The sequence below is a fragment of the Pseudomonas sp. MF09156 genome, from assembly GCF_059862305.1.
The window spans coordinates 57,315-114,985 of the sequence record NZ_JCBCUR010000003.1; the positions used below are offsets into that span (position 1 = coordinate 57,315).

The 57,671-nt window shown below is 63.3% G+C and carries 47 protein-coding genes (2 of these 47 cut by a window edge); 37 read left to right on the plus strand and 10 right to left on the minus strand.

Annotation, left to right across the window (positions count from 1 at the left end):
* A protein-coding gene (locus tag AC19YY_RS09430) for a DUF6124 family protein (RefSeq protein WP_170042570.1) crosses the window boundary here: on the plus strand, positions 1 to 274 show its 3' portion. 26 nt of this gene lie to the left of the window's left edge; the window shows 274 of its 300 coding nt (coding positions 27-300); its start codon lies off the left edge, out of view; its stop codon occupies positions 272 to 274.
* 161 nt (positions 275 to 435) lie between these two features.
* Complete coding sequence (locus AC19YY_RS09435; protein WP_432754982.1) at positions 436 to 1,779, plus strand: MATE family efflux transporter; 1,344 nt, start codon at positions 436 to 438, stop codon at positions 1,777 to 1,779.
* Positions 1,780 to 1,908: 129 nt separating this feature from the next.
* Here the strand turns inward: AC19YY_RS09435 and speA are convergent, their stop codons facing one another.
* From speA to AC19YY_RS09455, 4 genes are all read right to left on the minus strand, one after another.
* Positions 1,909 to 3,822: an arginine decarboxylase gene (gene speA / locus AC19YY_RS09440; protein WP_169952043.1), complete on the minus strand. Its 1,914-nt coding sequence runs from the start codon at positions 3,820 to 3,822 to the stop codon at positions 1,909 to 1,911.
* A gap of 196 nt (positions 3,823 to 4,018) precedes the next feature.
* A complete protein-coding gene (locus AC19YY_RS09445; RefSeq protein ID WP_169897394.1) occupies positions 4,019 to 4,390 on the minus strand; it encodes a translation initiation factor Sui1 in 372 nt (123 codons plus the stop codon).
* A gap of 315 nt (positions 4,391 to 4,705) precedes the next feature.
* Entirely contained in the window at positions 4,706 to 5,242 is a 537-nt protein-coding gene (locus AC19YY_RS09450; RefSeq protein WP_170058635.1) for an NUDIX hydrolase, read from the minus strand.
* A 3-nt stretch (positions 5,243 to 5,245) separates the two neighbouring features.
* Positions 5,246 to 6,313, minus strand: a complete 1,068-nt coding sequence (locus AC19YY_RS09455; RefSeq protein WP_169952047.1) for a DUF2333 family protein — start codon at positions 6,311 to 6,313, stop codon at positions 5,246 to 5,248.
* A gap of 274 nt (positions 6,314 to 6,587) precedes the next feature.
* Here AC19YY_RS09455 and AC19YY_RS09460 point away from each other — a divergent pair, with 274 nt between their 5' ends.
* The 13 genes from AC19YY_RS09460 (at position 6,588) to AC19YY_RS09520 (ending at position 23,633) form a co-directional block, all read left to right on the plus strand.
* Complete coding sequence (locus AC19YY_RS09460) at positions 6,588 to 8,258, plus strand: response regulator (RefSeq protein ID WP_115127297.1); 1,671 nt, start codon at positions 6,588 to 6,590, stop codon at positions 8,256 to 8,258.
* 54 nt (positions 8,259 to 8,312) lie between these two features.
* Positions 8,313 to 10,274, plus strand: coding sequence for a methyl-accepting chemotaxis protein (locus AC19YY_RS09465; protein WP_500604099.1), 1,962 nt, complete (start codon positions 8,313 to 8,315; stop codon positions 10,272 to 10,274).
* A gap of 296 nt (positions 10,275 to 10,570) precedes the next feature.
* Positions 10,571 to 11,026: a type II 3-dehydroquinate dehydratase gene (gene aroQ, locus AC19YY_RS09470; protein WP_170042526.1), complete on the plus strand. Its 456-nt coding sequence runs from the start codon at positions 10,571 to 10,573 to the stop codon at positions 11,024 to 11,026.
* Between the two features lie 24 nt (positions 11,027 to 11,050).
* Positions 11,051 to 11,515, plus strand: a complete 465-nt coding sequence (gene accB / locus AC19YY_RS09475) for an acetyl-CoA carboxylase biotin carboxyl carrier protein (RefSeq protein ID WP_029297651.1) — start codon at positions 11,051 to 11,053, stop codon at positions 11,513 to 11,515.
* Positions 11,516 to 11,532: 17 nt separating this feature from the next.
* On the plus strand, positions 11,533 to 12,894 hold the full coding sequence (gene accC / locus AC19YY_RS09480) for an acetyl-CoA carboxylase biotin carboxylase subunit (RefSeq protein WP_003188188.1): 1,362 nt from the start codon (positions 11,533 to 11,535) through the stop codon (positions 12,892 to 12,894).
* A 273-nt stretch (positions 12,895 to 13,167) separates the two neighbouring features.
* On the plus strand, positions 13,168 to 14,046 hold the full coding sequence (gene prmA / locus AC19YY_RS09485; RefSeq protein ID WP_170058633.1) for a 50S ribosomal protein L11 methyltransferase: 879 nt from the start codon (positions 13,168 to 13,170) through the stop codon (positions 14,044 to 14,046).
* 30 nt (positions 14,047 to 14,076) lie between these two features.
* A complete protein-coding gene (locus AC19YY_RS09490) occupies positions 14,077 to 15,285 on the plus strand; it encodes a DUF3426 domain-containing protein (RefSeq protein WP_500604100.1) in 1,209 nt (402 codons plus the stop codon).
* 186 nt (positions 15,286 to 15,471) lie between these two features.
* On the plus strand, positions 15,472 to 16,485 hold the full coding sequence (dusB, locus tag AC19YY_RS09495; protein ID WP_169952057.1) for a tRNA dihydrouridine synthase DusB: 1,014 nt from the start codon (positions 15,472 to 15,474) through the stop codon (positions 16,483 to 16,485).
* Entirely contained in the window at positions 16,482 to 16,802 is a 321-nt protein-coding gene (gene fis, locus AC19YY_RS09500) for a DNA-binding transcriptional regulator Fis (RefSeq protein WP_003186237.1), read from the plus strand. Before dusB ends, fis begins: the two co-directional genes overlap by 4 nt.
* A gap of 81 nt (positions 16,803 to 16,883) precedes the next feature.
* The gene (gene purH, locus AC19YY_RS09505) at positions 16,884 to 18,491 is read left to right on the plus strand and encodes a bifunctional phosphoribosylaminoimidazolecarboxamide formyltransferase/IMP cyclohydrolase (protein WP_169952059.1); all 1,608 of its coding nucleotides are present in this window, start codon (positions 16,884 to 16,886) and stop codon (positions 18,489 to 18,491) included.
* Between the two features lie 155 nt (positions 18,492 to 18,646).
* Positions 18,647 to 19,939, plus strand: coding sequence for a phosphoribosylamine--glycine ligase (purD, locus tag AC19YY_RS09510; RefSeq protein WP_170042520.1), 1,293 nt, complete (start codon positions 18,647 to 18,649; stop codon positions 19,937 to 19,939).
* A 102-nt stretch (positions 19,940 to 20,041) separates the two neighbouring features.
* Positions 20,042 to 22,819 (plus strand): response regulator, encoded by a 2,778-nt coding sequence (locus AC19YY_RS09515; RefSeq protein WP_169952063.1) that lies wholly within the window; start codon positions 20,042 to 20,044, stop codon positions 22,817 to 22,819.
* 217 nt (positions 22,820 to 23,036) lie between these two features.
* Positions 23,037 to 23,633, plus strand: coding sequence for a MarC family protein (locus tag AC19YY_RS09520; protein ID WP_003171467.1), 597 nt, complete (start codon positions 23,037 to 23,039; stop codon positions 23,631 to 23,633).
* 8 nt (positions 23,634 to 23,641) lie between these two features.
* Here AC19YY_RS09520 and AC19YY_RS09525 read toward each other — a convergent pair whose 3' ends face one another.
* From AC19YY_RS09525 to cobG, 5 genes are all read right to left on the minus strand, one after another.
* A complete protein-coding gene (locus AC19YY_RS09525; protein WP_169952065.1) occupies positions 23,642 to 24,424 on the minus strand; it encodes a hypothetical protein in 783 nt (260 codons plus the stop codon).
* Positions 24,425 to 24,722: 298 nt separating this feature from the next.
* The gene (gene cobJ, locus AC19YY_RS09530) at positions 24,723 to 26,360 is read right to left on the minus strand and encodes a precorrin-3B C(17)-methyltransferase (protein ID WP_500604101.1); all 1,638 of its coding nucleotides are present in this window, start codon (positions 26,358 to 26,360) and stop codon (positions 24,723 to 24,725) included.
* A complete protein-coding gene (locus tag AC19YY_RS09535) occupies positions 26,360 to 27,094 on the minus strand; it encodes a precorrin-2 C(20)-methyltransferase (RefSeq protein ID WP_500604102.1) in 735 nt (244 codons plus the stop codon). Before AC19YY_RS09535 ends, cobJ begins: the two co-directional genes overlap by 1 nt.
* Positions 27,091 to 27,717 carry a precorrin-8X methylmutase gene (locus AC19YY_RS09540; protein WP_500604103.1) on the minus strand — a complete coding sequence of 209 codons (627 nt, stop codon included), beginning with the start codon at positions 27,715 to 27,717 and terminating at the stop codon, positions 27,091 to 27,093. The genes AC19YY_RS09535 and AC19YY_RS09540 overlap by 4 nt, the downstream gene beginning before the upstream one ends.
* Entirely contained in the window at positions 27,710 to 29,014 is a 1,305-nt protein-coding gene (cobG, locus tag AC19YY_RS09545; protein ID WP_500604201.1) for a precorrin-3B synthase, read from the minus strand. The genes AC19YY_RS09540 and cobG overlap by 8 nt, the downstream gene beginning before the upstream one ends.
* A 112-nt stretch (positions 29,015 to 29,126) precedes the next feature.
* Here cobG and cbiE point away from each other — a divergent pair, with 112 nt between their 5' ends.
* The 11 genes from cbiE to AC19YY_RS09600 all read left to right on the plus strand — a co-directional run bounded on the left by cbiE (position 29,127) and on the right by AC19YY_RS09600 (position 41,417).
* Positions 29,127 to 30,332: a precorrin-6y C5,15-methyltransferase (decarboxylating) subunit CbiE gene (gene cbiE, locus AC19YY_RS09550; RefSeq protein ID WP_500604104.1), complete on the plus strand. Its 1,206-nt coding sequence runs from the start codon at positions 29,127 to 29,129 to the stop codon at positions 30,330 to 30,332.
* A complete protein-coding gene (locus tag AC19YY_RS09555) occupies positions 30,329 to 31,039 on the plus strand; it encodes a cobalt-precorrin-6A reductase (protein ID WP_500604105.1) in 711 nt (236 codons plus the stop codon). Before cbiE ends, AC19YY_RS09555 begins: the two co-directional genes overlap by 4 nt.
* 272 nt (positions 31,040 to 31,311) lie before the next feature.
* Positions 31,312 to 31,707 carry a DUF2946 domain-containing protein gene (locus tag AC19YY_RS09560; RefSeq protein WP_172312622.1) on the plus strand — a complete coding sequence of 132 codons (396 nt, stop codon included), beginning with the start codon at positions 31,312 to 31,314 and terminating at the stop codon, positions 31,705 to 31,707.
* Positions 31,708 to 31,752: 45 nt separating this feature from the next.
* Positions 31,753 to 32,235 (plus strand): copper chaperone PCu(A)C, encoded by a 483-nt coding sequence (locus AC19YY_RS09565; RefSeq protein WP_169952081.1) that lies wholly within the window; start codon positions 31,753 to 31,755, stop codon positions 32,233 to 32,235.
* Positions 32,236 to 32,253: 18 nt separating this feature from the next.
* A complete protein-coding gene (locus tag AC19YY_RS09570; protein ID WP_169952083.1) occupies positions 32,254 to 32,676 on the plus strand; it encodes a DUF2946 domain-containing protein in 423 nt (140 codons plus the stop codon).
* A 94-nt stretch (positions 32,677 to 32,770) separates the two neighbouring features.
* Positions 32,771 to 34,846: a TonB-dependent copper receptor gene (locus tag AC19YY_RS09575; protein ID WP_169952084.1), complete on the plus strand. Its 2,076-nt coding sequence runs from the start codon at positions 32,771 to 32,773 to the stop codon at positions 34,844 to 34,846.
* 151 nt (positions 34,847 to 34,997) lie between these two features.
* Positions 34,998 to 36,380 carry a PepSY-associated TM helix domain-containing protein gene (locus AC19YY_RS09580; RefSeq protein ID WP_500604106.1) on the plus strand — a complete coding sequence of 461 codons (1,383 nt, stop codon included), beginning with the start codon at positions 34,998 to 35,000 and terminating at the stop codon, positions 36,378 to 36,380.
* 153 nt (positions 36,381 to 36,533) lie between these two features.
* The gene (locus AC19YY_RS09585) at positions 36,534 to 38,642 is read left to right on the plus strand and encodes a TonB-dependent receptor (protein WP_500604107.1); all 2,109 of its coding nucleotides are present in this window, start codon (positions 36,534 to 36,536) and stop codon (positions 38,640 to 38,642) included.
* Between the two features lie 35 nt (positions 38,643 to 38,677).
* Positions 38,678 to 39,466, plus strand: coding sequence for an ABC transporter ATP-binding protein (locus tag AC19YY_RS09590; RefSeq protein WP_169952090.1), 789 nt, complete (start codon positions 38,678 to 38,680; stop codon positions 39,464 to 39,466).
* The gene (locus AC19YY_RS09595; protein WP_500604108.1) at positions 39,463 to 40,410 is read left to right on the plus strand and encodes an ABC transporter substrate-binding protein; all 948 of its coding nucleotides are present in this window, start codon (positions 39,463 to 39,465) and stop codon (positions 40,408 to 40,410) included. Before AC19YY_RS09590 ends, AC19YY_RS09595 begins: the two co-directional genes overlap by 4 nt.
* Positions 40,407 to 41,417: a FecCD family ABC transporter permease gene (locus AC19YY_RS09600; RefSeq protein WP_169952094.1), complete on the plus strand. Its 1,011-nt coding sequence runs from the start codon at positions 40,407 to 40,409 to the stop codon at positions 41,415 to 41,417. Before AC19YY_RS09595 ends, AC19YY_RS09600 begins: the two co-directional genes overlap by 4 nt.
* Positions 41,418 to 41,431: 14 nt before the next feature.
* On the opposite strand, the gene AC19YY_RS09605 is transcribed toward AC19YY_RS09600, so the two are convergent.
* Entirely contained in the window at positions 41,432 to 47,347 is a 5,916-nt protein-coding gene (locus AC19YY_RS09605; RefSeq protein ID WP_500604109.1) for a DUF4329 domain-containing protein, read from the minus strand.
* Between the two features lie 295 nt (positions 47,348 to 47,642).
* Here AC19YY_RS09605 and urtA point away from each other — a divergent pair, with 295 nt between their 5' ends.
* The 11 genes from urtA to ureC form a co-directional block, all read left to right on the plus strand.
* Positions 47,643 to 48,908, plus strand: a complete 1,266-nt coding sequence (gene urtA / locus AC19YY_RS09610) for an urea ABC transporter substrate-binding protein (RefSeq protein WP_169952098.1) — start codon at positions 47,643 to 47,645, stop codon at positions 48,906 to 48,908.
* A 159-nt stretch (positions 48,909 to 49,067) separates the two neighbouring features.
* Positions 49,068 to 50,570 carry an urea ABC transporter permease subunit UrtB gene (gene urtB, locus AC19YY_RS09615; RefSeq protein WP_500604110.1) on the plus strand — a complete coding sequence of 501 codons (1,503 nt, stop codon included), beginning with the start codon at positions 49,068 to 49,070 and terminating at the stop codon, positions 50,568 to 50,570.
* Entirely contained in the window at positions 50,570 to 51,649 is a 1,080-nt protein-coding gene (gene urtC, locus AC19YY_RS09620) for an urea ABC transporter permease subunit UrtC (protein WP_500604111.1), read from the plus strand. Before urtB ends, urtC begins: the two co-directional genes overlap by 1 nt.
* Complete coding sequence (urtD, locus tag AC19YY_RS09625; RefSeq protein WP_463671612.1) at positions 51,646 to 52,506, plus strand: urea ABC transporter ATP-binding protein UrtD; 861 nt, start codon at positions 51,646 to 51,648, stop codon at positions 52,504 to 52,506. The genes urtC and urtD overlap by 4 nt, the downstream gene beginning before the upstream one ends.
* A 133-nt stretch (positions 52,507 to 52,639) precedes the next feature.
* A complete protein-coding gene (urtE, locus tag AC19YY_RS09630) occupies positions 52,640 to 53,338 on the plus strand; it encodes an urea ABC transporter ATP-binding subunit UrtE (protein WP_029297740.1) in 699 nt (232 codons plus the stop codon).
* A 30-nt stretch (positions 53,339 to 53,368) separates the two neighbouring features.
* The gene (locus tag AC19YY_RS09635; RefSeq protein WP_170042501.1) at positions 53,369 to 54,208 is read left to right on the plus strand and encodes an urease accessory protein UreD; all 840 of its coding nucleotides are present in this window, start codon (positions 53,369 to 53,371) and stop codon (positions 54,206 to 54,208) included.
* Positions 54,209 to 54,352: 144 nt separating this feature from the next.
* Positions 54,353 to 54,655: an urease subunit gamma gene (locus AC19YY_RS09640; RefSeq protein WP_032862374.1), complete on the plus strand. Its 303-nt coding sequence runs from the start codon at positions 54,353 to 54,355 to the stop codon at positions 54,653 to 54,655.
* 9 nt (positions 54,656 to 54,664) lie between these two features.
* Complete coding sequence (locus AC19YY_RS09645; protein WP_500604112.1) at positions 54,665 to 55,195, plus strand: GNAT family N-acetyltransferase; 531 nt, start codon at positions 54,665 to 54,667, stop codon at positions 55,193 to 55,195.
* Positions 55,196 to 55,200: 5 nt separating this feature from the next.
* A complete protein-coding gene (locus tag AC19YY_RS09650; RefSeq protein ID WP_169952110.1) occupies positions 55,201 to 55,734 on the plus strand; it encodes a GNAT family N-acetyltransferase in 534 nt (177 codons plus the stop codon).
* Positions 55,731 to 56,036, plus strand: a complete 306-nt coding sequence (locus AC19YY_RS09655) for an urease subunit beta (protein WP_170042497.1) — start codon at positions 55,731 to 55,733, stop codon at positions 56,034 to 56,036. Before AC19YY_RS09650 ends, AC19YY_RS09655 begins: the two co-directional genes overlap by 4 nt.
* A 113-nt stretch (positions 56,037 to 56,149) precedes the next feature.
* Positions 56,150 to 57,671, plus strand: the 5' portion of a protein-coding gene (gene ureC / locus AC19YY_RS09660) for an urease subunit alpha (protein WP_169952114.1). The gene runs 179 nt beyond the window's last position; only the first 1,522 of its 1,701 coding nucleotides appear in the window; its start codon is at positions 56,150 to 56,152; its stop codon lies off the right edge, out of view.

The following is a 57,671-nucleotide window of genomic DNA, read 5'->3' on the forward strand; positions in this document are numbered from 1 at the left end:
CTGCGACCTGCTCAACGACCGCGCCGCCTTCAGTCGCGCCCTCAGCCACTACCTACCGACCCAGGGCTTCCACTCCATCAGTGAAGAACTGAGTTTCGAAGACTCCCTGCTCTACACCGCCAGCCTGCTGAACAGCGCCTCGGCCACCGCGCTCGACTGTGGTGAACACTTGCCCGGCGCCGAACGGGCCAAGGTGCTCGCGGTGTGGCATTTGCTGGAGATCGCCAAGACCACGGTCGACCGCTCCATCGAGTGCCTGCATCCCCCGGCATAAACACGATCAAAAAGGTGGGAGCGGGCTTGCTCGCGAATTCGGTGGGTCAGTCAATAGAGATGCCAACTGACCCACCGCATTCGCGAGCAAGCCCGCTCCCACATTTGGATCTGCACCGCTGTTGAGGGCCAGTTACAATGCCGCTCCCCCAAGGAGCCCCCATGCCCACCTTACTCACCGACTGGCGCCACCGCCCCACTCACCGCCGTGTCTGGGCCCTGGCCGCGCCGATGATTCTGTCGAATATTTCGGTACCGTTGGTGGCGCTGGTGGACAGCATGGTCATCGGCCACCTGCCCCACGCCCATCAACTGGGTGCCGTGGCCGTTGGGGCCAGCCTGTATACCTTCCTGGCCTGGGCCATGGGTTTTCTGCGCATGGGCACCACCGGGTTTGCCGCCCAAGCCGCCGGGCGCAATGATGGCGCGGCGCTGCGGCAAATCCTGCTGCAAGGTTTGCTGCTGGCACTGGGGTTGGCGATGGTGCTGGGCACAGTGGGCATTCCCCTCAGCCACCTGGCGCTGGAGTGGATGCAGCCCTCGGCCGAGTTGAATCAACTAACCCGCGAATTCTTCCACACCCGCCTGTTCGGCCTCCCTGCCGCCCTGGCCACCTACGCCCTGGTGGGTTGGTTCCTGGGCACGCAGAACGCCCGGGCCCCGCTGGCGATTCTGTTGACCACTAACCTTGTGAATATCGCCCTGAACCTGTGGTTCGTTTTGGGCCTGGACTGGGGCGTGGTCGGCTCGGCGCGGGCCTCGGTGATTGCCGAATGGACCGGCGCCCTGCTCGGCCTGGCCCTCACGCAAAAAGCCCTGCGCGCCTACCCCGGGCACATCGCCTGGGCGGCGCTCAAGGTCTGGCAAAGCTGGCGCGCGCTGCTGGCGGTCAACCGCGACATCTTTATCCGCAGCCTGGCGCTGCAATCGGTGTTTTTCATGATCACGGTGCAAGGCGCCCGGCTGGGCGACGCCACCGTCGCGGCCAATGCCCTGCTGCTCAACGGGCTGTTGCTGACCGCCCATGCCCTGGACGGTCTGGCCCACGCGGTGGAAGCGTTGTGCGGCCACGCCATCGGCGCCCATGACCGCCAGGCCCTGCGCCGCTCGCTGGTCGTTGCCTGCGGCTGGTCATTGATCGCCAGCCTCGGGTTTGTGCTGTTGTTTACCTTCGCCGGCCACTTGTTTATCGCCATGCAGACCGATATCCCCAGCGTGCGCGAAACCGCCGATATCTACCTGCCGTACCTTGCGGTACTGCCGTTGATTGCGGTGTGGAGTTATCTGTTGGACGGCTTGTTTATCGGCGCGACCCGCGCGCGGGAGATGCGCAACGGCATGCTGCTGACGGTGCTGATTATGCTGCCGCTTGCCTGGGCGTTGCAGGGGCTGGGTAACCACGGGCTGTGGATAACGTTCCTGCTGTTTATGGCAGTGCGCAGTTTGACGTTGTGGGCGATTGCCTGGCGGCTGAATCGGCAGGGGCTGTGGCTGGCCGCACACTAATGTGGGAGCGGGCTTGCCCGCGATGACGGCAGATCAGTCAGCACCTGTATTGACTGATCCACTGCTTTCGCGAGCAAGCCCGCTCCCACACAAGCCCGCTCCCACAGCTTGGCGCTGTGCCTGCCGGTCTTAGGAAGACAGGTAGGACGAACGGGTCAGGCCCAGGCGTAGCGCATCCAGGAACTGGGTGCGTTCTGCCGCCGTGATCTTCGCGCTGGCGCACTTGTCACGGTAGTGGGTCATCAACTCCTCCGGCGACAAGTGCACGTAGCGCAGCATGTCTTCGATGGTGTCGTGGGTCTCGATCCCGGCGCTGTACACCGAACCGTCCTCGCGCTGGTAGATGTTCACCGAGTCGGTGTCACCGAACAGGTTGTGCATGTCCCCGAGGATTTCCTGGTAGGCGCCCACCAGGAAGATCCCCAGCAGGTAGTCCTCGCCTTCGTTCAAACCGTGCACCGGCAGGCTGGTCTCGATGCTTTGCTCGTCGACGTATTGCTTGATCTTGCCGTCGGAGTCACAGGTCAGGTCCTGCAGTACCGCGCGGCGCAGCGGCTCTTCGTCGAGGCGGTGCAGCGGCAGGATCGGCAAGACCTGGCCGATGGCCCAGGTGTCCGGCAGGCTCTGGAATACCGAGAAGTTGCAGATGTACTTGTCGGCCAGCTTGTCGTTGAGTTCGTCCAACACCTGGCGGTGCGAGCGCTGGCGGGCCTTGAGCGAGTTGTGCAGGCGGCGGCACACGGCGAAGTAGCACTGTTCGGCCAGGGCTTTTTCCGCGAGGGTCAGCTTGCCGTCGGCGTACTGGGCAGCCACGTCACTCATGTAGTGGGTGGCGCGCCAGTAGGTTTCGGTGACCATTTCAATGTCGGTCGGGCCCAGCAGGTCAACCAGCCATTGCACGGTTTCCGGCAGGCTCTCCTTGTTCTCGATCACCGGCACGTCGTCGTTGTGTTTCTCGACGTCGGTCACCTGCACCACCAGCATGGCGTGGTGGGCGGTCAGGGAGCGGCCGCTCTCGGAGAAGATGTTGGGGTGCGGCAGGTTCTGCGCGTCGCAGAATTCCTTGAGCATGCCCACCACCACGCCGGCGTAGTCGTCCATGTCGTAGTTGATCGAGCTGGCGTTGCGCGAGTGGGTACCGTCGTAGTCCACGCCCAGGCCGCCGCCGACGTCGATGTGGTCCACCGGCAGGCCGAGGTTGCGCAGTTCGCCGTAGTAGCGGATGGCTTCCTTGAACCCGTGCTGGTAGTCCGCCAGGTTGGCGATCTGCGAGCCCATATGGAAGTGCAGCAGGCGGATGCCCTGGTCCAGGCCCGCGGCGCGGAAGCGCTCGACCACCGACAGCAACTGCGCCGCCGACAGGCCGAACTTGGACTTCTCGCCACCGGTGTCGGCCCACTTGCTCGACGCCAGGGACGACAGGCGCACCCGCAGGCCAACCTGTGGCTTGACCTTGAGGTTGGCGGCCTCTTCGATCACCAGGCCCACTTCGGACTCTTTCTCGATCACGATAAACACGTTGTGGCCCAGCTTCTGCCCCATCAGCGCGAGGCGGATGAACTCACGGTCCTTGTAACCGTTGCAGACGATGGTGCCGCCTTTCGGTGCCAGGGCCAGTACGGCCAGAAGCTCAGGCTTGGAGCCGGCTTCCAGGCCGATGGACACGTCCTGGGTGGCGATGATGTTCTCGATCACCGCTTCCTGCTGGTTGACCTTGATCGGGTAGAGCGCGGTGTATTTGCTCTGGTATTCCAGGCGCTCGATGTTCGCGTCGAAGGCGCCGGTCAGTTGGCGCACGCGGTCTTGCAGGATATCCGGGAAGCGCACCAGCAAAGGCAGGGACAGGCCGCTTTTGCGCAGCTCGTCCACTTGCTCGTACAAATCGATGGGCGAGCTGTTCGGGCCGTTCGGACGGACTTCAACGCGACCGGCATCATTGATCGCGAAATACCCGGCCCCCCAATGGCGAATCCCGTAAACACTGCGGCTGTCCGCAACTGTCCATTGGCTGCCATCGTCTTTGCGTGTGCGTCGTACGGACATCGAAGTCCCCTATATAAAGTCGAAGAGCGCCACCCAAGTCAGAGGCTGGCGCAGTCTAAAGAGTGAAAATGACGATTTGCCTGTGAGAGGGGTAGACCCCACTTGCAGGACAGAGTTTAGACACCGGTCAGGAACAGGCTCTGTGAAACCATGGAGACGACGAGCGCGCTCGTCGGTGCGGGTTTCACAGAGGCTGCTAGCCGCCGGATTTCTTCGCCTTGTAGCCGAGCTTGATCAACTCGGCCAACAGCAACTCGACGTGATCGCCCTGGATTTCGATGATCCCGTCTTTCAGGGCGCCACCGGTGCCACAGCGCTTTTTCAGCAGCGTGGCCAACTCCTTGAGTGGCTCGGCTGCCAGGGGCACGCCGGTGATGGTGGTCACCGTCTTGCCGCCACGGCCCTTGCTCTCGCGGCGTACGCGGGCAATTCCGTCACCTTCGGGAATCAGGGTCTGTTTACAGGTACAGGCGTCCACGGGCTGGCGACAGTCCGGGCAATGCCGACCTGCGTCGGTGGAAAACACCAGGCCACCAAGGGCGGCGAAGGATGCGGCTTTTTTGGCCACCGGCAATCCTCTTGGGAGGATGAAGACTGATCAGTGCCCGTCAACCGGCCACCAACCGCGAAGCCCCACTCAGGCAGGGGCAGCGCTACCGAACCGCTCAGGCCTACCCGCCCCTGTAGGAGCGAGCTTGCTCGCGAAAATCGTCAACGATAACGCGGGCATCCAGACAGCACGCGGTGACATTGGTTTTTTCGCGAGCAAGCTCGCTCCTACAGGGACCGGGGAAACGTTGGAGCGGTTCGGCTTGAAAAGTCGCGCAGTGTAACGGCAAAAAGCCTACTTGCTAAGAGCCAAATGGCGCCAATTTATGCAACTTTAGCGACGCGCAGCCAGATAGCGTTTTAAGGCGGCCAACGAGTCGGGGCAATAGGACTTTTGCTCGATATCGGCCAGCACCGCCTCGATGCTCATAAAGCGCGCTTCCAGCACCTCTTCGGGCTGCAATTGCAGCGGCCCGTCCCAGACCGCCGAGAACGCCGAGCACCAGAGCCGGTTGCCCGTGTCCTCGAAAAAGAAGTGGTCGTGGGCCGTCAGCTTTACACCGCTGACGCCCAATTCTTCTGCCAGCTCGCGGGCGGCCGACTGCTCATAGGTCTCGCCCGCCCCGACCATGCCCCCCGCCGCCACGTCCCAGTAACCGGGATAGATGGCTTTGCTCAGGGTGCGCCGATGCACACACAGCTCACCCTTTGAGTTGAACAGCATGATGTAGGTGCCGCGCCCGATCAGCCCACGCTCGCGCAGATCGGCCCGCACCAGGGCGCCGAGCAGGTTGTCCTGCTCGTCGACCCAGGCGATGTGTTCGGCATCCGAGGCCGCGCGGTGCGCGACCTCCTTGGCGCTATCGACCATGACTCAACCCTGATTCAGCAGTTGACGCAGGTCGATCACTGCCGCGTTGGCGCGGGAGATGTAGTTGGCCATCACCAGCGAGTGGTTGGCCAATACGCCGTAGCCGCTGCCATTGAGGATCATCGGGCTCCACAGGGTTTCCTGGGAGGCTTCCAGCTCACGAATGATCTGGCGCACGCTGACGGTGGCGTTTTTCTTGGCCAGGACGTCGGCAAAGTCGACTTCGATGGCACGCAGCAGGTGGGACAGGGCCCACGCCTGGCCACGGGCCTCGTAGAACACGTTGTCGATTTGCATCCATGGGGTTTCCACCACTTCTTCATCGACCTGCGGCACTTCGCCCGGCGCCAGCGCTTCGGTTTTCAGCGCGGTGTTGAGCTTGACCCGGCCGACACTGGCCGACAGGCGCTGCGACAACGAGCCCAAGCGGGTGGCGACATCGCCCAGCCAGTTGTTCAGGTTGTCGGCGCGCGCATAAAACAGGGCGCCTTTCTGATTGGGGTCGGACAGGCGTGCCTGGTAGCGGCTCAGGGAGTTGATGCCTTCCTGGTATTCCGATTCGCTGGAAGGCAGCACCCAGCTTTTATTGTCGAAGTTGAAACGCGGCTCGGCCTTGGCCAGGTCGGCGTCTTCGGCCGATTGCGATTGCGAGCGGGCGAAGTCCTTGCGCAGGGCACGGGTCAGGTCACGCACCTGCACCAGCACGCCATATTCCCAGCTGGGCATGTTGTCCATCCACAACCCAGGCGGGAAACGGTCGTTGGAAATGTAGCCGCCAGGCTTGTTGAGCAGGGTGCCCACTACGGTCTTGACGGTTTCGACGGTGGTAAAGCCGATGACCATTTGCTTGCCGTCTTTTTCGGCGGCAATTTGCGCGTTTTGCTGGACCGGGAACAAGGCCGGCTCCTGGCTCCAATACCAACCCAGGCCACCGGTGACCAACAGGTAAATCACCACCAGGGTCAGCAGTGCCCGGCTCATCAACAGGTTACGAAAATAGCTGCGGGAGGCCGACTTGGGCGCAGGGCTTGGGCCTGGGGCGCTGCCTGCACGGTTTTTCCAGTCCAGCATGGCGGATATCCTTTCAGTCACTTGAGTTCAATAGCTACGACCACAACCCTACCCCATCGTGCCCGTCTGTGCGGGGCTTTTAATCAAGGTGGCGCAAAGCTGGCACTCAACTATAAAGGAAGGGCGCTGATGCGCCTACGCGACCCAGCAGTCAGTAAATGAATCCCCGGGACCTTGCAGTTAATTGACGTATGACACTCGTGCGATTGAAAAGAGGTGCTAGCATAGAGCCACCAGTCGACCTCAGCATGCACCCTTACCTAGTAGTCAGGATATGACCGAGCCAGAAGACCCAAGCCGTGAGCGTCTCAAGCACCACTTTGCCCAGCGGGTAATTCATCAGGCGCGTCAAATTCTTGAGATCTGGCAGCGTTTGCAGCGCAGCGAATGGTCGAACGCCGAATTGAACGAACTCAGCGAGGCCAATCTGCGCCTGCTGCGTTTTGCCGAGCGCTTTGAACAACCCGAGCATGGCCAACTGGCCCGGCACATCATCGAGTCGCTCAAAGCGGTGGATGAAAACCGCGGCCGCCTGAGCAGCCACCTGATCACCGACCTCAACCGCTTGATGCAGCGCCTGTCACGTACCGGCCTGCGCCAGGGCGACCAGTTGGACCAGACCTTCCTGCCGCCGATGCGCAAGCCGATCTACGTGATGCTGGCCGATCACGACCGTGCCGAGCGCCTGGCCAAGCAGCTGGAATTCTTTGGCTTGAGCGCGCAGTCCCTGGACAGCGTGGCCGCGTTCCGCTCGTCCATGGCCGAACGCCTGCCGGCGGCGATTGTGATGGACGTGGACTTCTGCGGCGCCGGCCTGGGCCTGAAACTGGCCGCCGAAGCCCAGGAAGGCCTGGAGCAGAAACTGCCGCTGTTGTTCTTCAGCCTGCACGAAACCGACACCCCCACCCGCCTGGCGGCGGTGCGCGCCGGTGGCCAGGAGTTCCTCACCGGGACCCTGGAAGCCTCGAGCCTGCTGGAAAAAATCGAGGTACTGACCTGCGTCGCCCAGTACGAACCTTATAAAGTGCTGATCATCGACGACTCCCGCGCCCAGGCAATGCACACCGAGCGCCTGCTCAACAGCGCCGGGATCGTCACCCGCACCCTGATCGAGCCGATCCAGGCCATGGCCGAGCTGGCAGACTTCCAGCCCGACCTGATCATCCTCGACATGTACATGCCGGCCTGCACCGGTACGGAACTGGCCAAGGTGATTCGCCACAATGACCGTTATGTCAGCGTGCCGATCATCTACCTGTCGGCCGAAGACGACCTGGATAAACAGCTGGATGCCATGAGCGAAGGCGGCGACGACTTCCTCACCAAGCCAATCAAGCCGCGCCACCTGATCACCACCGTGCGCAACCGCGCCGCCCGCGCCCGCCATCTCAAGGCGCGGATGGTGCGCGACAGCCTGACCGGCCTGTACAACCACACCCATATCCTGCAACTGCTGGAAGACTGCAGCTTCCGCTCGCGCCGCGAGAACAAGCCGCTGAGCTTTGCCATGCTCGACATTGACCACTTCAAGCGGGTCAACGACAGCCACGGCCACCCCATGGGCGACCGCGTGATCAAGAGCCTGGCGCTGTTTCTCAAGCAACGCTTGCGCAAGACCGACTACATCGGCCGTTACGGCGGCGAAGAGTTCGCCATTGTGATGCCCGACACCGACCTGGACGCGGCCTGCAAAGTGCTCGACGAAATCCGTGGGCGCTTTGCCGAAATCCACTACCCGGCCCAGCCCCAGGATTTGTGGTGCACCTTCAGCGCCGGCGTGGTCGAGCTGTGCGATGGCTCCGACAGCCTGATGATGGCCGCCCAGGCCGACGAGGCGCTGTACCGCGCCAAGGATGCCGGGCGTAACCGGGTGCACGCCGCAGGCACATCAAGGCAAAGTGCCACCTTTTCATCGGATTCCACTCAGTCCGTCATAACGCTGTAACGAAAACGCAATAACTTCAGGCACTTATCTTTCCGCCGTTGGTTGAAACCACGCATGCGCCTGAAGCTGCTGACGAATCTGAACACCCTTCTGCTGGTCGCCGTTTGCCTGGCCCTGGGCGCTACGCTCTGGTGGTCGCAGCGGGCCCTTGAGCGCCCGTACCTGTTGATGGAGCGCTACCTGGGCCTGTCCCAGGCCTTCCAGAACCAGACTGCGCGCAATATCGACGATTATCTTTCCAGCGGCGACGCCTTGCGCCTGAGCGCTGCCGGCCAGAGCCTGGAAAACCTGCTGCTGCACCTGGACGAGCTGCCGCCTGAGCTGACGCAAAAACTGCGGCCCGGCCTGCTCGACCTCGATGGCTTCAGCAAGACCGACCTGCTGGCCGCCGGCAAACTGGCCGGTGACCCACAAGCCCTGCTGCTGCAAGCCGAGCGGGAGTTGGGGGCCAATCTGGAGCAATTGAGCCAGTACGCCATCGGCGTCAGCTCAGTAGACGCGCCGCGTTATCTGCCGCCGTTGCTCGCCGCCTCCCAGCATCTCGGCCGGTTGTCCCTGGCACGGGACAAACTGGTGAGCAGCGGGCGCAGCGAACTGGCCGACGATGTAGAGCGCGAACTGGCCAACATCCGCAGCCAGGCTGATCTGCTTGGGCAACTGCCGCTGCTGGGCGTGACCGCCAGCAGTGCCTCCAACAGCGATGATTTTTCGGCGTTGATGGGCCTGGAAAGCAGCGAAACCACAGCCGCCGAAGACACCGGCGTGGGCCTCAAGCGCGAGCTCAACAGCCTGCTCACGCGCTACCCGGCCGAACTGGCGCGCACCCGCGAGCAAATCCACAAACGCACTGAGCTGGCCGCCGCCACCCATCTGAAAATCGACACCGTGCAGCAAGCCATTGCCGCACTGGAGCCCGAAGTGCGCGCCCAGCACGCCAGAATCCAGGGCGAAGTGCGGGTGATCCAAGGCGTGATGATTGGCCTGATCCTGCTGATCGCCCTGCTCATCGACACCCTGCAACGGCGCCTGGCGCGGGTGCTGACCAGCCTGGCACCGGCCCTGTCGACCTGGGCCGAGGGTGACTTCAGCCAAGAGATAGCCCTGGGTGCGACCAACCGCGAACTGCATGATATTGAAGCCTCCCTCAATCGCCTGCGGGCTTACCTGGTGAACCTGGTGGGCACTATTCGCACGAATGCCGAGCAAGTGGCCGGCAGCAGCCGCGCCCTGGCCGAACTGAGCGGCGGCCTGCATGACGGGGCCGAACGCCAGGCCGGGGACACTGCGCAAATCCGTGATTCATTGGGCGAGTTGGAGGCCACTATCCAGCAGGTTGCCGGTGACGCCAGCCAGGCTGCCGGGGCCAGCCGCAGTGCCGGCGAGGCCGTGGAACATGGCCAACGGGTGATCGGCTTGAGCCTCACCGGCCTGCACGCGCTGGTGGGCGAAGTGCAAGACAATGCGCAGATGATCGAAAAACTCGCCGAAGAGTCCGCAACCATTGGCAGCGTGCTCACGGTGATCCGCTCGATTGCCGACCAGACCAACCTGCTGGCGCTCAACGCCGCCATCGAAGCGGCCCGCGCGGGTGAGGCCGGGCGCGGGTTTGCGGTGGTTGCCGACGAAGTACGCTCCCTGGCCCAGCGCACGGCAGGCGCCACCGCCGAGATCCAGACCCTGATTGCCGGCCTGCAGACCGCAGCCCGGCAATCGGTGGAAGGCATGCGCGCCCAGGTCGAACACGCCGAAGCCACCGCCCATCAGGCCCAGGCGGCCGACGGCGCGCTGGATGAAATCGTCGGCGCGATCCAGACCATTTCCGACACCGCCACCCGGATTGCCGAGGTGACGGCCCAGCAGAGCGGCGCGGTCAGTGAAATTCGCGATAACAGCGAGCGCATCCACCAGTTGGGCGAGGACAACCTGCTGCGGATCGGCCAGGGCCGCCGCCAGGGCGAGCATCTGTTGGTGCTCGGCGGGCAGCTTAATACGGCGGTGCAGGCATTTCGCGTCTGACGCCATCTCCCGCCCCATGAAGATCAAATGTAGGAGCTGGCTTGCCTGCGATAGCGGTGGATCAGTAGCCGTTAGTCGCCTGGCACACCGCTATCGCAGGCAAGCCAGCTCCTACAGTCGATCTTCATTGCTTTCCAGACCGTATTACCAATGACCGGATCGTGCGCCCCAGTCACATACTTTGCGCAATCCTCGCTAATCGTGCTGGCTATTGCAGAGAACTGGACAGTCACAAAGGCTTTGCGGCATAGTCGCCGGGTTCTGACGTACCTACCTCCAATAACAAGGAACAGCCGATGGCGACCTTACTGGTTCTGCACGGACCCAACCTGAACCTGCTCGGCACCCGCGAACCGGGTGTGTACGGTGCAGTGACCCTCGAACAGATCAACCTCGATCTGGAACGACGGGCCCGTGAAGCCGGCCACCATCTGCTCTACCTGCAAAGCAATGCCGAGTATGAATTGATTGATCGCATTCACGCCGCGCGCAGCGAAGGCGTGGACTTTATCCTGATCAATCCCGCCGCTTTTACGCACACAAGCGTTGCATTACGTGACGCGCTGCTGGCGGTGAGCATCCCATTCATCGAAGTGCATTTATCGAACGTGCATAAACGCGAAGCTTTCCGCCATCACTCTTACTTCTCCGACGTAGCGGTAGGAGTGATCTGCGGCCTTGGCGCCAGCGGTTACCGACTGGCCCTGGAGGCCGCCCTGGAACACATTGAAGAACAGGCTATACGCCCCTGACCGACCCTTGGGAGTTGATGATTCATGGATATCCGTAAAGTTAAGAAACTGATCGAACTGCTGGAAGAATCCGGTATCGACGAGCTGGAAATCAAGGAAGGCGAAGAGTCCGTACGGATCAGCCGTCACAGCAAGACCCCGGCCCAACAGTTCTACGCGCCACAGATGCAAGCGCCGGCGCCAGCCGCTGCTGCTCCAGCCGCCGCACCTGCTGCTGCCGCTGCACCTGCCGCACCAGCAGCGCCTGTGCTGAACGGTTTCGTGGTCAAGTCGCCAATGGTCGGTACTTTCTACCGCACCCCGGCACCGACCTCGCCAGCCTTCGTTGAAGTGGGCAAGACCGTGAAAGTGGGCGACACCATCTGCATCGTGGAAGCGATGAAGATGATGAACCACATCACGGCCGAAAAAGCCGGCGTCATCGAATCCATCCTGGTAGAAAACGGTCAGCCGGTTGAGTACGACCAGCCGCTGTTCACCATCGTTTGAACCGCGGAGCGCCTTCGATGTTGAAACCTGCGAAGAAACTGCAAAAAGTCCTGATCGCCAACCGCGGCGAGATCGCGCTGCGGATCCTGCGCGCCTGTAAGGAAGAGGGCATCAAGACCGTCGCTGTTTACTCGACGGCCGATACCGAATTGATGCACGTGAAACTGGCGGACGAAAGCATCTGCATCGGCCCGCCACTGGCCACGAACTCGTACCTGAAGGTCTCGAACATCATCGCTGCGGCTGAAGTGACCGGCGCTGATGGCATCCACCCTGGCTACGGCTTCCTCGCGGAAAACGCCGATTTCGCCGAACAGGTGGAAAAATCCGGCTTCGCCTTCATCGGCCCGAAAGCCGAGACCATTCGCCTGATGGGCGACAAGGTGTCGGCCAAGGACGCCATGATCGCAGCCGGCGTGCCTACTGTTCCAGGCTCCGACGGCCCACTGCCCGAGGACGAGGAAACCGCCCTGCGCATTGGTCGCGAAGTCGGTTACCCGGTGATCATCAAGGCCGCCGGCGGCGGTGGTGGTCGCGGCATGCGCGTGGTGCACAAGGAAGAAGACCTGATCGAAGCGGCCAAGCAGACTCGCTCCGAGGCGGGCGCCTGGTTCGGCAACCCGATGGTCTACCTGGAAAAATACCTGACCAATCCACGTCACGTGGAAGTCCAGGTACTGTCCGACGGCCAGGGCCACGCCATCCACCTGGGCGACCGCGATTGCTCGCTGCAACGCCGTCACCAGAAGGTCCTGGAAGAAGCTCCGGCACCGGGCCTGGATGAAAAAGCACGCCAGGAAGTCCTGGCACGCTGCGTCAAGGCTTGCATCGATATCAACTACCGTGGCGCCGGGACTTTCGAGTTCCTCTACGAGAACGGCCGCTTCTACTTCATCGAGATGAACACTCGTGTGCAGGTAGAGCACCCGGTTTCGGAGATGGTCACCGGTATCGACATCGTCAAGGAGATGCTGAGCATCGCCGCTGGCAACGTGCTGTCCTTCACCCAGGACGACGTGAAGATGCACGGTCACTCCCTGGAGTGCCGGATCAACGCCGAAGACCCGAAAACCTTTATCCCGAGTCCAGGCCTGGTCAAGCATTTCCATGCACCCGGCGGCAACGGCGTTCGCGTCGATTCGCACCTGTACAGCGGCTACAAGGTTCCGTCCAACTACGACTCGTTGATCGGCAAGCTGATCACCTGGGGCGCCACTCGCGACGAGGCCATGGCCCGTATGCGCAATGCCCTGGACGAAATCGTGGTCGACGGCATCAAGACCAACATCCCCCTGCATCGGGATCTGGTTCGTGATGAAGGCTTCTGCGAAGGTGGTGTGAACATTCACTACCTGGAACACAAGCTGGCCAACCAATAAGTTTGTGCTCCACCCACAAAACCGCCTTCGGGCGGTTTTGTCGTTTATGCGCACACAAGAACACCACAAAACCCTGTAGGAGCTGGCTTGCCTGCGATAGCGGTAGGCCTGGCACTGATGAGCAAGCTGACACCCCGCCATCGCAGGCAAGTCAGCTCCCACATTTGGCTCCCGTGCTGTCAGTGGTGTCGTCTTCTGGCCTGCTCTCGCGTAAACTTGCGCCCTTTCGCAGCCCCACCCCGCTGCACACTCATTTTTTCAAAGGTGCCCGCCATGCCTTGGCTGCAAGTCCGTCTCGCCATCAGCCCAGAACAAGCCGAAACCTATGAAGACGCGTTCCTCGAAGTGGGCGCCGTGTCGGTGACCTTCATGGACGCCGAAGACCAGCCGATTTTCGAGCCTGAGCTGAACACCACCCCGCTGTGGTCCCACACCCACTTGCTGGCGCTGTTCGAAGACGGCACCGACGCCAGCAGCGTGTTTGCCCACATGGAACTGCTCACCGGCGGCCCGCTGCCCGAGCACCATAGCGAAGTGATCGAAGACCAGGACTGGGAACGCAGTTGGATGGACAACTTCCAGCCTATGCGTTTCGGCCAGCGCCTGTGGATCGTGCCAAGCTGGCATGCGGCCCCGGAGCCTGAGGCAGTCAACCTGCTGCTGGACCCGGGCCTGGCGTTCGGCACCGGCACCCACCCCACCACCGCCCTGTGCCTGGAATGGCTCGATGGCCAGGACTTGCAAGGCTGCAATGTGTTGGACTTCGGCTGCGGCTCGGGGATCCTGGCCATCGCCGCGCTGCTGCTGGGCGCCAAGGAAGCCGTCGGCACCGACATCGACGTGCAGGCCCTGGAGGCCTCCCGCGATAACGCCGGGCGCAACAACATCCCTGAAGGCAAATTCCCACTGTACCTGCCGGAGCAATTGCCCCAGGTGCAGGCCGACGTACTGGTCGCCAATATCCTCGCCGGGCCGCTGGTCTCACTGGCCCCGCAACTGTCGAGCCTGGTCAAGCCGGGCGGGCGCCTGGCGCTGTCGGGGATCCTCGCCGAGCAGGGCGAAGAAGTCGCCGCCGCCTATGCCCAGGACTTCGACCTGGACCCCATCGCCAACCGCGATGGCTGGGTACGCATCAGCGGTCGTCGGCGCTAGAATGAGCGCCTGCATGAATCGGATGGCCGCATGACCGACAGTTTTGTCACCCAGTGCCCGCATTGCCAAACCCGTTTCCGCGTCAGCCATGCCCAGTTGAGCGTGGCCCGCGGCGTGGTTCGCTGCGGCTCTTGCCTGCAAGTGTTCAATGCCGCCCGGCAACTGCTGGAGCAGCGCGCCCACGCGCCTGAAACGCAGGCCGCCGAAGCCCCGCCGCGCGCCATCAGCCAGAAGCAATGGACCGCCGAGGAGCTGGACCTGGAGCACCTGGACCTCGACGAAGAACTGGCCAAGCTCGAACGCCGGGAAATCCAGCACACCCAGCCCCAGGGCAGCGAACGACGCCAGGCAGGTGCGGACCGCCGGCAAAAAGACGAGTCGATGAGCGCCAGCCGCGACACCGCCAAGGCTGAAGAAGAACAATGGGCCGCCAGCCTGTTCAGCGACCCACCGGACGAACGGGCTGCGACAATCGCCCACGCCGAGCAAGCCGCCGAACCGGCCCCAGCCCCCACGGGCAAAACCCAGCGTACCGAGCCCTCGATGTCCTTCGACATCCACGAGGTGGACGACGAGCCCGTACTGCATGCTGACGAGCCTCTCGACCCGCCCGAGCCAACGCTCAGCAGCGAGCTGGACGAACCCGAGCCTGAGCCACGCCGCAAGCGCACACGCGCCACGGGCAACGCCCATGACGAGATGCTGCAGGACCTGGAAGACGACCCGCTGCACCTGTACACCGGCAAACGCCCGGCCGGCTGGGGCCGCCGCCTGCTCTGGCTGACCCTGGTGCTGCTGGCCGCCGCCGCCCTCGCTGGCCAGTACATCGCCTACCAGTTCGACGACCTGGCCCGCCAGGACAAGTACCGCCCGTGGTTCCAGGAACTGTGCCCGAAACTGGGCTGCACCGTGCCGTCGCGGGTCGATATTGCCCATATCAAGAGCAGCAACCTGGTGGTGCGCAGCCATCCCGAGTTCGCCGGCGCCCTGGTGGTGGATGCGATCATCTACAACCGTGCGACGTTCTCCCAGCCGTTCCCGCTGCTGGAGCTGCGTTTTGCCGACCTCAATGGCCGGATGATCGCCAGCCGGCGCTTCAAGCCCGCCGAGTACCTCAGTGGGGAGCTGGCCGGCCAGACCGAGATGCCGTCCCAGACCCCGATCCATATCGCCTTGGACATTCTCGACCCAGGCAACAAGGCTGTGAACTACAGTCTCAGTTTCCACTCCCCCGAGTGATTCGCAGCGCACGTCAAGGTTCGGACGGCAGGTTATTGACTTGCTCGTCCACGACCAAACCGCTGGCGATAAGAAAATAACTGCTCAGATTTTATCCAATTCAGCCTTTAACCAGTCATCGAGAGCGGGTATCATGCCAACCCTTTTTCGAACTCTAATGATCCGGCCCCACAACAGGGAAGTCCTATGTCGGCGGTACGCATCGGCCCATATACATTGCCAAACGCTTTGATTCTCGCCCCGATGGCGGGTGTCACCGACCAGCCCTTTCGTCAGCTGTGCAAACGTTTGGGCGCGGGCCTTGTAGTTTCGGAAATGGTCACCAGCGACATGAGCTTGTGGAACACCCGCAAATCGCGGATGCGCATGATCCACGAAGGTGATCCCGAGCCGCGCTCGGTACAGATCGCCGGTGGCGACGCGCAGATGCTGGCGGATGCAGCCCGGGCCAACGTGGAGCTGGGTGCACAGATTATTGATATCAACATGGGTTGCCCGGCAAAAAAGGTCTGCAACAAGGCCGCCGGCTCCGCCCTGTTGAAGGATGAGCAGTTGGTGGCCGAGATCCTGCACGCCGTGGTGGGTGCAGTGGATGTGCCGGTCACCCTGAAGATCCGCACCGGCTGGGACCGGGACAACAAGAACGGCCTGACGGTGGCGAAGATCGCCGAACAGGCAGGCATTACAGCGCTGGCGGTGCATGGCCGTACCCGTGCGGACCTTTATACCGGCGAGGCTGAATACGACACCATTGCTGCGATCAAGCAGGCGGTGTCGATTCCGGTCTTTGCCAACGGCGACATCGACTCGGCCGAGAAAGCCCGGCGCGTGCTGCACGCAACCGGTGCCGATGGGCTGTTGATCGGCCGGGCCGCCCAGGGGCGGCCATGGATTTTTCGTGAGATCGAGCACTTCCTGCGTACCGGCGAAATCATGCCGGCACCGGGGCTGATCGAGGTGGAACGTATTCTGCTAGAGCATCTGGCCGCCCTGCACACCTTCTATGGAGACGTGATGGGCGCGCGCATAGCTCGCAAGCATGTGGGTTGGTATCTCGCAACCCTGCCCGGCGCCAAAGAGTTTCGCGCCGGGTTCAATCGTTTGGATGAAACGCAAGCACAGGTCACCGCCGTTCGTGAGTTCTTTGCCGAACGAGACAAGAGCCTGAGAGCAGGGGACGCAGAAGGGGTGGCCGCATGACGATGATGACCGAGACTTTAGTGAGTGGAACAACACCCGTGAGCGACAACGTCAATTTGAAACAGCACCTCAACACGCCGAGCGAAGAAGGCCAGACCCTTCGCGGGAGCGTCGAGAAAGCGCTGCACAATTATTTCGCCCACCTTGAGGGCGCGGCCGTCACGGATGTGTACAACCTGGTGCTCTCCGAAGTCGAGGCGCCCTTGCTCGAAAGCGTGATGAACTACGTCAAGGGCAACCAGACCAAAGCCAGTGAGCTGCTGGGCCTGAACCGTGGGACCCTGCGCAAGAAGCTCAAACAGTACGATTTGCTGTAAGCATTCAATCAAACCAGAAAGGCGCCCGCGTAAAACCGGTCGCCTTTTTTGCTGACTCCTTTGCTTTTGATGGAAATTGAGATGACCGACCAGACTACCCGCCTGCCGATCCGCCGTGCCTTGATCAGTGTTTCCGACAAGACCGGGATCCTCGAATTTGCCCGGGAGCTGGAAGCCCTGGGCGTGGAAATCCTCTCCACGGGCGGGACCTTCAAACTGCTGCAGGACAACGGCGTGGCCGCAGTAGAAGTCGCGGACTACACCGGTTTCGCAGAAATGATGGACGGTCGGGTCAAGACCCTGCACCCGAAAATCCACGGCGGCATCCTCGGCCGTCGCGGTATCGACGATGCCATCATGAACGAGCACGGCATCAAGCCGATCGACCTGGTGGCCGTCAACCTCTACCCGTTCGAAGCCACCATCAACAAGCCAGGCTGCGACCTGCCGACCGCGATCGAAAACATCGATATCGGCGGCCCGACCATGGTGCGCTCGGCAGCCAAGAACCACAAAGACGTGGCCATCGTGGTCAACGCCAGCGACTACGCCCAAGTATTGCAAAGCCTCAAAGCCGGCGGCCTGACCTACGCCCAGCGTTTCGACCTGATGCTCAAGGCCTTCGAACACACCGCCGCCTATGACGGCATGATCGCCAACTACATGGGCACCGTGAACCAGGCCGCCGAAACCCTGAGCACGGAAGGCCGCAGCCAGTTCCCGCGCACCTTCAACAGCCAGTTCATCAAGGCCCAGGAAATGCGCTACGGCGAGAACCCGCACCAGAGCGCGGCGTTCTACGTTGAGGCCAAGCCTGCTGAAGTCGGCATCGCCACCGCGACCCAACTGCAGGGCAAGGAGCTGTCCTACAACAACGTGGCCGACACCGACGCCGCGCTGGAATGTGTGAAGAGCTTCGTCAAGCCGGCCTGCGTGATCGTCAAGCACGCCAACCCGTGCGGCGTGGCGGTGAGCCCGGACGCTGAAGGCGGGATCCGCCAGGCCTACGAGCTGGCCTACGCCACCGATACCGAATCGGCATTCGGCGGCATCATCGCCTTCAACCGCGAACTGGATGCCGAGACTGCCAAGGCCATCGTCGAGCGTCAGTTCGTCGAAGTGATCATCGCCCCATCCGTTAGCGAAGAGGCCCGTGCCATCGTTGCCGCCAAGGCCAATGTGCGCCTGCTGGCCTGCGGTGAGTGGTCGGCTGACCGCGCCGCTGCCTGGGACTACAAGCGCGTTAATGGTGGCTTGCTGGTACAGAGCCGCGACATCGGCATGATCGGCAGCCAGGACCTGAAAGTGGTGACCCAGCGCGCACCGACCGAGCAAGAGATCAACGACCTGATCTTCGCCTGGAAAGTGGCCAAGTACGTCAAGTCCAACGCCATCGTCTACGCCAAGAACCGCCAGACCATCGGTGTCGGCGCCGGCCAGATGAGCCGCGTGAACTCGGCGCGTATCGCGGCGATCAAGGCTGAGCACGCCGGTTTGCAAGTCGCGGGTTCGGTGATGGCATCGGATGCGTTCTTCCCCTTCCGTGATGGCCTGGATAACGCTGCAAAAGCAGGTGTTACTGCGGTGATTCAACCGGGTGGCTCGATGCGTGATGCTGAGGTGATTGCCGCGGCTGATGAAGCCGGCATTGCCATGGTCTTCACCGGCATGCGCCACTTCCGCCACTGATCCAAATGTGGGTGGGGCTTATGTGGGAGCGGGCTTGCTCGCGAATGCGGTGTGTCATTCGACACATTCCTCACAGGCCCACCGCTTTCGCGAGCAAGCCCGCTCCCACATTTTAAAGCGCTCCAGCAGCGCCTACAGAATTTGAGGTTTTTGAAATGAATGTTTTGATCATTGGCAGCGGTGGCCGTGAACACGCCCTGGCTTGGAAAGTCGCCCAGGACCCACGCGTGCAGAAAGTCTTCGTCGCTCCCGGCAACGCCGGTACCGCCATTGAAGCCAAGTGCGAAAACGTCGCCATCGACGTCTTGGCCCTTGAGCAACTGGCTGACTTTGCCGAAAAGAACGTGTCCCTGACCATCGTTGGTCCGGAAGTGCCGCTGGTGGCGGGTGTCGTGGACCTGTTCCGCAGCCGTGGCCTGGACTGCTTCGGTCCGACCGCTGGCGCCGCCCAGCTGGAAGGCTCGAAAGCCTTCACCAAGGACTTTTTGGCGCGCCACAAGATCCCGACCGCCGACTACCAGAACTTCACCGAGATCGAGCCGGCCCTGGCTTATCTGCGCGAGAAAGGCGCCCCCATCGTGATCAAGGCCGATGGCCTAGCCGCCGGTAAAGGCGTGATCGTCGCGATGACCCTGCAAGAAGCCGAAGACGCGGTACGCGACATGCTCGCCGGCAACGCCTTCGGTGACGCCGGTTCGCGGGTGGTGATCGAAGAATTCCTCGACGGTGAAGAAGCCAGCTTTATCGTGATGGTCGACGGCAAGAACGTCTTGCCGATGGCCACCAGCCAGGACCACAAGCGCGTCGGCGACGGCGACACCGGCCCCAACACCGGCGGCATGGGTGCCTACTCCCCAGCCCCGGTGGTCACCGCCGACGTGCACCAGCGCGTCATGGACCTGGTGATCTGGCCGACCGTGCGCGGCATGGCCGATGAAGGCAATGTCTACACCGGCTTCCTGTACGCAGGCTTGATGATCGACAAGGCCGGCAACCCGAAAGTCATCGAGTTCAACTGCCGCTTCGGCGACCCGGAAACCCAGCCGGTGATGCTGCGCCTGCAGTCGAGCCTGGTGCTGTTGGTGGAAGCCGCCCTGGCGCAAGCGCTGGACAAGGTTGAAGCGCAGTGGGACCCACGCCCAAGCGTCGGCATCGTACTGGCCGCCGGTGGCTACCCTGCCGACTACGCCAAGGGCGACCTGATCCAGGGCCTGGACGCAGCGGCTACACTGGAAGGCAAAGTGTTCCACGCGGGTACCGCGCTCAAGGATGGCCAGGTCGTCACCGCAGGTGGCCGTGTACTGTGCGCCACCGCCATGGGCGCCAGTGTCGATGCCGCCCAGCAGCAAGCGTACAAGCTGGCCGCGAAAATCGACTGGCAGGGCTGTTTCTACCGCAAGGACATCGGCTACCGCGCCATTGCCCGTGAGCGGGGCGAAGATCAGTAAGCAGCTGTCCGTTCGGCTAGGCAGGGGCCTTTGGCCCTTGCCGTCCCATTACGGTCCCGCGCATAGTTAACCCCGTGCATCAACCTACGAAGGGATTTCGCCGTGCGCTGGCTCAGGATCGCCATAGTTTTTACAGTCAGCCTGCTGACCCTGCTCTGCCTTTTGCCGGCCCAGGCCGCCGCACAAGGTAGCGGCTGGGCGGTATTGCTTGATGAACAGGCCGACCTGCAACTGAGCGACATTCGCTCGGCACGCTACACCAACCAATTTAGCCCCATCGAACTGGACCGGATCACCGCCGCCGAGCCCAATGGTGCGCTGTGGGTACGTTTCAGGCTGCAGCCCGGCAAGCACGAGCAAGTGCTGCGGGTCTTCGCGCCGGACCTGGCGCACCTCAACCTGTATGTGCTGGACGGCGACACGCTGATCGAGCAAGTGAACACCGGCACCCGCCAACCCCAGGCCGAACGCCCGCTGCCCAGCAGCGACTTCATGCTGCCCTTGCCCCAGAGCCAGAAGCCCCTGGATGTATATGTGCGCCTGGTTTCGGAGCACGAGCTGCGGCCATACCTGACCCTCGAACCCGCCGTGATGGCCGCCGCCAACCAGACCCAGACCCTGGTCTATGGCCTGCTGTTCGGCTGCCTGCTGATGCTGATCCTGCACAACCTCACCCGCTACGCCTACCATCGCTCGCGCAGCAGCCTGTGGCTGGCGGCCTGCGAAGTGCTGCTGTTGCTCAGCCTGTTGCTGCTGCTCAACCTGCTGGGCCCCTGGCTGCCGAACTGGCACGCCATGCAAACCCCGGGGGCCTATATGGCGTTGCTGCTGACCGCACCGTGCGGCCTGATGTTTGCCTACCGTTTCTTCGCGCCACTGGGCCCGCATCCACTGAACAAGCTGCTGATGGCGGACATCCTGCTGATCGTGCTGTGCGGCCTGTTGCTGCTGTTCGTCAACACCCTGCCACTGAACATCATCACCTATGCCCTGGTGGCGCTGGCCGGCCTGAGCATGCTGTTTGTCTCGGCCTACCACTGGCAAAAAGGCTACCGGCCGGCCCGCCTGTTCCTGCTGGCCATGGTGGTGTTCAACACCGGCACGCTGATTATCCTCCCGGCCCTGCTGGGCCTGACCCTGGTGGCCCCGCAAGGCCTGATCATCACCTTGCTGGCGGTGATCTGCGTCAGCGGCCTGCTGATGAGCCAGGCCCTGGGCGAGCGCCAGCGCAGCATCGTCGAGGACCGCTTCAGCCTCAGCCGCGACCTGGCTGCCAGCAACGCCGAAATCGCGGCCAAGGCCGAGTTCCTGGCGAAGATCAGCCACGAAATCCGCACCCCCATGAATGGCGTGCTGGGCATGACCGAGTTGCTGCTGGGCACGCCTTTGTCGGTCAAGCAGCGTGACTACGTGCAGACCATCCACAGCGCCGGTAATGAGTTGCTGACCCTGATCAACGAGATCCTCGACATCTCCAAGCTCGAGTCCGGGCAGATTGAACTGGACGATGTGCAGTTCGACCTCAACGCCCTGATCGAAGACTGCCTGAGTATCTTTCGCGCCAAGGCCGAGCAGCAGAACGTCGAGCTGATCAGCTTTATCCAGCCCCAGGTGCCCCGAGTCATCAGCGGCGACCCGACGCGCCTGCGCCAGGCCCTGTTGAGCCTGCTGGAAAATGCCCTGCAAAAGACCGACGAAGGCGAAGTGCTGATCGTGGTCGCCCTGGACGAGCGCAGCAGCAAACCGCGCCTGCGCATTGCCGTGCAAGACAGCGGCCTGCCGATGGAAGCTGCCGAGCGCGACGCCCTGCTGCACAGCGAACTGCACAGCAAGAATTTCCTCTCGGCCACCCGCCTCAGTGGCCACCTTGGCCTGGTGATCGCCCGCCAACTGATCCTGTTGATGAATGGCGAGTTCGGCATCAAGGCTGGCAGCCAGCAAGGCAGCACGCTATGGCTGACCTTGCCGCTGGACCCGGAGCGCCTGGAACACCCGACCTCCGACCTCGACGGCCCGCTGCAAGGCGCGCGGGTGCTGGTGGTGGACGACAACGATACCTGCCGCAAGGTGCTGGTGCAGCAATGTACCGCCTGGGGCCTGAACGTCAGCGCCGTGCCCTCGGGCAAGGAAGCCCTGGCCCTGCTGCGCACCAAGGCGCACCTGCGCGATTATTTCGATGTGGTGCTGCTGGACCAGAACATGCCTGGCATGACCGGCATGCAACTGGCGGCGAAGATCAAGGAAGACCCGAGCCTGAACCACGACATCCTGCTGATCATGCTCACCGGTATCAGCAACGCGCCAAGCAAGATCATCGCGCGCAATTGCGGGATCAAGCGCATCCTCGCCAAACCGGTCGCGGGCTACACCCTCAAGACCACCCTGGCCGACGAGTTGACCCAGCGCAGCAAAGGCGTGGTGCAACCCCGCCACCCCGCGCCGAGCGCCCCGGTGGCCGTCACGGTGCCCAGCGATTTCCGCATCCTGGTGGCCGAAGACAACAGCATCTCCACCAAAGTGATTCGCGGCATGCTCGGCAAGCTCAACCTGCAACCCGACACCGCCAGCAACGGCGAGGAAGCCTTGCAGGCGATGAAGGCCCAGCGCTACGACCTGGTGTTGATGGACTGCGAAATGCCGATCCTCGATGGTTTCTCCGCGACCCAGCAATTGCGGGTCTGGGAAGTCAGCAACCAGCGCACCCGCACGCCGGTGGTGGCGCTGACCGCGCACATCCTCTCGGAACACAAGGAACGCGCACGCCAGGCCGGGATGGATGGGCACATGGCCAAGCCAGTGGAACTGTCGCAACTGCGCGAACTGGTAGAGTTCTGGGTGACGCAGCGTGAGCAGCCGGCAGAGCAGGCGCATACGTCCTGAATCACCACACATCCCTGTGGGTGCCGGAGCTGGCTTGTGTGGGAGCTGGCTTGCCTGCGATAGCATCACCTGGATATACCTGATGTACCGAGGCGATGCTATCGCAGGCAAGCCAGCTCCTACACAAGCCCACTCCCACATTGGTTTGCAGTCGCGCCTTCCGGCCTGCAAGCCTGATAAACTCTCCCTCGCCCTTCCTTCGCTGTGAGCTCCCACCATGCTCCACGTGTTGTTCAGCGTTTATTTGAAGATGCTGGTGCTGTATAGCCCCTTCTTCGTCCTGTCCTGCTTTATCAGCCTGACCCGTGGCTATTCCAGCAAGGAACGGCGGCGCCTGGCCTGGAAGGTCGCCTTGGCGACACTGGTGTCGAGCGTGTTGCTCTACCTGTTTGGCCGGGTGATTTTCAGTGTGTTTGGTATCACCGTGGATGCCTTCCGCATCGGCGCCGGCAGTGTGTTGTTTATCTCCGCCCTGGGCATGGCCCAGGGCAAGTCGGCAGTGCAGACCGACAACGTGCAGCAGGACGTGACCATCGTCCCCCTGACCATCCCCTTGACGGTCGGCCCCGGCACCATCGGTGCGCTGCTGGTGATGGGCGTCAGCCAGCCCCATTGGGATGACAAGCTCACCGCGATCCTGAGCATTGCCCTGGCCAGCCTGACGGTGGGCGTGGTGCTGTACTTGTCCAACCGCATCGAACGCATCCTCGGCGACCAAGGGCTGCAGATTGTCAGCCGCCTGATGGGCTTGTTCGTATGCGCACTGGCAGCGCAGATCATCTTTACCGGAGTGCGCGGTTACCTGGTGCCCTGAGGCAACGGTCAGATCCGGTATTGGGCAATCGCCAGCAAGACCTTGTCGCCTGCACTCTCGCGCAACTGCTTGAGGGTTGCGTCGTTGACCACGGCAGGATTGAGCATCAGGCAGGTCTGGCCACTGTAGGCTTCGACCGTGGAACTGTCCCATTCAAAAAACGGCACCCCCACTTTCTTGCTCACGCCATGGGCGCTGTAGGTCACCAGCACCATCAACACCTCTCCGTCGACCTCAGAACAGGACGCCAGGCCAAAGTCGCCGCCCTCATGGTTGACGATATTGCGCTTGAACAGATCAAACGGTGCCGACAGCTGCTTCAACGCCTCGAAGGCATCCGCCGCCAACTTGGGCAGCGCCATGGCCAGGGAGCCCGACAGGAACGTCGAGGCCACCGTGGACGTGATGATGTTCAGCGCCGCCATCTGCACGCTCAGCCCCTTCACCGAAGTGGTGACCCGTTCGAAACTGCTGCGTATCGGCAACCACCCAAGGTTGCCCATGACCTTGATGAACTCGTCGTACCAGGCCTGCGTACCACGCCCCACTTTCAGCACATCACTCACGTAGCTACTGGCCAACAGGTAACTCTTGCGGGTGTATTCCTTGTTGAGGCGGCTCATGCCCGCCACAAACGAAAACACACTGTTGTTGATCACCGCGCCATTCAAGTCGCCATCGGCCTGGGCGGGCCCTGGCGAACCCGACGGCTGACTGGTCAGTGGCAGCCGGTATGCCGCAATCAGCTTGTTCTTTTTCGCCACGTCGATTCGTTTATGTTTGCGCTCCATAACTGTTTCTCCACAAAAACCCACACGGGCTTACAAGAAACACTAGTCGTGTGATTGAACTTTTTTCAGGGGGTACAAATAGGGTTATTTGGCCGTAGGAAAAACCTGCGCCCCTTGGCCCCCTCGCAAACACGGGGGATGGGGTGAAGCCTGATAACAGCAGGCTTACTTTCTGCAACTAAAAGGGAGGAACCGTTGATGGCATTGCGAAACGGCGGGGGTGAATGCAGAAATCTCTGTCATCGATGATTAGCGTTTTCTGACAGATCAGCGGCCCCATCGCGGGGCCGCTATCGTTTCAGGAGGCCGGCTTCTCGCCATACCAGCGTGGCGTGTACACCCACTCGCCACCGCCCACCCGAGGGAACGCGCAGGTGGTGGACGAACCGACCAGCACCATGGTGCGCATATCCACCTGGTCCGGGGTCAACTGGCCCAGGGTGGTGGTGCGCAGCGTCTGCCCGGGGCGACCGATATCGCGTCCCAGCACTACCGGCGTGCTGGCAACGCGGTGCCGGGCGACGATTTCCAGGGCGCGCCCCAGTTGCCAGGGGCGCGAACGCGAGATCGGGTTGTAGAACGCCAGGGCCAGGTCGGCCTCGCATGCCAGGTCCAGGCGCTTCTCGATGATCGACCAGGGCTTGAGGTTGTCCGACAGCGACATCACGCAGAAGTCGTGCCCCAGTGGCGCACCCGCCTGGGCCGCCGTGGCCAGGGACGCCGAGACCCCCGGCAGGATCTCCAGCTCGACCCGCTGCCAGGCCGGGTCGCTGGATTCGTGCAACGCCTCCAGCACCGCCGCAGCCATGGCGAACACCCCAGGGTCGCCGGAAGACACCACCACCACCGAACGCCCCTCGGCCGCCAGCGCGAAGGCATGCCGCGCCCGCTGCATCTCTTCGCGGTTGTCGGTGCAGTGCTGCACCTGGTCGGCCCGAAACGGCCCGGCCATGCGCACATAGGTTTCGTAGCCCAGCACGTCGGTACAACGCGCCAGCTCAGCCTTGACCGCCGGCACCATCAGTTCGGCAGCGCCGGGGCCCAGGCCGATCACCGCAAGGCGGCCACGGGGGTGGCCCAGTTGCGCCAGGTCCACCGGCGCAGCGCTCGAATGGATGACCAGCTCCGGTCCAGCGGCCAGCGCCGTAAAGCGCAGCGGTACGCCCAGCTCCAGCGCGGCTTCATGCAATTGGCCACTGGCCATATCGGCGTTATCGGCCAGCAGGCACGCCAGGGACTGCACGGCGATGCCATCCTGCTGCAACGCCTGGCGCACCTGCGCGGCCAAACCGGCGCCCGGGCGGCAGGTGATCCAAGTGTTTTTCGGATAGATCAGCAGCTCATTGGCCGCTGGCACCCGCTCGGCATTGCCGACATGAATGCTCAGGCGCGCCTGCTGGTCCTGCGCCAGGTTGGCCTGCTCCAGCCATGGCGCAGCGCCTTCGATACGCACATGCTCGCCGGCCAGCAGGTCCGAGACAAAGCGCTTGCCCAGTTCAAGGTCCGCCAGTTGATAACCCTGGGGCGGGTTGAGCAGGCAGGTGCCAAAACGCAGCTCACCACTGGTGGTAATCGCGGCAGCCACACCCAGGGCCGCCGCGATTTCCCGCGCCATGATATTCACCCCGCCCAAGCCACCGAGCAACGGCACCACCGCGCTACCGTCTTCAGCAACAGCCAGCACCGCCGGCTCCTCGCCTTTTTCCAGCAACAGCGCCGCCAACGTGCGGATCACAATCCCGGCCGCGCACAAGGCAATGATCGGCGTGCCCTGCTGATACAACTGACGCAGGGTCGCGCCAAATTCGCTATAGGCCTGGTCGGCCCCCTCCACCCGGCCGGCCAGGCCGTGGATCAAGGCGCCGGGGTACACCTGCTGGATACTGCGCGCGGTGGCCAGGCTGCCCTGGCCGAGGACTACGATCGCCGGCGTCATCACCCTTGCCACCTTTCGCCCGGCACGATGATCAGCGAGAAATACGGCGAAGACATGGGCTCGACCTGATCCAGCGCGACGATTTTCTGGTTGGCCATGGTGGCGCGCTCCACATACAGCGCGCGCCCGGCCAGCCCCAGCTCTTCAAGCACCTGGCGCACCTTGGTGAAGTTGCGCCCCAGTTTCATGATCACCGCCGCATCGGCATCGGCCAGGCGGCGCTTGAGCTCGTCGTGGGGCAGCACGCCGGACAATACCGACAGGCTCTGGTTGCGATACACCAACGGCGCGCCCAGCACCGAGGCGCCACCGAGCATCGAGCACACGCCGGGAATGACCTGGGCGTCGTAGCGTTCGGCGAGGCGGTCATGCAGGTACATGTAGGAGCCGTAGAAGAACGGGTCGCCTTCGCAGATCACCGCCACATCGCGCCCGGCATCCAGGTGCGCGGCCACCTCGACACTGGCAGCGTCGTAGAAATCGCTGATCACCTGTTCATAGGACAACGGCGCCGGCAAGGCTTCGGTGGTCACCGGGTACACCAGCGGCATCAGCGTCTGCTGGGGTACCAGGTGCGCTTCGATAATGCCGAACGCATTGCCCTTCTTGCCCTTGGCGACGAAGTACGCCACCACCGGCGATTCGCGCAGCAGGCGCAGGGCCTTGAGGGTAATCAGTTCCGGGTCGCCAGGGCCGACGCCCAGGCCGATCAAACGTCCACGCGCCTGCATCATTCGACCTCCGTGGCCAGGGCGTTGACCGCTGCGGCGGCCATCGCACTGCCGCCCAGGCGGCCCTGCATGATCACAAACGGCACGCCACGGCTGTCTGCGGCGAGCATCGCCTTGGACTCGGCGGCGCCGACAAAACCCACCGGGAAACCGAGGATCAGCGCCGGCTTGGGCGCGCCGGCGTCGAGCATTTCCAGCAGGTAGAACAAGGCAGTCGGCGCGTTGCCGATCACCACCACGCTGCCAGCCAGGTGCGGGCGCCACAGCTCCAGGGCGGCGGCGGAACGGGTGTTGCCCAGCTCCCGTGCCAGCTGCGGCACGCTATCGTCACGCAAGGTGCAGATCACCTCGTTGTTGGCCGGCAGGCGCGCACGGGTCACGCCTTCGGAGACCATCCGCGCATCGCACAGGATCGGCGCACCGGCGGCCAGGGCCTCACGGCCGGCCTTGCCTGCGCCTTCAGAGAACTGCAAACCGTCGATAGACTCGACCATGCCGCAGGCATGAATCACCCGCACGGCGAGTTTTTCCAGGTCGGCCGGGATGCGATCCAGCTTGGCCTCTGCGCGAATGATCGCAAAGGAGTTGCGATAGATCTCCTGACCGTCGCGGATGTAATCAATCATCGGTGCTGCTCCGTGGACGGGCACGCAACACGGCGCCCGCCGCTTCAATAGAAAGGTTGTGCGCGTGCAGGCGGCCGAAACCCGGCTGGCCTGCATCGCGAAAATAGAGGTCGTAGTGCCCGGTGCCCACCGCCAGCAAGGTGACCGGGGCAATGTGCGCCGCAGCGCAGGTGCGCGGGCAGCCGGACAAGTGCACGTCGAGGCCCTGGCCGTGGTCCTGTAGCAACGTGGCCAGGTGCAGGGCGTCGGCCTTGGTGTCGGCCTGGGCCTTGGCGCAGCCGCTGGACCCGGTGCAGGCAATCATCCGCGCCAGGGCCTGGTCGGCCGAACAGAGGAAGCCCAACTGCGCCAGGCCTTCGGTAACGCCCGCGGCAACGTCCGGCGCCAGGTTGGGCAGCAGCAAGCCTTGCCATGGGGTGAAGCGCAATGTGCCGTCGCCATGCTCCAGGGCCAGTTGCGCAGCGCCTCGCAGCATGGCCGAGTCCAGGCGCCCCAATGGCGTGACGGCGGCCACGTAGACCCGCTGCGGTTGGCGCTGTGGATAAGTGCCCAGGCGCAAGCTGCTCGGGCTGGCGCGGCGGCGATAACCATCGGCGGGGAGCAACGGCAGGTGCAAACGCCCGACGAAGTTATCCACAGACGTTTGCGCCAGCACCTCACGCATGCGGTTCTGCTCCGGGCGCGCCAGGTCGAGGAACAGCTCCAGCACGGCGACGACCAGCCCATGGCCTTGCTCCACGGGGACAGCGGCCAGCGGTTGATCTTGCGCGGGGCAACCGGCCAGGCCGAACGCCAGCCAGGTCTGGCCCTGCGCGGCGTAGGCTGATAACCACAGGTCGTGATGATGTTCGAGCATCGCCAGGGCTTCGCCGCCATCCAGTTGCACGGCGAACTTGGCCGACAACTCATGGAACCGTGGATGGGTTTGCAAGGTGGCGAGGATCTGGTCCGCCAGGGGCCGGGTGTCCAGCAGCATGTCGCGGTCGATGCCTGCGCCGGGGCTGAGCATCACATTGCGCACATCATCACCGCCGGCGGTGGTCGGGCCCAGGCCTGCGGCCAGCAGATGCGCGATCAAGCCGTCATGCTCCGGGCCAATACCGCGAATCTGCAGGTTGGCGCGGTTGGTCGCCTCGATCACCCCACCGGCGTAAACCTGCGCGGCGTGCGCCACGGCCAGTGCCTGCGCGGCGGTGATGGCCCCACCGGCCAATTTGATCCGGCAAATCCCGCCATCCAACGCCTGGACAATACGCAGCAACCCCGGGCAACCCGAGGGGCGTTTGCTAGTGGACAGAGGAAGTGGCTTCACGGGGGGCTACCGGTTCACGGGTAAAGGCGCGGTATTATGCCTGCTTTGTCCGGCGGCATGAAAAGCCTGCCCGTCGGATGTCGTTCAAGGAATCAATATGTCGCCCTGGCTGACGGTAGTAGGCATCGGTGAAGACGGCTTCAAGGGCCTGGGCAGGAATGCCCGGCATGCTCTGTTGCGCGCCTCTCGTATCATTGGCGGCCAGCGCCAGCTGGATTTGCTGCCGGTGTGCATCCGTGGCACACGCGAGCTATGGCCCAGCCCGTTTTCCCTGGAGCCGCTCTTGGCGCGGCGCTTTGAGCCGGTCTGCGTGCTGGCCAGCGGCGACCCGATGTTCTACGGCGTCGGCGCCAGCCTGGCACGGCAGGTGGCGGCGGATGAGCTGTTGATCCTGCCAGCGCCCTCGTCCGTATCGCTGGCGGCGGCGCGCCTGGGCTGGCCATTGCAGGACGTGGTGACGCTATCGGTGGTCGCCCGCCCGGTGGCCGCGCTCAATGCCCATCTGGCCAGTGGCGTGCGCTTGCTGGTATTGAGCAACGACGGCCAGAGCCCGACCGCCATCGCCGCGTTGCTGCGCGCCAGCGGGTTTGGCCCGAGCCGCCTGAGTGTGTTTGAACACCTCGGTGGCACCGCCGAGCGGCGCATCGATGGCCACGCCGAAGGCTGGCAAGACCCACCGATTGCCACGCTGAACCTGATCGCCATCGACTGCCTCGCCGACGCCAATACCCCACGCCTGTCACGCCTGGCCGGCCTGCCGGATGCGGCGTTCAAGCATGACGGCCAACTGACCAAGCGCGATGTGCGGGCCATGACCTTAGCGCGCCTCGCCCCGACTCCCGGCGAATTGCTGTGGGATGTGGGCGCCGGCAGCGGCTCCATCGGCATCGAATGGATGCGCGCCCACCCCAGCTGCCGCGCCCTGGCAATTGAAGCCGACGCCGGCCGCCAACAGTTGATCGAACACAACCGCGAGGCCCTTGGCGTGCCTGGCCTGCAATTGATTCGCGGCAGCGCGCCCCTGGCCCTGGCAGGGTTGGAGGCGCCCGATGCAATCTTCATCGGCGGCGGCGTAACCCGCGACGGCGTGCTCGATACCTGCTGGCAACACCTGCGTCCCGGCGGACGGCTGGTGGCCAATGCCGTGACCCTGCAAAGCGAGATGACCCTGATGAACTGGCGCGCACAACACGGCGGCGAACTGACCCGCATCCATGTGGCCCAGGCCCAGCCCCTGGGCGAATTCGACACCTGGCGCCAGGCGCTGCCCATCACCTTGCTGGAAGTGATCAAGCCGCTATGAAGCGCATCCTGCTGCTGGGCGGCGTGACTGAAGCCCTGGCCATCGCCCGCACCCTGGGGCCCCAGCATATCTACAGCCTGGCCGGGATTGGCCGGGTGCCCACTGACCTGAGGTGCCAGGTCCGCGTCGGTGGTTACGGCGGTGCCGAGGGGTTGGCGCAGTTTGTCCGCGCCCAGAACATCAGCCTGATACTCGACGCCACCCACCCCTACGCCGCACGAATCAGCGCCAACGCCGCCCAGGCAGCGCGCTTGTGCACGATCCCCTGCTGGGCCCTGCGCCGTCCCGCCTGGCAGCCACAACCCGCTGATGACTGGCGCGAAGTCTGCGACTGGGCCGGGCTGATCGAGGCCTTGAAACCCTTCCACCGCCCACTGTTCACCCTCGGTCGCGAACCGCTGCAACACCTCGACGAAATCCCCGCCGGGCAGTTCTGGACCTTGCGTGCGCTGGACGCCTACCCCGGCAACGAACGCTGCGAAGTGATCGGCGCCCGTGGGCCGTTTTTGATCGAGGACGAACGGGCGTTGTTCGAACGGCGGCGCATCGATGTATTGATCAGCAAAAACAGCGGCAGCAGCGCCACCGAACCCAAGCTGCAAGTGGCCCGCGAGCGCGGCATACCGGTGGTGGTTTTGCAGCGGCCGGTGTTGGCGGGGGTGGATCGGGAGTTTTTGACGGTCGATTCGATATTGCAGGCCTTATAGAACAACACTGCTCAAATGTGGGAGCGGGCTTGCCCGCGATAGCGGTGTATCAGTCAACATATTTGATCCTGACATACCGCAATCGCGGGCAAGCCCGCTCCCACATTTAGGACTGCGGCGTTTTCACGATTGGTATTCCTGCGTTCGCGTCTATCATGATAAGCACAGCGCCTGACATCACTGCGACACCAAACCACACCAGCAACTTTTACTTATGCCCCCCGATCAGGCTAAATACCCACTTGATCGCTTAACCCTACGGATTGTCCGCCATGGCCCGTCAACGCTTTGCATTTGCCTGGATCGCCTGCCTTGCAGTGCTGTTCAATGCGTTTGCCATGCCGATGGCTGGGGCGATGCAGCAGGGCAAAAGCCCTACCCAGCAATTGCTGTGGGGCAGTTTCTGCTCGTCCACCGGCAGCAAGCTGGTGGCGATGTCCCTGGGCACGCTGGATGTACCGGCGCCGCAGCAGGACGAGCATTCCAGCATGCAGCATTGCTGGTGCTGTTCGGGCTCGGCGCCATTGGTGGCGCTGCCGGGGCATGTGCCGCAGTTGTATCTCACCCGCTTCGACCCGGCGCCTGGCCTGCCATCGCCTGCCCTGCAAGCCCCGACCCCGCGCCAGCAATGGCCGAGCCTCAACCCCCGCGCCTCTCCAACCGTTTGATCACTTCGCAATTGAACTGCGTTTGAATCGTTCTGGAGAACTGCCATGCTCAAATCTTCCCTGCTTCTGGCGGCCTTGCTGCTGCCTGTGTTCAGTGCTGCCAATGCCGATGACTACAAGGCCGGCGACCTGCTGGTAAGCGATCCCTGGTCCCAGGAATTGCCGCCCAATGCACCCACGGTTGCCGCCTACTTTGTGATCCATAACCAGGGCGAAGCCCCGGACCGCCTGCTCAGTGTCGATACGCCGGTGGCGGCCAAGGCCGAGTTGCATGAGCATGTGATGCAGGGCGACCTGATGAAGATGCAACAGGTGCCCAGCGTGGCCGTGCCGTCCAAGGGCGAGCTGACCTTTGCACCGATGGCCTATCACGTGATGCTCCTGGATCTTAAAGATCGCAGCCAGTTGCGCGACGGCCAGCACTTCCCCCTGACCTTGAACTTCGAAAAGGCCGGGCCGGTAAAAGTGCAAGTCTGGGTACAAAAAGTGCCGCCGATGGCCAACCACGAGCACCAGCACGCCCAGTAACTACCCCAGGTCGCTCCCATGGGTGCTCCCGCCAACAGCTCGACCCTGCGCCGCCGCCAGCCCTTGAGGCTGGCCCGCGGCAGTTGGATCAGCCTGTTCGCCATGCTGATGATCTTTATCGGACCGCTGATTTCCCAAGCGATGCCGATGGACCATCACGCCGGCATGTCCATGCAGATGTCCATGGACGACATCTGCCATGCCGCCCCGCAGCACCCGGCCGGGCATGCCAAGGCCCCCGCCGCCGACCACGTGATGTGGGAGAAATGCGGCTATTGCAGCCTGTTGTTCAGTTGCCCGGCCCTGCCTGGCAGCGTGTCGTTCGTGGCCCTCGGCAGCCCGCCGCCGGCCACCGGCCTGATCCCCGCACCGCGCCTGGGCCATGCCCGGCAGAGCATCTTCCCCGGCGCCCGCAGCCGCGCACCGCCCAGCCAGTCGTAGACCGCCAATAACACACAACTTCGCACGGCCGCCTTCACACAGACAGCCGCAGGCTGCTGGCCGTGTTGTTTACGACTGATTGATGGAATTTTTCATGTCCAGGTTTCCTGCTGACACCCGTATGGGATGTACCCCTGTGCTCGCCGTTTTGTGCGGCGCACTCTTGGCGCCACAGGCGTATGCCGACGACCACGCCGAGCACCGCAACGAGCTGAGCCCGACGGTGATTACTGGCGTCGCTCCCAGCTCCCCGCTGACTATCGTCACCAACCCCAAGGACCCGCGCCAGCCGGTGCCGGCCAGTGACGGCGGCGACTACCTCAAGACCATCCCAGGCTTTGCCCTGGTGCGCAACGGCGGCACCAATGGCGACCCGGTACTGCGCGGCATGTTCGGCTCGCGCCTGAACATCCTCACCAACGGCAGCATGATGCTCGGTGCCTGCCCTGGCCGCATGGACGCGCCCACCTCCTATATCTCCCCGGAAACCTACGACAAGCTGACCGTGATCAAAGGCCCGCAAACCGTACTCTGGGGCCCCGGCGCCTCGGCCGGCACGGTGCTGTTCGACCGTGAGCCGGAGCAGTTCGGCGAACTGGGTACCCGGGTCAACGCCAGCATCCTCGCCGGCTCCAACGGGCGCTTCGACAAAGTAGTGGATGCCGCTGCCGGTGGCTCGCTCGGCTATATCCGCGTGATCGGCAACCAGGCCCACGCCGATGACTACAAGGACGGCAACAACGACACCGTCGCCTCGCGCTACGACAAATGGAACGGCGACGTCGCCCTCGGCTGGACCCCGGACGCCGACACCCTGCTGGAGCTCACCGCCGGCCGTGGCGATGGCGAAGCTCGCTACGCCGGGCGTGGCATGGACGGCTCGCAGTTCCTGCGCGAAAGCCTCGGCCTGCGCTTCGAAAAATCCAATATCGGCGAGGTGCTGGACAAGGTCGAAGCCCAGGTCTACTACAACTACGCCGACCATGTGATGGACAACTACAGCCTGCGCACGCCATCGGGCACCGGGATGATGGCCGGGCCCATGGCGTCCAACGTCGACCGCCGCACCCTCGGCGCGCGGATCAAGGCCACCTGGCGCTGGGCCGATGTGCAACTGATCAGCGGCATCGACGCGCAGACCAACGAACACCGCCAGCGCAGCAGCGCCGGTGTCGACACCTACAAGAACCTGCCGCGCACCAAGGACGCCGACTTCCATAACTACGGGGTGTTTGGCGAGTTGACCTGGTACGCCGCCGACAATGACCGGTTGATCACGGGCGCCCGCCTGGATCGCGCCTCGGCCAAGGATTACCGCCAGCGCACCGGCAGCGGCATGATGAGCCGCGCCAACCCGACCGCCGGCGACACCCGCGCTGACACCCTGCCATCGGGTTTCGTACGTTATGAACATGACTTGGCCGACAGCCCGACCACGCTCTACGCCGGCCTCGGCCACGCCGAACGCTTCCCGGACTACTGGGAGCTGTTCTCCCCCGGCAAAGGCCCGGCGGGTTCGCTCAATGCCTTTGATGCAGTCAAGCCGGAGAAAACCACCCAGCTGGACTTCGGCCTGCAATACAAGACCGCTGAGCTTGAAGCCTGGGCCTCCGGGTATGTCGGCCAGGTGCGCGACTACATCCTGTTCAACTACACCCCGGGGATGATGGGCATGACTTCCCAGGCGCAGAACATCGATGCGCGGATCATGGGCGGTGAGTTGGGCGCCGCCTACAAGCTGACCTCCAATTGGAAAGCCGATGCCACCCTGGCGTATGCCTGGGGCAAAAACAGCAGCGACGGCAAGGCCCTGCCGCAAATGCCGCCGCTGGACGCGCGCTTCGGCCTGACCTACAGCGAAGACGACTGGAGCGCCGGCGCCTTGTGGCGCGTGGTGGCGGCGCAAAACCGCATCGACCAGAACAAAGGCAACGTGGTCGGCAAGGACTTCGCCAAGAGCGGTGGCTTTGGCGTGTTCTCCCTCAACGCGGCGTACCGCATCAACAAGAACTTCAAGGTCAGCACCGGCGTCGACAACCTGTTCGGCAAGGCCTACGCCGAACACTTGAACCTGGCCGGCAACGCCGGGTTCGGCTACCCGGCCAACGACCCGCAAGCTATCAAGGAGCCAGGGCGCACGCTCTGGACCAAGGTGGATATGAGCTTCTAAACACATCGCGGGCAATCCCCCCTGTGGGAGCCGGCTTGCCGGTGATGGCGTCCTCAAGGGCCTCATCGCCGGCAAGCCGGCTCCTACAGGGTGATTGCCCGCAATAGCGTCATCAATACCCATAACATTAGAGTCCTTGCGGAGCGCCCTGATGAACCCTCCAAAGATTTCCTTCTACAACCTGGCCTGGCGCTGGCATTTCTACGCCGGGCTGTTTGTCGCGCCCTTCATGGTGTTGCTGGCAGTGACCGGCATCATCTACCTGTTCAAACCCCAGCTTGACCCGCTGATGTATGCCGACCTGCTCAAAGTCGAGCCCGCCGCGCACGTCCTCAGCGCCGACGAGCAATTGCAGCGCGCCAAGGCCGCCTACCCACAAGCCACCCTCAGCAAATACCTGCCGCCTGTGGACGCCAGCAGCAGCGCGCAATTTGTCCTGCACAACGCCGGCCACGAACTGACCGTGTTCGTCGACCCCTATCGCGGCAACGTGCTCGGCGAGCAGGACGCGACCTACAACCTGCAAGCCATCGTCCGTGCGCTGCACGGTGAGTTGATGATCGGCACCACCGGCGACCGCCTGATCGAACTCGCGGCGGGCTGGGGCGTGATGCTGGTGGTGTCCGGCCTGTACCTGTGGTGGCCGCGCGGCAGATCCGCCGCCGGGATCCTGTGGCCGCGCCTGGGCAGTCGCGGGCGCCTGTTCTGGCGCGACCTGCATGGGGTCACCGGCTTCTGGGGCGCCGCATTCCTGCTGCTGATGATCCTCAGCGGCCTGACCTGGACCGGCTTCTGGGGCAAGCAATACGCCGATCTGTGGAACCACTTCCCAGCGGCGATGTGGAACGACGTGCCGCAGTCCGACCAACAGGCCCGCAGCCTCAACACCGCCACACAACAGACCGTGCCCTGGGCCCTGGAAAACACCCCCATGCCGATGTCCGGCGAGCATGCCGAACACATGCAGCACGGCGGCATGCACCATGGCCCGGCCGCCCCGGCGATCAGCCTGCAACAGGTGGTGGACCTGGCCACCGCACGCCAGGTCGAGCCGGGCTACAGCGTCACCCTCCCCACCACGGCCACGGGCGTGTTCACCATCGCCGTGTTCGCCAACGACCCGCGCAATGACGCAACCCTGCATGTCGACCAGTACACCGGCAAGGTCCTGGCCGATGTGCGCTGGGAACACTACAACACGGTGGCGCGGGTCACCGAGTCCGGGGTGATGCTGCACGAGGGCAAGATGTTCGGGGTGGTCAACCAGATCATCGTGCTGCTGGTGTGCCTGATGATTCTGCTGAGTTCGGTCAGTGGCCTGGTGATCTGGTGGAAGCGCCGGCCACAGGGCGGCCTAGGGGTGCCGCCGTTGCGCCACGACCTGCCGAAATGGAAAACCGCGATGCTGATCATGCTGGCCCTGGCGATCATTTTCCCGCTGGTCGGCGCCTCGCTGATCGTGGTGTGGGTGTTGGATCGGCTGGTACTGGCGCGTTTTTTCAAGCAACGTGAATCGGCCTCATCTTCTGCATGAGGTAGGCGAGATGCCCTACATAGAGGCGTTATGTAGTCTTACGCGGGCTTTCATCCCTAACGTAAGAAGTGTTAACTTATAACACTTACTGCACCGTCCCCACTCGCCGCGCTCAGCGGCGAGTACCGTCTCGAAGAAGCGATCTGTCGTCCGATGAACAAGTACCTTGCCAGCGGCCTGTGCCTGCTTGCCTTGCAAAACAGTGCCCAGGCCCTGACCCTGCCCGTCAGCCCCGTGACCGCCCCGGCAGTGGACAGCGCACCTGTCGACCTCGACACCCCGACCACCGCCGGCTCGCGCCTGGGCCTCAGCGCCCGGCAAACCCCCGGCAGTGTCGAAAGCCAGACCGGCGAGCAGATCCGCGAACGCGGCGACGCCAGTGTGCAGGACGCCATCTCCCGCGCCACCGGCATCAGCCGCACCGGCACCCCGGGCGACGGCGGTACCTCGCTGCAAGCCCGTGGGTTTGCCGGCCAGGGTTCGGTGATGCAGTTGTATGACGGCAACCGCCTGTACAACGGCATGGGCACCTCGACCTTCCCGGTCGACACCTGGGCCGTCGAACGCGTGGACGTGCTGCGCGGCCCGGCATCGGTGCTGTATGGCGAAGGCGCCACCGGCGCGGTGGTCAATACCGTCGCGAAAAAGCCCTTTGAGGGCGAGATCGAAAACCACATCCGCCTCGGCTACGGCTCCTATGATCGCCAGCAACAGGCCCTGGACAGCGGCGGCTCGCTGACCGATACCTTGAGCTATCGCCTGAACCTCAACCGCCTGCGCAGCCATGGCTTTATCGACCGTGGCGACTCGGCCAGCGATTTTGCCAGCGGCGCCCTGCGCTGGCAGGCCGCCGACAACCTGAGCTTCACCCTGGCCCACGACTACGGCGACCAACGCCCGCAGAACTATTTCGGCACGCCGCTGCTCAACGGCCACCTGCACAAGGGCCTGCGCGACAAGAACTACAACGTCAGCAACGACACCCAGCATTACAACGACCAGTGGACCCGCCTGAGCAGCGAGTGGCAGATCAACGACAGCCTGAGTGCGCGCAACGAGCTGTACTACCTCAAGGCCCAGCGCCGCTGGCAGAACGCCGAGAACTACAACTTCAGCGCCGGGCAACTGACCCGCAGCGGTTTTTTTGGCATCAAGCACAACCAGGAACAGGTCGGCGACCGCCAGACCTTTACCTTCAAACACACCCTGTTTGGCCTCGACAGCCAGACCGTGACCGGCGTGGAATACAACCGCATCCGCTTTCGCCTGGCCAGCAACTCACCGTTTAACGACGTCGTGGACGGTGGCCAGCCCATCGATGTGAAACACCCGGCCCAGGCCCCGTTTGAAAGCGCCGATCCGTTCCTGCCGGTGTTCGCCACCACCACCAAGCAGTTCGCAGGTTTTGCCGAAAACCGCCTGCAACTGAGCGAGCGCCTGTCCCTGGTCACCGGCATTCGTCGCGACTACGTGCACCTGGACCGCGATGAACTGCGCAGCGCCGAGCGCAGCGACAAGACCCTGACCGGCAACAACTGGAAGGCCGGCCTGGTGTTTGCCCTCACCCCGGACACCTCGGTCTACGGCCAGTACGCCACCAGCACCGATGGCGTCGGCGGGCTGATCTCTCTGAGTTCAAGCCAACAGGCGTTCGACCTGTCCACCGCCAAGCAGACCGAAATCGGTATCAAGCAAGCTTTCTGGGACCAGCGCGGCGAGTGGGCCCTGGCGGCCTACCATATCGTCAAAAAGAAACTGCTGACCGATGTGCCGGGCAACCCGCAGTTCAAACAGCAAGTGGGCCAGCAATCCTCCGACGGCCTGGAGGCCAGCCTCGACCTGCAACTGCCCCATGCCTGGCAACTGCAGGCCAATGCGGCCATCGTGCGGGCGCAATATGACGACTTCCAGCAGAACGTCGGCGGCGTGCAGGTCTCGCGCGACGGCAATCGCCCGGTGGACGTGCCGCGCCGCACGGCCAACCTGTGGGTCAGCAAGGCGGTGAGCGACGACATCCGCGCCGGTGCCGGCGTGCGGTATGTGGATGCGCGCTACGCTGACATGGCCAACCGCAATGAGCTGCCCAGCTACACCGTGGTCGACGCCACTGTTTCGTGGAAAGCCCTGCGCAACACGACATTGGGCCTGCAATTGAATAACCTGTTCGACCGCACCTATGCCGTGAGCCAATACAATGACGGCCAGCAATGGATACTGGGTGAACCGCGCTCGTTCTTTGTGACCGCGGACTACACCTTCTAACCACCCCTGGATCGCTGTTTGACTTGAGATTTTTGATGCCCACACTCAACCTCAACCACCTCGCCTGGTCCCCCCTGGGCCATGGCCACTGTCATCACCAGTTCCACCTGCGTGATGCCAGCCTGCAGGTGGGTGCCGGGGAGTTTGTCGGGTTGATCGGGCCCAATGGCAGCGGCAAGACCAGCCTGTTGCGCTGCGCCTATCGCTTCAGCAAGCCCGAGCAGGGTGAAGTGCATCTGGATCACCAGAATGTCTGGAAGCAATCCTCGCGCTGGTGCGCCCAGCGCATCGCCGTGGTGCTGCAGGAGTTCCCCGACGCCTTCGGCCTGCGGGTCGATGAAGTGGTCGCCATGGGCCGCACCCCGCACAAAGGGCTGTTCGACAGCGATACCCTGCACGACCGCCAACTGATTCAGCACGCCCTCGAATCCGTCGGCCTGCTGGGTTTTGAGGACCATGCCTTCGCCACCCTGTCCGGCGGTGAAAAGCAGCGCGTGATCCTCGCCCGCGCCCTGGCCCAGCAGCCGCAACTGCTGATCCTCGACGAGCCGACCAACCACCTCGACCCACGCTACCAACTGGAGCTGCTGGGGCTGGTCAAGCGCCTGCAGATCGGCACCCTGGCCAGCATCCACGACCTGAACCTGGCCGCCGCCTTCTGTGATCGCCTGTACGTGATCAACCATGGCCGCATCGTCGCCAGCGGCACGCCCCACCAAGTGCTGACCGCCGAGCTGCTGCGCGAGGTGTTCGGTGTCGAGGCACTGATCGATACCCATCCACTTTCCGGCTACCCGCGAATCACCTGGATAACCCAACCATGATCCTGCGTTCCCTGCTGTGCCTTACCCTGCTGTGCGGTGCGACCCAGGCCTTTGCCGAGGCCACCCGCTACCCGTTGAAGATCCAGAGCTGCAACCGCGAGGTGATCTTCAACCAGGCCCCTGAACACGCGGTCAGCCACGACATCAACATGACCCAGATGATGCTCGCCCTGGGCCTCAAGCCGCGCATGGTCGGCTACAGCGGCGTGACCGGCTGGAAGGCGGTGACCCCGCAAATGGCCACGCTGCTCGACGGCCTGCCGGAGCTGGCGGCCAAGTACCCGTCGGTGGAAACCCTGCTCAACGCCAATGTGGATTTCTTCTTCGCCGGCTGGGACTACGGCATGCGCGTGGGGGGCGACCTCACCCCGCAGACCCTGCAACCGTTGGGCATCAACGTGCTGGAGCTGACCGAATCCTGCGCGTTCGTGATGAAGCGCCCGGCAGCAACCCTGGACGACACCTATAACGACCTGCGCAACCTGGGCCGGATCTTCGACGTGCAGAACCGCGCCAACGCCCTGATCGCCCGGATGCAGGCCCAGGTCGCCGCTGTGCAGAAAACCCTGCCCGCCGCACAGCCACGGGTGTTCCTCTATGACAGCGGCGAAGACCGCGCCATGACCTCCGGCCGCCTGGGCATGCCCCAGGCGCTGATCGCTGCCGCTGGCGGGCGCAATATCCTCGACGATGTGGACGCCAGCTGGACCCGGGTCAACTGGGAGACCGTGGTGGAGCGCAACCCCCAGGTGATCGTGATCGTCGACTACAGCGAAATCACCGCCGAGCAGAAAATCCAGTTCCTGCTGGATAACCCGGCCCTGCAATCGGTGGACGCGATCAAGCAGCGGCGCTTTATCGTGATCCCCTACGTGCAGGCCACGCCTGGGATCGACAATGTGCTGGCGGTGGAAACCCTGGCCAAGGGGTTCCACGGCCAATGATCGAGCGCCGCTATGCCCTGCTGCTCGCCGCCCTTGGCGCGGTGCTGCTGGTGTCCTGTGTGGTCTCGCTGGGCTTCGGTTCGGCGCGGGTGCCGGTGGACGTGGTGTGGCGGATCCTGCTGCACAAGGCCCTGGGTATCGGGGCGGTGGACTGGTCGGTGGGCCAGGAACATATCGTCTGGCTGATCCGCGTACCGCGCATGTTGCTCGGGGCGCTGGTGGGTGCCGGGCTGGCGCTGATTGGCGCGGTCTTGCAGGCGGTCACGCGCAACCCACTGGCCGATCCGCACCTGCTGGGGGTGACCTCGGGCGCTACCCTGGGCGCGGTAATCGTAGTGCTGCATGTGGGCGAAATCATCGGCCTGCTGACCCTGCCCATCGCCGCCTTCATCGGCGCGCTACTGAGCATGCTGGTGGTGCTGGCGGTGGCCAGCCGCAATGGTCGGCTGGAGAGTGATCGCCTATTGCTGTGCGGGGTGGCGGTGTCATTCGTGATGATGGCGGCGGCCAACCTGCTGCTGTTCATGGGCGACCATCGCGCGGCGTCGGCGGTGATGTTCTGGATGCTCGGCGGCCTGGGCCTGGCGCGCTGGGAGCTGCTGGCGATCCCCAGCGCCACGGTGCTGCTGGGCCTGCTGTTGCTGCTGGGCATGGCCCGCCCGCTCAACGCGCTGATGGCTGGCGAGCAGACCGCCGTGACCCTGGGCCTGAACGCGCGCAATGTGCGCCTCAAGGTGTTCTTGATTGCCTCGCTGATGACCGGCGTGCTGGTGTCGATCAGCGGCTCCATCGGGTTTGTCGGGCTGATGGTGCCGCATATCGCCCGGCGCCTGGTGGGCGCCGAGCACCGGCGCCTGTTGCCGGTGTGCGTGCTGGTGGGCAGCCTGTTCCTGGTGTGGGTCGATGTCGCCGCCCGCACCCTGATCGCCCCCGAGGACCTGCCGATTGGCGTGGCCACGGCGGCGATTGGCGGCCTGTTTTTTATTGGCCTGATGCGCAGGCGCTAAGCTCAGGCGCCGGCTTACAGCTCATCCCGGTCGCGGATGCTCAATGCTTCATCGATCTGGGTTTCTTCGGTTTGGTTGCGCGGGTCGACCTGAGCTTCCACCGTGCGCCCCTCGTTGCGCCAGAGCGCATCCCGATCCAGTACAAAAAGCTGGCCATAGCCGGTCACGCGCTTGAGGAACTCACTGGGCTGGAGCCTCACACCCAGCTGCTGGGTTTGGTCTTCCATCTGCGAAAAGCTCGGAATGTATTTGAGTAGCGCCCCCTCGCGAACCGACAGGTAAAGGCTTGCCGGGCGCTCTGCATGCGCACGCAACACCCGCAGGAACAAGCTCAAGAGTGCCGGGCCGACAAAGTTGTTGAGCAGCCGCTGCTCCTGGGGATCGTTGCTTTGCGAGGGCGGCATGGCGCCGTAGATCAGTTGTGCGGCGACCACTTGGTACTGCGTCGGGAACACCGGCTCAGGCACCGGGTGCTCAGTCGGTTGCACCAGCGGCTGTACCGGCCCATCTGGCCCGGTGTAAAACAGCGCCAGCTGCTGCGCCGTGTCGAGCCCGGCCACTCGCGGCAACGTGGCGACAAACGAGGTGCGCGCACGATTGCCCAATATCGCGGCAAGGTACTCCTGGCCACGATACGGCGCGAGCCTGCGCTGTACATCGCGGGCAGCATCGTCGGCATGGGAAAAGAGCGGGCCACAGGCCCGCCAGGTTTCCTCGAAACCTGGCCCCGTACCCGGTTGCCAATCGGAGGAAACCCGTGTCGTGCCAGCCCACACCCGGCCCTCGATCAACACATCCAGATTGCCCCGGGCAACCAGGCTGCGCACGTGGTCAAGCATGCGGGCATTACCCAGCAGCAACTGCTCGCGCAATACCTGCAACGAGCCGAGCGTGTCCAGTTGCTCATCGCTACTGAGGTACTGATACCTGAGCAGCGCGCCGTCCGGGCACGACAGGTAGAGGCGCAGTTTCTTGTCCTTGACCGCGTGCTGGGAGAAACGCAGGCCCGTATCGAAATCCGTGGGCAGGAAGAACGCCTGGTGCAACGGATCCTCCGCCGGCGTCAACAGCTCATTGGTGGCGCAGAGGTAGAGACCTTCCAGGGCATACCCCTGGGGAAGCAGGCCTTGGGGGAACACCTGGCTATAGTCGCGATAGCTCGCACGCACCAGTGGCAGGCTGACCATATAAAGCCCCAGCTTGGGCGACTTGAAAACGTAGCCGAACTGCAAGCTCTCACCGGGCCTGCACTGCTCATGGGCATAGCGCACCGCGTCCTGCTCCTGGGTGAAGAGCGGGCTGAACGGCGGGTCGGCCACGGCGTTGCGGATCAACAACGGCTCGGGCCAGATGACGTTGGCAACGAAGGGTGCTGTGACCGTGCGCGGCATGCCCCACACCACGCTACCGTCCACCACGCGCAATGTACCGGCCTGGGCCAGCCGGGTGACGAACTCGATCGGGGTCAGCGTGCCGTCGCGCATCTGCCGCTCGACAAGGTTATCCAACAGCTCGGCACGTCGCGGCTGCAATGGCTGCAGGGCTGTTTTCAACTGATCCTCAAGGGCTGTGCGGCTACGGGTGTAACTGAGCACGCAGCCGTCGGTGCCTAACAGGTACTCGCGGGTCAGATGCACGTCCCGCGACTGCAGCGATGCGCCAATCACCCGGGTGGAAAGCATATTGCGGTAGACGCTCTTTTGCGTGGCCTCCAGGGCAAACGGCAACTCCCGCGCAGCACTGGTGCGGTAACGCGCAACAATTGTATGGCCCGCCGGAAAACCTCCCACCGAGACCACCTCATCGGGGAAAATCCACTTGGGATCGAAATCTTCGCGAGGCACTTTCAAAGGTTCTGTGGCCACGAACAGGCCGTCAGGGCGCTTGAGCACCAAGCCTCCCAGCAAGCCGTTATCGTGATCACCCAGCCGTGAGCGAGCATGGCGCACTGCGTCATCCTGTTCCTGGAAAGCCGGGCCCAGGCGACGGCGGGTGAAACGCCCATAGGGACGCCATAACGTGGCGTTTTCGATGACCAGCCCCCGTCGATCCCAGCACTGGCTGCTGTATAACACCCGCAGGTCACCGGCCTTGGCGATCAGCGTGACAAACCGGCGGATATCCAGGGAGCCGTCATGCAGGCTCATGCCCTGGATCGTCACACCGGCGCCATCAATGCCCTGCTTGAGCATTGACGAAGCCTGGGGTTGATACCGCAACAAGGCGCCGTCCAGTGTTGACACATACACAGGCAATACGGCGGGCCCCGCAGAAGATCGCGGCAAATGCCGGGCATCTTCTTCGGCACGCAACAGCAACTCGGGGGTGACAAAGAACTGGGTCAACCAGGCCTCGGAAGTGTTCAGCCCCACAGGCAGCCATTGCTGTGAATACAGCAGGCCCTTGAGCACAAAGCCCTTGGCGAAGTCGCCACCGGTCAGATACCCGAAGCCCCTGGAGGAGTCGCTCAACCAACGCCCGGGCGGCTTGATCGGCAACAGCTCGCTGACCACATATTCTTCGTGTTGCGGGTGCTTGAGAATGTAGGCCGTCGCCGCCTGTGCATCCAGGTTCCTGCCGTACCAGCGAATGTGCGCATTGAGCGCCGCCGCGTCCTGGCTGTTAAAGATTGCACCAAACGCCGGGGTTTGCAGATCGATCTGGGCATACTCGAAGTTGGGCGTCCAGTCGTCGTAGACCGTGCCACGCGGCCCCCATAACTGGCTACCGACAAGCACTTGCAGATTGCCCGCATCCGCCAGGCGGGTAACGATGTCCACCGGCTTGAGCTTGCCGGTTTCCAGGCGTTCGAAGTAACCATGCTGGCCGGGCTCGCGGGTGGTGTTGCTCAGCACCAGCAACTCATTGGCCGAGCCGCTGGGGGTGTAGCCGATCAGGTTGTTCGGCGAACCGCTCAGGTAAGCCGGCAGGCGGGATTCAATCACCGCCCGGATCTCCACATCCGAGAACATCGTGGCATTGACCTCAAGGTCCGCAAGGGTCCAGTCAAGGCGCCGCTGGCGGGCCAGGTCATTGAAGGACACCGCCCCATGGGAGGCGTAGCGCCCATGAATCTCATGGCCCACCGGAGGCACCAGCAAACCACCGCCCGGTCTCGGCAGCAGCAGGTCGGAGGAAAAGCCGTCGCCATGAATAGTCACAGGTTCGGTGAATAAAAATCGCCCGTCTGGCCTTTTGAGAATGTACCCACCAAAGGCCGTCCCTCGGCGAAAGCCGATCTTCTCGTGGGCAAGGCGCGCGGCATCATCGGCCGTCAGGAATGCCGCACTCAGCAGCGTGGTCCCCGAACCCAGCGGCAGACGCTCGCCGTCATGCATCGGCCCCAGTACGTTCCATAAGTCGCCCTGCTGAATCACCGTCAACTCGCCGGCACGAATCACCCGGTGCACGAACTCCCGGGACGACAACGTACCGTCGAGCAGTGCCGCCTGGTTGCCTTTGTCAGTCACCCTCTGGCCGACCACGCTAAACAGCTCGTTGGCGGTATCGGCACTCGGCACCTGCCAATGCAGCAGCGCCCGGTCAGGGGCTTGCAGATACAACTTGAGCCCCAACCCGGCGATCTGCAGCTTGGAGGTGGCAAGAGCCTGGCTCATGACCTCCACCCATAGCGCAGGTGGGGCAAACCGCTTATACAGCCAGGCTTCATTGGCCGGCAACGGCCTCGGCTCGGACGCAAACACATTACGGTAAAGGCCAACCAGGCGATAATTGGAGGGCAGTTTCGCCTGACCGTCGGCACGGGCAGGGAACAGACTGGCCAGGGTTGTGCCTGCTGCAACCGGTAGCGTCGCGATATAGCTCGGGGCATTCTGATGCTTGAGCACAAACCCCTGGTAAGCGCCCGCCGGCATGCCATTGATATGGTTCAGGGCGATCAGCGCGGCAACTTGCCCCGTGTTGGCCTGCGGCGTAAAGAACGGCTGCTCCTGCACGGTGTCCTTGGGAATGACCGGTTCGCCGACCCGCCACCCCCTGGCGACACGACCGCGAGCGCCGCCCCAGACACGGTTGGCCAACACCACCCGCAGGTCGCCCGCATCGGCAAAATTCCAGACAGTCCCTTCAAACTCGGTGATCGGCTGGATCGGCATCTCACCGGTCAATTGCTTGAGCAGCGTCTGCTCCGCCGTTGAACCGCTGCTCACATACTTGAGCAACGAGCCCTGCGGGCCTGACAGGTAGTGGGCCGGGGCAAACTCGCGGTTACCGATGACAAACGCCTGGTCGGCAGACGAGAAAAAGCTGATAAATATCTCCACCTCATCGGCCGTGAACTGAGTGTGCAACCCCTGCTCACCGGGAGAGCCCGCCGGGTGCGAGTGGTAAAAGGCGTAGCAGTCGAAGGGAGCCGGAGCAATGAAGTAGTCATGCTCATCGGTGGCCATGATGGCGCGAAAATCAAACTGTATCGACGCACCGGCCACCGGTTCTGTGGCGAAATAACGCGCGCCTTGTCGCAGCACCGCACCGCCATACTCCTTGTCGCGTCGCTCGCCGATCCGGTTGTGAGCCCAGCGCGCAGCATCATCGGCGGTGACAAAGGGCGGACTCAATACGGGTTTGGGAACCCTGGAGACGGCTCGCCACTGCGCGTCGACCGGGCCGAGCCTGTCCCAGATCTTGCCCGCCCGGATCACCGACAGATACCCGCCTGCCGCCACGCGCAGGACAAAGTCCCGAGGGCTCAGCGTACCCGCGAGCAGCGCCGAATCGATCTGGTTATCCACCACCTGACCGTCCGGCTCGACGCGAAACAGTTCAGTCTCGGCGGTCGAGAACGCGCACTTGTATTGCAACAACGCCCCATCATTGAGGTTGCGATAGAAAAACAGCTGACGCTCCGGCCCCAGCAAATCCCTGGACTGCACCCCATGGTAAAGCTGGGTCGCCAACTCCAGCGGGCTAAAAAAGTTACGGTACAGCCACGCGTCCCTGGACGGGAGACGCAGGGGCACCGGAGGGCGTCCCAGATAGACCGCCACCCAATGGAAGCTCTCGTGTGACACGCGCTTACCATCCGAGGTGCGCGGGAACAATTGCTGGATGGACACCGGTGCGGGCCCGCCAGCCGGGGGCTCGACCAGCACATAGTCCTCTTTGTTGGCATCCTTGAGGATAAAGGCGCGTTCAGGGTTGCGTTGCTGCAATACCTCCAGCAGGGCATCAAGCCCGGCGTACACCGGCCCGCAGGCCGGCAGCTCGTAGGTGCGCGAGACAAAGGCTGTGAACGGTCGCCATTGCCTGGGCACTGTGCCTGTCGAGCCCCCCCACAACGCACTCGGAACCACGATGGACAACTGGCTGACACTGGCGGCCTTCTTGAAGAAGGTCTCCGGTTTGTTATCGGCCGGGCCATCCGCATGACCGAAGTGCAGCTTTTTATCGAGCCACACACCAAAACGCTGCTCCTCAGCCGAGCCGGTGGTGACATATTTGAGCAACCCGCCATCGGGCCCAGACAGATAAGAGGCCGAAAAAAAACCGCGCTCCAAAATAAAGATGCTCAGGTCAATATCCGAAAAAAAGCCATTCAGCCCCCTGACCTGACGCTCGGAAAACTCAGGGTTGTTCTCTTGAAAATCATCGAACGCATCGGGATGAGAGTGGTAGTCGGCCACGCACCGATAGCCTTGTGGGTGCAGATACTGGCTATTGCTGTCGACTTTCAGCACCGTCCAGTAATCGAAGGTGTAGGCCCCGCCCGCTATCGGCTCGGTGGCATAGAAGTAGCCGTCCGCCAAGCTCTCCAGGATCACCCCGCCATACTCCTTATCGCGCCGGCTGCCGATCTGTCGATGGGCATAACGCGCCGCATCATCCATGGTGACAAAGGCCGGTCCCACTGGTGGCAGTACCACATCCGACTTCAAGCCGCTGCCGAACCAACCGCGTTTAGGTCGTTCCATGACATCCCCTCAAATATGCCCCGACCAGACGCTGGCCAGGGTCACGGCGATCTTTACCGTTGGCGCGAGCGCGAGGGCGCTAAATAGATATCCACCGCGCCACACGCCCTGCCCCGTTCGGGCGCACGCCACGCACCAGCACGCCCGGCAAGCCCTCACTTGGTGCAGTGCAACCGACCAGTGCAGCCCATGGCCCACATAACAAGGCAGCGCAGCCAATAGGCACAGCCTTTGCAAATGCTCTGGCAACGCCCCTATCCGCCCCCTGAAAATATTGAGTTCTGGAGACCGCACCATGAAGCGTCGCAGCTTGATCAAGGCTTTCACTCTGTCGGCATCCATTGCCGCCATGGGCCTGACCTGGACCGTCCAGGCCGCCGAGACCATCAAGGTCGGCATCCTGCACTCGCTGTCCGGGACCATGGCCATCTCCGAAACGTCCCTCAAGGACATGGCGCTGATGACCATCGACGAGATCAACGCCAAGGGCGGGGTGAACGGCAAGATGCTCGAAGCGGTGGTGGTCGACCCGGCCTCCAACTGGCCGCTGTTCGCCGAAAAGGGCCGGCAGTTGCTGACCCAGGACAAGGTCGCGGTGGTGTTCGGCTGCTGGACCTCGGTGTCGCGTAAATCGGTGCTGCCGGTGTTCGAAGAACTCAACGGCCTGTTGTTCTACCCGGTGCAATACGAAGGCGAGGAAATGTCGCCCAACGTGTTCTACACCGGCGCCGCGCCGAACCAGCAGGCGATCCCGGCAGTGGAATACCTGATGAGCGAAGAAGGCGGCAGCGCCAAGCGCTTCTTCCTGCTGGGCACCGACTACGTGTACCCGCGCACCACCAACAAAATCCTGCGCGCGTTCCTGCATTCCAAAGGCGTAGCCGACAAGGACATCGAAGAGGTCTACACCCCGTTCGGCCATAGCGATTACCAGACCATCGTGGCCAACATCAAAAAATTCTCGGCGGGTGGCAAGACCGCCGTGGTGTCCACCGTCAATGGTGACTCCAACGTGCCGTTCTACAAGGAACTGGCCAACCAGGGCCTGAAGGCGACCGAGGTGCCTGTGGTGGCGTTCTCGGTAGGCGAGGAAGAACTGCGCGGCATCGACACCAAACCGCTGGTGGGCAACCTGGCGGCGTGGAACTACTTCCAGTCGGTAGAGAACCCGGTCAACGCCAAGTTCGTCGCCGACTGGAAAGCCTACGCCAAGGCGAAAAACCTGCCGGGTGCCGACAAGGCCGTGACCAACGACCCGATGGAAGCCACCTACGTCGGCATCCATATGTGGGCGCAGGCGGTGGAGAAAGCCAAGTCCACCGACGTCGACAAAGTGCGTGAAGCCCTGGCCGGCCAGACCTTCGCCGCGCCGTCGGGCTACACCCTGACCATGGACAAGACCAACCACCACCTGCACAAGCCGGTGATGATTGGCGAGATCCAGTCCGACGGCCAGTTCTCGGTGGTGTGGCAGACCGAAGGGCCGATCCGCGCCCAGCCGTGGAGCCCGTACATCCCTGGCAATGACAAGAAGCCGGATCACGCGGTCAAGAGCAACTAAGCCCCAACCCACGAGCCCGCCCCCTGTAGGAGCTGGCTTGTCGGCGATAGCAGCGTGTCAGTGACAGATGAATCGACTGACACACCGCAATCGCCGGCAAGCCGGCTCCTACAGGGGGTAGGTGTTCACCCCGTCCGCGCATGTTCAGGACAATTTGTTATGCCCACTGCCCTCCACCGCTTCCTCCTGGCCTGCCTGCTGTTGCTGCCCCTGGCCGCACACGCCGGCGATGCCGAAGATTTCCTCGCCGCCAACCCGAGCCAACAGGCCAAGCTGTTGCAGGACTGGGCCGCCCAGCCTGACCCTGCGCGTATCGAGTTGGTCAACGCCCTGCAACAAGGCCAACTCACGGTCAACGGCGAAGCCAAGACCGTGCGCCTGAACAACCGCCTGCGCGGCCTGATCGACAATGTGCAAGCCAGCCAGCAACTGCTCGCCGCCGATCCCAAGGTGCGCCTGGCCGCCGCCCGAACCCTGCAAAAAAGCGCGCAACCGGCGCAGCTGAAATTCCTCGACCAACAGCTCGCCAGCGAAACCCATGACCAGGTGCACAGCGCCCTGAGCCTGGCCCTGGCCAACCTGCAACTGGTCGACACCGACCCGGCCGTGCGCCTGGCTGCCGTGCGCCTGCTCGGCAGCACCGGCGACCCGCTGGCCCGCACGCGCCTGGAGGCCCTGCTGGCGCCCGGCGTGGAAGCCGACGCCGCAGTACACACCGCGGCCGAAACCAGCCTGGCCCAGGTCAAGCGCAAGCTGCTGGTGGGCGAGATCCTCGGGCAAGCCTTCAGCGGTATGTCCCTGGGCTCGATCCTGTTGCTGGCGGCCCTGGGCCTGGCGATCACCTTCGGCCTGCTCGGGGTGATCAACATGGCGCACGGCGAGATGCTGATGCTCGGTGCCTACTCCACCTATGTGGTGCAGTTGCTGATGCAGCGCTATGTGCCCCAGGCCATCGAGTTCTACCCGCTGATCGCGCTGCCGGTGGCGTTTTTTGTCACCGCCGGCATCGGCATGGCCCTGGAACGCACGGTGATCCGTCACCTCTACGGCCGCCCACTGGAAACCCTGCTGGCCACCTGGGGCATCAGCCTGATGCTGATCCAACTGGTACGCCTGCTGTTCGGCGCACAGAACGTCGAAGTGGCCAACCCGGCCTGGCTGTCGGGCGGGATCCAGGTATTGCCCAACCTGGTATTACCATACAACCGCATCGTCATCATCGGCTTTGCCCTGTGCGTGGTGGTGCTGACCTGGCTGCTGCTGAACAAGACCCGCCTGGGCCTCAACGTGCGCGCCGTCACCCAGAACCGCAACATGGCCGCCTGCTGCGGCGTGCCCACCGGGCGTGTGGACATGCTCGCCTTTGGCCTCGGCTCGGGCATCGCCGGCTTAGGCGGCGTAGCCCTGAGCCAGATCGGCAACGTCGGCCCGGACCTGGGCCAGAGTTACATCATCGACTCGTTCCTGGTGGTGGTGCTCGGTGGCGTCGGCCAACTGGCCGGCAGCGTCATGGCCGCCTTTGGCCTGGGCATCGCCAACAAAATTCTCGAACCGCAGATCGGTGCCGTACTCGGCAAGATCCTGATCCTCGCGCTGATCATTCTGTTTATCCAGAAACGCCCGCAAGGACTCTTCGCACTGAAAGGACGGGTGATCGACTGATGAACCAGCCATTGATGCTCACGGCCGCGCAAAAGGCCGGCACCAAGGTGACGATTGCAGTGGGCGCGGTGATCCTCGCCGTGCTGCTGGCGTTGCCGCTGCTGTCGCTGCTGCCGGCCGATAACGCATTGCATGTCTCGGCCTACACCCTGACGCTGGTGGGCAAGATCCTCTGCTACGCCATCGTCGCCCTGGCCCTGGACCTGGTGTGGGGCTACGCCGGCATGCTGTCCCTGGGCCACGGCCTGTTCTTTGCCCTTGGCGGCTACGCCATGGGCATGTACCTGATGCGCCAGGCCGCCGGCAGCGAGTTGCCGGCGTTCATGACCTTCCTGTCGTGGACCGAACTGCCGTGGTATTGGCTCGGCACCCAGCACTTCCTCTGGGCCCTGTGCCTGGTGGTGTTGGCGCCGGGTTTGCTGGCGCTGGTGTTCGGCTTCTTTGCCTTCCGCTCACGGATCAAGGGCGTGTATTTTTCGATCATGACCCAGGCCCTGACCTTTGCCGGGATGCTCTTGTTTTTCCGCAACGAGACCGGCTTTGGCGGCAATAACGGCTTTACCAACTTCCGTAGCATCCTGGGGTTTGGCATCACCGAGCCGGGCACCCGCGCGGTGCTGTTCCTGGCCACGGTGCTGCTGTTGGTGGGCAGCCTGTTTATCGGCTGGCGCCTGGCCCGGAGCAAGTTCGGCCGGGTGCTGACGGCCCTGCGCGACGCGGAGAACCGCCTGATGTTCTGCGGCTACGACCCGCGCGGTTTCAAGCTGTTTGTGTGGGTGTTGAGCGCGGTGCTGTGCGGCCTGGCCGGTGCGTTGTACGTGCCGCAGGTGGGCATCATCAACCCCAGCGAAATGTCGCCGACCAACTCCATCGAGGCCGCCGTGTGGGTGGCCCTGGGCGGGCGCGGCACCCTGATCGGCCCGCTGCTGGGTGCCGGCGTGGTCAACGGCATGAAGAGCTGGTTCACCGTGGCCTTCCCGGAGTACTGGCTGTTCTTCCTGGGGGCGCTGTTCATCATCGTCACGCTGTATCTGCCCAAGGGCATCATCGGCCTGCTGAAGAAAAGGGGCGAACAATGAGAGTCACGGCAACCGACCAGTTCATGCTCGAACCGATCATCGAACCGAACCGCGACCAGGGCACCAGCCGCGACGCCATCGGCCTCGGCCAGGCCGCCGGCAAGGGCCTCAATACCCGCCACGGCACGATCCTGACCCTGGAAGACATCAGCGTCAGCTTCGATGGCTTCAAGGCCCTCAACGACCTCAACCTGTATATCGGCGTCGGCGAGCTGCGCTGCATCATCGGCCCCAACGGCGCGGGCAAGACCACCCTGATGGACGTGATCACCGGCAAGACCCGCCCCAGCCACGGCAAGGCCTGGTTCGGCGAAACCCTGGACCTGACGCGCATGAGCGAAGTGCAGATCGCCCAGGCCGGCATTGGCCGCAAGTTCCAGAAACCCACGGTGTTCGAGGCCCTGAGCGTGTTCGAGAACCTGGAGCTGGCGCAGAAGACCGACAAGTCCGTGTGGGCCAGCCTGCGGGCGCGCCTGAGCGGTGAACAGAAGGACCGCATCGATGAAGTGCTCGACACCATTCGCCTGACGACTTCGGTACAGCGCCCGGCGGGTTTACTGTCCCACGGCCAGAAGCAGTTTTTGGAAATCGGCATGCTGCTGATGCAAGACCCACAACTGTTGCTACTCGATGAACCGGTGGCCGGCATGACCGACGCCGAGACCGAGTTCACCGCCGAGTTGTTCAAGCGCCTGGCGGGCAAGCATTCGCTGATGGTGGTGGAGCACGACATGGGCTTTGTCGGCGCGATTGCCGACCATGTGACGGTGCTGCACCAGGGCAGCGTGCTGGCCGAAGGGTCGCTGGCACAGGTGCAGGAAAATGAGCGGGTGATCGAGGTGTACCTCGGTCGCTAAGCCTGATGCAATCCGCTTTATGTAGGAGCTGGCTGGCCAGCGATAGCCAGGGTGACTGACAGAGCGCCATCGCAGGCAAGCCGGCTCCCACATTTGATCCGGTTCCCACAGGGGAATTGAGGAGATTTTGAACATGCTGCAAGTCGACAAATTGCACCAGTACTACGGCGGCAGCCACATCCTGCGCGGCCTTTCGTTCGACGTGAAAGTCGGCGAAGTCACCTGCCTGCTCGGCCGTAACGGCGTGGGCAAGACCACCCTGCTCAAATGCCTGATGGGCCTGCTGCCCGCCAAGGAAGGCGCGGTGAACTGGGAAGGCAAGGCCATCACCGGGTTCAAGCCGCACCAGCGCGTGCACGCCGGTATCGCCTATGTGCCCCAGGGCCGCGAGATTTTCGGCCGACTGACGGTGGAAGAAAACCTGCTGATGGGCCTGTCGCGTTTTCCCGGCAGCGAAGCCAAGCAAGTCCCGGCGTTTATCTACGAACTGTTCCCGGTGTTGCTGCAAATGAAGCATCGGCGCGGCGGCGACTTGTCCGGTGGTCAACAACAGCAGTTGGCGATTGGCCGTGCGCTGGCCAGCCGTCCGCGCCTGTTGATCCTCGATGAGCCCACCGAAGGCATCCAGCCCTCGGTGATCAAGGAGATCGGCGCGGTGATCAAGAAGCTCGCAGAACGCGGCGACATGGCGATTTTGCTGGTGGAGCAGTTCTACGACTTCGCCGCCGAACTGGCCGATCAATACCTGGTGATGTCACGGGGGGAAATCGTCCAGCAGGGCCGCGGAGAAAATATGGAGGCCGAGGGTGTACGCGGCCTGGTTACCATCTAATCTGTAGCGTCTCGTTGATAAGCCCTGACCATGACCGTTCCTGCCCCCACCGCTCTGTTCACCCCCAGTTGGCACGCCGCGCTGGAGTTGGGTTATGCACGCTTTGGCGCCAGCACGCGCCCGGTGCTGCGCCGCCACCTGGGCCCGCTGCGGGTGCAAAAGCACCTGTATGCCGAAGGCCCCGAGGTGTGCCAGCACATCATCGTGCACCCGCCGGGCGGGATTGCCGGGGGCGATCGCCTGGAGATCACCGCCCACCTGGCTGAGGGCGCGTGGGCGCAACTGACCAGCCCCGGCGCCGCCAAGTGGTACCGTGCCAGCGGGCCGGCCTACCAGCAGGTGGCCTTGACGGTCGAGGCCGGCGCCACCCTGGAGTGGCTGCCCCAGGAAACCATCGTGTTCAGTGCGGCCCAGGCCGAACTCAGCACCCGCATCGACCTGCACGGCGACGCCCGGCTGCTGTACTGGGACGTGGTGGCGCTGGGGCGCCCGGCCAGCGGCGAACGTTTCGACCGTGGGCACTTCCAGTCGCACCTGGATATCCGTCGCGACGGCCAGTTGCTCTGGCATGAACGCCAACGCATCGTAGGCGACGACGGCCTGCTCGACTCGCCGATTGGCCTAGACGGCCAGCCGGTGTTCGCCACCTTGCTGGTGACCGGTGACATCGATACCGAACTGCTTGAACAATGCCGAGCGCTGCCCCATGCAGTGCGTGGCGACCTGACCCAACTGCCGGGTTTGCTGGTGGCGCGCTGCCTGGCCAGCGAGACGTTACTGGCGCGGGCCTGGTTGATTGATCTGTGGCGGCTGTTGCGCCCGGCATTGCTGGGGCGTGAGGCCATACCACCAAGAATTTGGAACACATGAGATCAAAATGTGGGAGCGGGCTTGCTCGCGAATGCGGTGTATCAGTCAACATATCCATTACTGACCCACCGCATTCGCGAGCAAGCCCGCTCCCACATTGGACCTGTGTTGTTAATAATTGTTTTTCAAAACGGACTGCTGACCATGGACCTGACCCCAAGGGAAAAAGACAAGCTGCTGATCTTCACCGCAGGCCTGGTGGCCGAGCGCCGCCTGGCGCGTGGGGTGAAGCTCAATTACCCGGAAACCATCGCCTACATCTCCGCGGCCCTGCTCGAAGGCGCGCGCGACGGGCGCACCGTGGCCGACCTGATGCACTTTGGCACCACCCTGCTCAGCCGCGAGCAAGTGATGGAAGGCATCCCGGAGATGATCCCGGATATCCAGGTCGAAGCCACCTTCCCCGACGGCACCAAACTGGTGACCGTCCACCAACCCATCGCCTGAGGCCCGGCCATGTCCTTGCTGATTCGTGACGCGGTGCACGGCGATCTGCCGGCGATCCGCGATATCTACAACGATGCCGTGATCAACACCACGGCCATCTGGAACGATCAACCGGTGGACCTGGGCAATCGCCAGGCCTGGTTCAGCGCACGCCAGGCGCAGTTTTATCCGATCCTGGTGGCGGTGGAGGCCGAGCAGGTGCTCGGCTATGCCTCGTTCGGCGACTGGCGGCCCTTCGACGGCTTTCGCCACACCGTCGAGCATTCGGTGTACGTGCGCAACGACCAACGCGGCAAAGGCCTGGGCCCGCTGCTGATGCAGGCCCTGATCGAACGCGCCCGGGCGTGCGACAAACACGTGATGGTTGCCGCCATCGAAAGCGGCAACCAGGCCTCGATCCGCCTGCACGAACGCCTGGGCTTTGGCATCACCGGGCAGATGGCCCAGGTGGGCACCAAGTTTGGCCGCTGGCTGGACCTGACCTTTATGCAACTGCTGCTCAGCCCCGGCGCCCAGCCGCCCGCGGTCCACAAGGAGTAACACCGATGAATGCTGCCCAACTGCGTCGAGTCAATGCTGAAAGTTTTGCCCATTACCGCCTGGGTTTGATTGAGCTGTTGCTGGACGCGGTGAAGCATGGCGCTTCGGTGGGTTTCATGGCCGATTTCGATGATGCCCAGGCCCGCACCTATTTAAGCGGTGTGCAGGCGAGTATCGAAGAGGGCAGCCTGCTGCTCTGGGTAGTGGTGCGCGACGAGCAAGTGATCGCCAGTGTGCAATTGGCGTTGTGCCTCAAAGCCAACGGCCTCAACCGCGCCGAAGTGCAAAAACTGCTGGTGCACAGCAGCGCCCGCCGCCATGGCCTGGGCCAGCAACTGATGAGCGCTCTGGAACTCGCCGCCCGCCAGCACAAACGCGGCCTGCTGTACCTGGACACCGAGGCCGGCTCCGGTGCCGAAGCCTTCTACCAGGCGCTGCGCTACACAAAAATCGGCGAGTTGCCGGACTACTGCCAAAGCCCGGACGGGCACTACAGCCCGACCGCCATCTACTTCAAGACCCTGGGGCAACCTGCATGATTCCTGGTGAATATCAGATCCAGCCTGGTGAAATCGAACTCAACGTGGGCCGCCGCACGGTCACCCTGAACGTGGCCAACAGCGGCGACCGTCCGATCCAGGTGGGTTCCCATTACCATTTTTTCGAGACCAATGACGCGCTGACCTTTGACCGCGCCCTCAGCCGCGGCATGCGCCTGAACATCCCGGCGGGCACGGCGGTGCGCTTTGAACCGGGGCAGAGTCGCGAGGTGGAGTTAGTGGAGCTGGCAGGGTTGCGCCGGGTGTTCGGGTTTGCCGGGAAGATCATGGGTGATCTTTAGGGCCTCATCGCAGGCAAGCCAGCTCCCACATGGGAATGCACTTCAAATGTAGGAGCTGGCTTGCCGGCGATAGCGGTTTCACATTCAACACATATTTTCCAGGGTTCACACACATGAAAATCAGCCGCCAAGCCTACGCCGACATGTACGGCCCCACCGTCGGTGACAAGGTCCGCCTCGCCGACACCGAACTGTTCATCGAAGTGGAGCAGGACTTCACGGTTTATGGCGAAGAAGTGAAGTTCGGCGGCGGCAAAGTCATCCGCGATGGCCAGGGCCAAAGCCAACTGCTCGCCCATGAAGTGGTGGATACGCTGATCACCAACGCGCTGATCATCGACCACTGGGGCATCGTCAAGGCCGACGTTGGCTTGAAGAATGGCCGCATCCACGCCATTGGCAAGGCCGGTAACCCGGACATCCAGCCCGGCGTGACCATGGCCATCGGCGCCAGCACCGAAGTGATCGCCGGTGAAGGCATGATCCTCACCGCCGGCGGCATCGACTCACATGTGCATTTCATCTGCCCGCAGCAGATCGAAGAGGCGCTGACCAGCGGCGTCACCACCATGATCGGCGGCGGCACCGGACCGGCCACCGGCACCAATGCCACCACCTGTACTTCAGGCCCGTGGCACCTGGCGCGCATGCTGCAAGCCAGCGACTCATTCCCGATGAACATCGGCTTTACCGGCAAGGGTAATGCCAGCCTGCCCGAGCCGCTGATCGAGCAGGTCAAGGCCGGCGCCATCGGTTTGAAGCTGCACGAAGACTGGGGCACCACGCCCGCCAGCATCGACAACTGCCTGAGCGTGGCCGATGAGTACGATGTGCAGGTGGCGATCCACAGCGACACGCTCAACGAGTCGGGCTTCGTCGAAACCACCCTCGCCGCGCTCAAGGGGCGCACCATCCACACCTATCACACCGAGGGTGCCGGTGGCGGCCACGCGCCGGATATCATCAAGGCCTGCGGCTTCCCTAACGTGCTGCCCAGCTCCACCAACCCGACGCGGCCGTTCACGCGCAACACCATCGACGAGCACTTGGACATGTTGATGGTCTGCCATCACCTGGACCCGAGCATTGCCGAAGACGTGGCGTTCGCCGAAAGCCGCATCCGCCGCGAAACCATCGCCGCTGAAGATATCCTGCACGACCTTGGCGCCTTCTCGATGATCAGCTCCGACAGCCAGGCCATGGGCCGCGTGGGCGAAGTGATCACACGCACCTGGCAAACCGCCGACAAGATGAAGAAACAACGCGGGCCACTGCCTGGCGACGGCGCGGGCAACGACAACTTCCGCGCCAAGCGCTACATCGCCAAGTACACCATCAACCCGGCGATCACCCACGGCATCAGCCATGAAGTGGGCTCCATCGAAGTCGGCAAATGGGCCGACCTGGTGTTGTGGCGCCCGGCGTTCTTCGGCATCAAGCCCACCCTGATCCTCAAGGGCGGGGCGATTGCGTCCAGCCTGATGGGCGATGCCAATGCGTCAATCCCCACCCCGCAGCCGGTGCACTACCGCCCGATGTTCGCCAGCTTCGGCAGCTCGCTGCACGCCACCAGCCTGACGTTTATCAGCCAGGCGGCGCTGGCAGAGGGCCTGCCGCAGGCCTTGGGCCTGAAGA

Excerpts from the sequence above, each read along its gene's own strand:
- AC19YY_RS09455 (WP_169952047.1), bottom strand. The coding sequence starts at position 6,313 with ATGCTGGACTGGAAAAACCGTGCAGGCAGCGCCCCAGGCCCAAGCCCT.
- prmA (WP_170058633.1), top strand. The coding sequence starts at position 13,168 with ATGCCTTGGCTGCAAGTCCGTCTCGCCATCAGCCCAGAACAAGCCGAA.
- AC19YY_RS09565 (WP_169952081.1), top strand. The coding sequence starts at position 31,753 with ATGCTCAAATCTTCCCTGCTTCTGGCGGCCTTGCTGCTGCCTGTGTTC.
- accB (WP_029297651.1), top strand. The coding sequence starts at position 11,051 with ATGGATATCCGTAAAGTTAAGAAACTGATCGAACTGCTGGAAGAATCC.
- AC19YY_RS09555 (WP_500604105.1), top strand. The coding sequence starts at position 30,329 with ATGAAGCGCATCCTGCTGCTGGGCGGCGTGACTGAAGCCCTGGCCATC.
- urtE (WP_029297740.1), top strand. The coding sequence starts at position 52,640 with ATGCTGCAAGTCGACAAATTGCACCAGTACTACGGCGGCAGCCACATC.
- urtB (WP_500604110.1), top strand. The coding sequence starts at position 49,068 with ATGCCCACTGCCCTCCACCGCTTCCTCCTGGCCTGCCTGCTGTTGCTG.
- AC19YY_RS09535 (WP_500604102.1), bottom strand. The coding sequence starts at position 27,094 with ATGATGCAGGCGCGTGGACGTTTGATCGGCCTGGGCGTCGGCCCTGGC.
- urtA (WP_169952098.1), top strand. The coding sequence starts at position 47,643 with ATGAAGCGTCGCAGCTTGATCAAGGCTTTCACTCTGTCGGCATCCATT.
- AC19YY_RS09460 (WP_115127297.1), top strand. The coding sequence starts at position 6,588 with ATGACCGAGCCAGAAGACCCAAGCCGTGAGCGTCTCAAGCACCACTTT.
- cobJ (WP_500604101.1), bottom strand. The coding sequence starts at position 26,360 with ATGACGCCGGCGATCGTAGTCCTCGGCCAGGGCAGCCTGGCCACCGCG.
- urtD (WP_463671612.1), top strand. The coding sequence starts at position 51,646 with ATGAGAGTCACGGCAACCGACCAGTTCATGCTCGAACCGATCATCGAA.
- AC19YY_RS09560 (WP_172312622.1), top strand. The coding sequence starts at position 31,312 with ATGGCCCGTCAACGCTTTGCATTTGCCTGGATCGCCTGCCTTGCAGTG.
- AC19YY_RS09540 (WP_500604103.1), bottom strand. The coding sequence starts at position 27,717 with ATGATTGATTACATCCGCGACGGTCAGGAGATCTATCGCAACTCCTTT.
- AC19YY_RS09570 (WP_169952083.1), top strand. The coding sequence starts at position 32,254 with ATGGGTGCTCCCGCCAACAGCTCGACCCTGCGCCGCCGCCAGCCCTTG.
- aroQ (WP_170042526.1), top strand. The coding sequence starts at position 10,571 with ATGGCGACCTTACTGGTTCTGCACGGACCCAACCTGAACCTGCTCGGC.
- AC19YY_RS09635 (WP_170042501.1), top strand. The coding sequence starts at position 53,369 with ATGACCGTTCCTGCCCCCACCGCTCTGTTCACCCCCAGTTGGCACGCC.
- dusB (WP_169952057.1), top strand. The coding sequence starts at position 15,472 with ATGTCGGCGGTACGCATCGGCCCATATACATTGCCAAACGCTTTGATT.
- AC19YY_RS09490 (WP_500604100.1), top strand. The coding sequence starts at position 14,077 with ATGACCGACAGTTTTGTCACCCAGTGCCCGCATTGCCAAACCCGTTTC.
- AC19YY_RS09595 (WP_500604108.1), top strand. The coding sequence starts at position 39,463 with ATGATCCTGCGTTCCCTGCTGTGCCTTACCCTGCTGTGCGGTGCGACC.
- purH (WP_169952059.1), top strand. The coding sequence starts at position 16,884 with ATGACCGACCAGACTACCCGCCTGCCGATCCGCCGTGCCTTGATCAGT.
- AC19YY_RS09655 (WP_170042497.1), top strand. The coding sequence starts at position 55,731 with ATGATTCCTGGTGAATATCAGATCCAGCCTGGTGAAATCGAACTCAAC.
- AC19YY_RS09645 (WP_500604112.1), top strand. The coding sequence starts at position 54,665 with ATGTCCTTGCTGATTCGTGACGCGGTGCACGGCGATCTGCCGGCGATC.
- cbiE (WP_500604104.1), top strand. The coding sequence starts at position 29,127 with ATGTCGCCCTGGCTGACGGTAGTAGGCATCGGTGAAGACGGCTTCAAG.
- AC19YY_RS09605 (WP_500604109.1), bottom strand. The coding sequence starts at position 47,347 with ATGGAACGACCTAAACGCGGTTGGTTCGGCAGCGGCTTGAAGTCGGAT.
- accC (WP_003188188.1), top strand. The coding sequence starts at position 11,533 with ATGTTGAAACCTGCGAAGAAACTGCAAAAAGTCCTGATCGCCAACCGC.
- AC19YY_RS09640 (WP_032862374.1), top strand. The coding sequence starts at position 54,353 with ATGGACCTGACCCCAAGGGAAAAAGACAAGCTGCTGATCTTCACCGCA.
- AC19YY_RS09575 (WP_169952084.1), top strand. The coding sequence starts at position 32,771 with ATGTCCAGGTTTCCTGCTGACACCCGTATGGGATGTACCCCTGTGCTC.
- AC19YY_RS09520 (WP_003171467.1), top strand. The coding sequence starts at position 23,037 with ATGCTCCACGTGTTGTTCAGCGTTTATTTGAAGATGCTGGTGCTGTAT.
- AC19YY_RS09525 (WP_169952065.1), bottom strand. The coding sequence starts at position 24,424 with ATGGAGCGCAAACATAAACGAATCGACGTGGCGAAAAAGAACAAGCTG.
- AC19YY_RS09465 (WP_500604099.1), top strand. The coding sequence starts at position 8,313 with ATGCGCCTGAAGCTGCTGACGAATCTGAACACCCTTCTGCTGGTCGCC.
- urtC (WP_500604111.1), top strand. The coding sequence starts at position 50,570 with ATGAACCAGCCATTGATGCTCACGGCCGCGCAAAAGGCCGGCACCAAG.
- purD (WP_170042520.1), top strand. The coding sequence starts at position 18,647 with ATGAATGTTTTGATCATTGGCAGCGGTGGCCGTGAACACGCCCTGGCT.
- AC19YY_RS09435 (WP_432754982.1), top strand. The coding sequence starts at position 436 with ATGCCCACCTTACTCACCGACTGGCGCCACCGCCCCACTCACCGCCGT.
- speA (WP_169952043.1), bottom strand. The coding sequence starts at position 3,822 with ATGTCCGTACGACGCACACGCAAAGACGATGGCAGCCAATGGACAGTT.
- AC19YY_RS09600 (WP_169952094.1), top strand. The coding sequence starts at position 40,407 with ATGATCGAGCGCCGCTATGCCCTGCTGCTCGCCGCCCTTGGCGCGGTG.
- AC19YY_RS09580 (WP_500604106.1), top strand. The coding sequence starts at position 34,998 with ATGAACCCTCCAAAGATTTCCTTCTACAACCTGGCCTGGCGCTGGCAT.
- fis (WP_003186237.1), top strand. The coding sequence starts at position 16,482 with ATGACGATGATGACCGAGACTTTAGTGAGTGGAACAACACCCGTGAGC.
- AC19YY_RS09590 (WP_169952090.1), top strand. The coding sequence starts at position 38,678 with ATGCCCACACTCAACCTCAACCACCTCGCCTGGTCCCCCCTGGGCCAT.
- AC19YY_RS09585 (WP_500604107.1), top strand. The coding sequence starts at position 36,534 with ATGAACAAGTACCTTGCCAGCGGCCTGTGCCTGCTTGCCTTGCAAAAC.
- AC19YY_RS09450 (WP_170058635.1), bottom strand. The coding sequence starts at position 5,242 with ATGGTCGATAGCGCCAAGGAGGTCGCGCACCGCGCGGCCTCGGATGCC.
- AC19YY_RS09650 (WP_169952110.1), top strand. The coding sequence starts at position 55,201 with ATGAATGCTGCCCAACTGCGTCGAGTCAATGCTGAAAGTTTTGCCCAT.